This window comes from Mycobacterium sp. PS03-16 (assembly GCF_004570325.1).
In the GTDB taxonomy this organism is placed as follows: domain Bacteria; phylum Actinomycetota; class Actinomycetes; order Mycobacteriales; family Mycobacteriaceae; genus Mycobacterium.
This window is the reverse complement of the sequence record NZ_SPQO01000003.1, coordinates 55,722-111,822: the sequence shown is the minus strand read 5'-3', so window position 1 is coordinate 111,822 and position 56,101 is coordinate 55,722. Positions and strand designations below refer to the sequence as shown.

56 protein-coding genes and 2 pseudogenes (1 of these 58 running past the window's edge) are annotated in these 56,101 nt (G+C 70.5%); 27 read left to right on the top strand and 31 right to left on the bottom strand.

The genetic code is table 11. The annotated features are described in order from the left end of the window. Positions 1-67: 67 nt before the first annotated feature. Together mraZ and E4P42_RS03650 are read right to left on the bottom strand one after the other, a co-directional pair. Positions 68-499: a division/cell wall cluster transcriptional repressor MraZ gene (mraZ, locus tag E4P42_RS03655; RefSeq protein ID WP_135123117.1), complete on the bottom strand. Its 432-nt coding sequence runs from the start codon at positions 497-499 to the stop codon at positions 68-70. Positions 500-801: 302 nt separating this feature from the next. Next, the gene (locus E4P42_RS03650; RefSeq protein ID WP_135123115.1) at positions 802-1,206 is read right to left on the bottom strand and encodes a DUF3040 domain-containing protein; all 405 of its coding nucleotides are present in this window, start codon (positions 1,204-1,206) and stop codon (positions 802-804) included. A 222-nt stretch (positions 1,207-1,428) separates the two neighbouring features. Between E4P42_RS03650 and E4P42_RS03645 the strand changes: the two genes are divergently transcribed. The 4 genes from E4P42_RS03645 (at position 1,429) to E4P42_RS03630 (ending at position 5,399) form a co-directional block, all read left to right on the top strand. Then, positions 1,429-2,022 (top strand): N-acetyltransferase, encoded by a 594-nt coding sequence (locus tag E4P42_RS03645; RefSeq protein WP_167759342.1) that lies wholly within the window; start codon positions 1,429-1,431, stop codon positions 2,020-2,022. A gap of 78 nt (positions 2,023-2,100) precedes the next feature. Then, the gene (locus tag E4P42_RS03640) at positions 2,101-2,730 is read left to right on the top strand and encodes a DUF3153 domain-containing protein (protein ID WP_135123433.1); all 630 of its coding nucleotides are present in this window, start codon (positions 2,101-2,103) and stop codon (positions 2,728-2,730) included. Positions 2,731-2,801: 71 nt separating this feature from the next. Beyond that, complete coding sequence (gene idsA2 / locus E4P42_RS03635) at positions 2,802-3,881, top strand: bifunctional (2E,6E)-farnesyl/geranyl diphosphate synthase (RefSeq protein ID WP_135123111.1); 1,080 nt, start codon at positions 2,802-2,804, stop codon at positions 3,879-3,881. 3 nt (positions 3,882-3,884) lie between these two features. Next, the gene (locus E4P42_RS03630) at positions 3,885-5,399 is read left to right on the top strand and encodes an alpha-(1->6)-mannopyranosyltransferase A (protein WP_135123109.1); all 1,515 of its coding nucleotides are present in this window, start codon (positions 3,885-3,887) and stop codon (positions 5,397-5,399) included. Here the strand turns inward: E4P42_RS03630 and E4P42_RS03625 are convergent. Further along, positions 5,393-5,797, bottom strand: a complete 405-nt coding sequence (locus E4P42_RS03625) for an Rv2175c family DNA-binding protein (protein ID WP_135123107.1) — start codon at positions 5,795-5,797, stop codon at positions 5,393-5,395. The genes E4P42_RS03630 and E4P42_RS03625 overlap by 7 nt on opposite strands. Before the next feature lie 36 nt (positions 5,798-5,833). Between E4P42_RS03625 and E4P42_RS03620 the strand changes: the two genes are divergently transcribed. After that, complete coding sequence (locus E4P42_RS03620; protein WP_135123105.1) at positions 5,834-7,054, top strand: protein kinase; 1,221 nt, start codon at positions 5,834-5,836, stop codon at positions 7,052-7,054. A 5-nt stretch (positions 7,055-7,059) separates the two neighbouring features. Here the strand turns inward: E4P42_RS03620 and E4P42_RS03615 are convergent, their stop codons facing one another. The 3 genes from E4P42_RS03615 to E4P42_RS03605 are packed head-to-tail and all read right to left on the bottom strand — an operon-like array spanning position 7,060 to position 9,840. Further along, entirely contained in the window at positions 7,060-8,457 is a 1,398-nt protein-coding gene (locus tag E4P42_RS03615) for a class II 3-deoxy-7-phosphoheptulonate synthase (protein ID WP_135123103.1), read from the bottom strand. Between the two features lie 23 nt (positions 8,458-8,480). Further along, on the bottom strand, positions 8,481-8,963 hold the full coding sequence (locus E4P42_RS03610; protein WP_135123101.1) for a polyadenylate-specific 3'-exoribonuclease AS: 483 nt from the start codon (positions 8,961-8,963) through the stop codon (positions 8,481-8,483). 1 nt (position 8,964) lies between these two features. Next, positions 8,965-9,840 carry a hypothetical protein gene (locus tag E4P42_RS03605; protein WP_135123099.1) on the bottom strand — a complete coding sequence of 292 codons (876 nt, stop codon included), beginning with the start codon at positions 9,838-9,840 and terminating at the stop codon, positions 8,965-8,967. An 86-nt stretch (positions 9,841-9,926) separates the two neighbouring features. Between E4P42_RS03605 and E4P42_RS03600 the strand changes: the two genes are divergently transcribed. Then, on the top strand, positions 9,927-11,210 hold the full coding sequence (locus tag E4P42_RS03600) for a glycosyltransferase 87 family protein (RefSeq protein ID WP_135123097.1): 1,284 nt from the start codon (positions 9,927-9,929) through the stop codon (positions 11,208-11,210). Here E4P42_RS03600 and E4P42_RS03595 read toward each other — a convergent pair. The 5 genes from E4P42_RS03595 to E4P42_RS03575 form a co-directional block, all read right to left on the bottom strand. Next, positions 11,171-11,890, bottom strand: a complete 720-nt coding sequence (locus E4P42_RS03595; protein ID WP_135123095.1) for a 1-acyl-sn-glycerol-3-phosphate acyltransferase — start codon at positions 11,888-11,890, stop codon at positions 11,171-11,173. The two genes, E4P42_RS03600 and E4P42_RS03595, sit on opposite strands and share 40 nt — an antisense overlap. Positions 11,891-11,973: 83 nt before the next feature. Then, positions 11,974-12,354: a hypothetical protein gene (locus E4P42_RS03590; protein WP_135123093.1), complete on the bottom strand. Its 381-nt coding sequence runs from the start codon at positions 12,352-12,354 to the stop codon at positions 11,974-11,976. Then, on the bottom strand, positions 12,351-13,616 hold the full coding sequence (locus E4P42_RS03585; RefSeq protein ID WP_135123091.1) for an ArsA family ATPase: 1,266 nt from the start codon (positions 13,614-13,616) through the stop codon (positions 12,351-12,353). The genes E4P42_RS03590 and E4P42_RS03585 overlap by 4 nt, the downstream gene beginning before the upstream one ends. After that, the gene (locus E4P42_RS03580) at positions 13,613-14,050 is read right to left on the bottom strand and encodes an SRPBCC family protein (RefSeq protein WP_135123089.1); all 438 of its coding nucleotides are present in this window, start codon (positions 14,048-14,050) and stop codon (positions 13,613-13,615) included. The genes E4P42_RS03585 and E4P42_RS03580 overlap by 4 nt, the downstream gene beginning before the upstream one ends. 26 nt (positions 14,051-14,076) lie before the next feature. After that, positions 14,077-14,496 (bottom strand): polyketide cyclase / dehydrase and lipid transport, encoded by a 420-nt coding sequence (locus E4P42_RS03575; RefSeq protein WP_135123087.1) that lies wholly within the window; start codon positions 14,494-14,496, stop codon positions 14,077-14,079. A 98-nt stretch (positions 14,497-14,594) separates the two neighbouring features. Here E4P42_RS03575 and E4P42_RS03570 point away from each other — a divergent pair, with 98 nt between their 5' ends. Beyond that, positions 14,595-16,394 carry a long-chain fatty acid--CoA ligase gene (locus tag E4P42_RS03570; RefSeq protein ID WP_135123085.1) on the top strand — a complete coding sequence of 600 codons (1,800 nt, stop codon included), beginning with the start codon at positions 14,595-14,597 and terminating at the stop codon, positions 16,392-16,394. On the opposite strand, the gene E4P42_RS03565 is transcribed toward E4P42_RS03570, so the two are convergent. The 4 genes from E4P42_RS03565 to E4P42_RS03550 form a co-directional block, all read right to left on the bottom strand. After that, the gene (locus E4P42_RS03565) at positions 16,382-17,518 is read right to left on the bottom strand and encodes a glycosyltransferase family 4 protein (protein WP_135123083.1); all 1,137 of its coding nucleotides are present in this window, start codon (positions 17,516-17,518) and stop codon (positions 16,382-16,384) included. The genes E4P42_RS03570 and E4P42_RS03565 overlap by 13 nt on opposite strands. An 11-nt stretch (positions 17,519-17,529) precedes the next feature. Then, complete coding sequence (locus tag E4P42_RS03560) at positions 17,530-18,309, bottom strand: peptidase (protein ID WP_371286981.1); 780 nt, start codon at positions 18,307-18,309, stop codon at positions 17,530-17,532. A 16-nt stretch (positions 18,310-18,325) separates the two neighbouring features. Next, positions 18,326-19,453 (bottom strand): peptidoglycan hydrolase RipC, encoded by a 1,128-nt coding sequence (ripC, locus tag E4P42_RS03555; protein WP_167759340.1) that lies wholly within the window; start codon positions 19,451-19,453, stop codon positions 18,326-18,328. A gap of 152 nt (positions 19,454-19,605) precedes the next feature. Continuing rightward, positions 19,606-19,851, bottom strand: coding sequence for a hypothetical protein (locus E4P42_RS03550; RefSeq protein ID WP_135123077.1), 246 nt, complete (start codon positions 19,849-19,851; stop codon positions 19,606-19,608). Between the two features lie 112 nt (positions 19,852-19,963). Here E4P42_RS03550 and E4P42_RS03545 point away from each other — a divergent pair. Further along, positions 19,964-21,781, top strand: a pseudogene (locus tag E4P42_RS03545) (DEDD exonuclease domain-containing protein); the annotation flags it as partial. Here E4P42_RS03545 and trpD read toward each other — a convergent pair. Continuing rightward, a complete protein-coding gene (gene trpD, locus E4P42_RS03540) occupies positions 21,719-22,807 on the bottom strand; it encodes an anthranilate phosphoribosyltransferase (protein WP_245233882.1) in 1,089 nt (362 codons plus the stop codon). The pseudogene E4P42_RS03545 and the gene trpD overlap by 63 nt on opposite strands. Before the next feature lie 74 nt (positions 22,808-22,881). Between trpD and E4P42_RS03535 the strand changes: the two genes are divergently transcribed. Genes E4P42_RS03535 through E4P42_RS03520 form a run of 4 tightly spaced genes read left to right on the top strand, consistent with a single transcriptional unit; the run spans position 22,882 to position 27,294 of the window. Further along, a complete protein-coding gene (locus tag E4P42_RS03535) occupies positions 22,882-23,493 on the top strand; it encodes a heme-copper oxidase subunit III (protein ID WP_135123073.1) in 612 nt (203 codons plus the stop codon). A gap of 35 nt (positions 23,494-23,528) precedes the next feature. Further along, entirely contained in the window at positions 23,529-24,350 is an 822-nt protein-coding gene (locus tag E4P42_RS03530) for a c-type cytochrome (RefSeq protein WP_209305684.1), read from the top strand. An 11-nt stretch (positions 24,351-24,361) separates the two neighbouring features. Beyond that, positions 24,362-25,615 (top strand): ubiquinol-cytochrome c reductase iron-sulfur subunit, encoded by a 1,254-nt coding sequence (locus E4P42_RS03525; RefSeq protein WP_371286980.1) that lies wholly within the window; start codon positions 24,362-24,364, stop codon positions 25,613-25,615. Further along, on the top strand, positions 25,612-27,294 hold the full coding sequence (locus E4P42_RS03520) for a cytochrome bc complex cytochrome b subunit (protein WP_135123069.1): 1,683 nt from the start codon (positions 25,612-25,614) through the stop codon (positions 27,292-27,294). The genes E4P42_RS03525 and E4P42_RS03520 overlap by 4 nt, the downstream gene beginning before the upstream one ends. 203 nt (positions 27,295-27,497) lie before the next feature. On the opposite strand, the gene E4P42_RS03515 is transcribed toward E4P42_RS03520, so the two are convergent. The 4 genes from E4P42_RS03515 to E4P42_RS03500 form a co-directional block, all read right to left on the bottom strand. After that, positions 27,498-28,133, bottom strand: a complete 636-nt coding sequence (locus tag E4P42_RS03515; protein ID WP_135123067.1) for a DUF2561 family protein — start codon at positions 28,131-28,133, stop codon at positions 27,498-27,500. Beyond that, a complete protein-coding gene (locus E4P42_RS03510; protein ID WP_135123065.1) occupies positions 28,133-29,032 on the bottom strand; it encodes an MmpS family transport accessory protein in 900 nt (299 codons plus the stop codon). The genes E4P42_RS03515 and E4P42_RS03510 overlap by 1 nt, the downstream gene beginning before the upstream one ends. A gap of 166 nt (positions 29,033-29,198) precedes the next feature. After that, the gene (locus E4P42_RS03505) at positions 29,199-29,618 is read right to left on the bottom strand and encodes a cytochrome c oxidase subunit 4 (protein ID WP_135123063.1); all 420 of its coding nucleotides are present in this window, start codon (positions 29,616-29,618) and stop codon (positions 29,199-29,201) included. Between the two features lie 9 nt (positions 29,619-29,627). Continuing rightward, positions 29,628-30,680 (bottom strand): cytochrome c oxidase subunit II, encoded by a 1,053-nt coding sequence (locus E4P42_RS03500; RefSeq protein ID WP_135123061.1) that lies wholly within the window; start codon positions 30,678-30,680, stop codon positions 29,628-29,630. Positions 30,681-30,839: 159 nt separating this feature from the next. Here E4P42_RS03500 and asnB point away from each other — a divergent pair, with 159 nt between their 5' ends. Further along, positions 30,840-32,783, top strand: coding sequence for an asparagine synthase (glutamine-hydrolyzing) (gene asnB / locus E4P42_RS03495; RefSeq protein WP_135123059.1), 1,944 nt, complete (start codon positions 30,840-30,842; stop codon positions 32,781-32,783). Between the two features lie 3 nt (positions 32,784-32,786). Here the strand turns inward: asnB and E4P42_RS03490 are convergent, their stop codons facing one another. Then, positions 32,787-33,761, bottom strand: a complete 975-nt coding sequence (locus E4P42_RS03490) for a carbohydrate kinase family protein (protein ID WP_135123057.1) — start codon at positions 33,759-33,761, stop codon at positions 32,787-32,789. A 171-nt stretch (positions 33,762-33,932) separates the two neighbouring features. Between E4P42_RS03490 and E4P42_RS03485 the strand changes: the two genes are divergently transcribed. Further along, positions 33,933-34,577: a hypothetical protein gene (locus tag E4P42_RS03485; RefSeq protein WP_135123055.1), complete on the top strand. Its 645-nt coding sequence runs from the start codon at positions 33,933-33,935 to the stop codon at positions 34,575-34,577. A 6-nt stretch (positions 34,578-34,583) separates the two neighbouring features. On the opposite strand, the gene E4P42_RS03480 is transcribed toward E4P42_RS03485, so the two are convergent. Next, entirely contained in the window at positions 34,584-34,946 is a 363-nt protein-coding gene (locus E4P42_RS03480; protein ID WP_135123053.1) for an iron-sulfur cluster assembly accessory protein, read from the bottom strand. 150 nt (positions 34,947-35,096) lie between these two features. Between E4P42_RS03480 and E4P42_RS03475 the strand changes: the two genes are divergently transcribed. Both E4P42_RS03475 and cobT read left to right on the top strand, forming a co-directional pair. Beyond that, positions 35,097-35,771, top strand: coding sequence for a DUF3043 domain-containing protein (locus E4P42_RS03475; protein ID WP_135123051.1), 675 nt, complete (start codon positions 35,097-35,099; stop codon positions 35,769-35,771). A gap of 8 nt (positions 35,772-35,779) precedes the next feature. Beyond that, entirely contained in the window at positions 35,780-36,826 is a 1,047-nt protein-coding gene (gene cobT, locus E4P42_RS03470; RefSeq protein ID WP_135123049.1) for a nicotinate-nucleotide--dimethylbenzimidazole phosphoribosyltransferase, read from the top strand. 4 nt (positions 36,827-36,830) lie between these two features. Here cobT and E4P42_RS03465 read toward each other — a convergent pair whose 3' ends face one another. Continuing rightward, a complete protein-coding gene (locus E4P42_RS03465; protein WP_135123047.1) occupies positions 36,831-37,937 on the bottom strand; it encodes a branched-chain amino acid aminotransferase in 1,107 nt (368 codons plus the stop codon). A 55-nt stretch (positions 37,938-37,992) separates the two neighbouring features. Next, positions 37,993-39,087: a glycine cleavage system aminomethyltransferase GcvT gene (gene gcvT / locus E4P42_RS03460; protein WP_135123045.1), complete on the bottom strand. Its 1,095-nt coding sequence runs from the start codon at positions 39,085-39,087 to the stop codon at positions 37,993-37,995. A 25-nt stretch (positions 39,088-39,112) separates the two neighbouring features. Between gcvT and E4P42_RS03455 the strand changes: the two genes are divergently transcribed. Then, positions 39,113-40,627: a leucyl aminopeptidase gene (locus E4P42_RS03455; protein WP_167759339.1), complete on the top strand. Its 1,515-nt coding sequence runs from the start codon at positions 39,113-39,115 to the stop codon at positions 40,625-40,627. Here E4P42_RS03455 and E4P42_RS03450 read toward each other — a convergent pair. Continuing rightward, positions 40,624-42,399 carry an SDR family oxidoreductase gene (locus E4P42_RS03450; protein WP_135123043.1) on the bottom strand — a complete coding sequence of 592 codons (1,776 nt, stop codon included), beginning with the start codon at positions 42,397-42,399 and terminating at the stop codon, positions 40,624-40,626. The two genes, E4P42_RS03455 and E4P42_RS03450, sit on opposite strands and share 4 nt — an antisense overlap. Continuing rightward, positions 42,396-42,746: an oxidoreductase gene (locus E4P42_RS03445; protein ID WP_135123041.1), complete on the bottom strand. Its 351-nt coding sequence runs from the start codon at positions 42,744-42,746 to the stop codon at positions 42,396-42,398. Before E4P42_RS03445 ends, E4P42_RS03450 begins: the two co-directional genes overlap by 4 nt. 149 nt (positions 42,747-42,895) lie before the next feature. On the opposite strand from E4P42_RS03445, the gene sucB reads away from it, so the two are divergent. The 7 genes and pseudogenes from sucB (at position 42,896) to E4P42_RS03410 (ending at position 50,873) form a co-directional block, all read left to right on the top strand. Next, complete coding sequence (sucB, locus tag E4P42_RS03440) at positions 42,896-44,707, top strand: 2-oxoglutarate dehydrogenase, E2 component, dihydrolipoamide succinyltransferase (RefSeq protein WP_135123039.1); 1,812 nt, start codon at positions 42,896-42,898, stop codon at positions 44,705-44,707. A 5-nt stretch (positions 44,708-44,712) separates the two neighbouring features. Further along, positions 44,713-45,651, top strand: a complete 939-nt coding sequence (locus E4P42_RS03435; protein ID WP_135123037.1) for a TIGR01777 family oxidoreductase — start codon at positions 44,713-44,715, stop codon at positions 45,649-45,651. A gap of 17 nt (positions 45,652-45,668) precedes the next feature. Beyond that, on the top strand, positions 45,669-46,367 hold the full coding sequence (gene lipB / locus E4P42_RS03430; protein ID WP_135123035.1) for a lipoyl(octanoyl) transferase LipB: 699 nt from the start codon (positions 45,669-45,671) through the stop codon (positions 46,365-46,367). Next, entirely contained in the window at positions 46,364-47,311 is a 948-nt protein-coding gene (gene lipA / locus E4P42_RS03425; protein WP_135123033.1) for a lipoyl synthase, read from the top strand. The genes lipB and lipA overlap by 4 nt, the downstream gene beginning before the upstream one ends. 5 nt (positions 47,312-47,316) lie before the next feature. Beyond that, the gene (locus tag E4P42_RS03420) at positions 47,317-48,069 is read left to right on the top strand and encodes a DUF4191 domain-containing protein (protein WP_135123031.1); all 753 of its coding nucleotides are present in this window, start codon (positions 47,317-47,319) and stop codon (positions 48,067-48,069) included. Between the two features lie 80 nt (positions 48,070-48,149). Beyond that, complete coding sequence (locus tag E4P42_RS03415; RefSeq protein ID WP_167759338.1) at positions 48,150-49,979, top strand: amidohydrolase; 1,830 nt, start codon at positions 48,150-48,152, stop codon at positions 49,977-49,979. Between the two features lie 113 nt (positions 49,980-50,092). Then, positions 50,093-50,873: pseudogene (locus E4P42_RS03410) on the top strand (hypothetical protein). Between the two features lie 57 nt (positions 50,874-50,930). Here the strand turns inward: E4P42_RS03410 and E4P42_RS03405 are convergent. Further along, a complete protein-coding gene (locus tag E4P42_RS03405) occupies positions 50,931-51,407 on the bottom strand; it encodes an RDD family protein (RefSeq protein WP_135123029.1) in 477 nt (158 codons plus the stop codon). A gap of 150 nt (positions 51,408-51,557) precedes the next feature. On the opposite strand from E4P42_RS03405, the gene glnA reads away from it, so the two are divergent. From glnA to E4P42_RS03390, 3 genes are all read left to right on the top strand, one after another. Next, the gene (gene glnA / locus E4P42_RS03400; RefSeq protein WP_135123027.1) at positions 51,558-52,994 is read left to right on the top strand and encodes a type I glutamate--ammonia ligase; all 1,437 of its coding nucleotides are present in this window, start codon (positions 51,558-51,560) and stop codon (positions 52,992-52,994) included. 65 nt (positions 52,995-53,059) lie between these two features. Then, positions 53,060-53,491 carry a D-aminoacyl-tRNA deacylase gene (gene dtd, locus E4P42_RS03395; RefSeq protein ID WP_135123025.1) on the top strand — a complete coding sequence of 144 codons (432 nt, stop codon included), beginning with the start codon at positions 53,060-53,062 and terminating at the stop codon, positions 53,489-53,491. Between the two features lie 32 nt (positions 53,492-53,523). After that, entirely contained in the window at positions 53,524-54,063 is a 540-nt protein-coding gene (locus E4P42_RS03390; protein ID WP_135123023.1) for a DoxX family protein, read from the top strand. On the opposite strand, the gene E4P42_RS03385 is transcribed toward E4P42_RS03390, so the two are convergent. The 4 genes in view from E4P42_RS03385 to E4P42_RS03370 are tightly spaced (at most 41 nt apart) and all read right to left on the bottom strand, a layout consistent with a single transcriptional unit that may run on beyond the window. Continuing rightward, positions 54,060-54,539 carry a nuclear transport factor 2 family protein gene (locus E4P42_RS03385; protein ID WP_135123021.1) on the bottom strand — a complete coding sequence of 160 codons (480 nt, stop codon included), beginning with the start codon at positions 54,537-54,539 and terminating at the stop codon, positions 54,060-54,062. The two genes, E4P42_RS03390 and E4P42_RS03385, sit on opposite strands and share 4 nt — an antisense overlap. A 41-nt stretch (positions 54,540-54,580) precedes the next feature. After that, entirely contained in the window at positions 54,581-55,444 is an 864-nt protein-coding gene (locus tag E4P42_RS03380) for a TIGR03619 family F420-dependent LLM class oxidoreductase (protein WP_135123019.1), read from the bottom strand. Then, positions 55,441-56,076: a PaaI family thioesterase gene (locus E4P42_RS03375; protein WP_135123017.1), complete on the bottom strand. Its 636-nt coding sequence runs from the start codon at positions 56,074-56,076 to the stop codon at positions 55,441-55,443. Before E4P42_RS03375 ends, E4P42_RS03380 begins: the two co-directional genes overlap by 4 nt. Positions 56,077-56,085: 9 nt before the next feature. Next, positions 56,086-56,101: the 3' portion of a bifunctional [glutamine synthetase] adenylyltransferase/[glutamine synthetase]-adenylyl-L-tyrosine phosphorylase gene (locus tag E4P42_RS03370; RefSeq protein WP_135123015.1), read on the bottom strand. The gene runs 2,945 nt beyond the window's last position; only the last 16 of its 2,961 coding nucleotides appear in the window; its start codon lies off the right edge, out of view; the stop codon is at positions 56,086-56,088.

The window sequence follows — 56,101 nt, the reverse complement described above, 5'->3', positions numbered from 1 at the left end:
CGCGGACCTGGCGTCGGGGAAGTACGCCAGGGCCGGTTCGGACAGAGGCCACGCTGCATGGGCGGGTCTAGATGATGTCGCGCAGAGTTTCATCAGTCGCCGCGGAGAAGTTCTCTTCGTGGGCCTGCTGGTACTCCTGCCACGCCGCGGCGTCCCAGATCTCGAGGTAGTCGACCGACCCGATCACCACGCATTCCTTGGACAGACCGGCGTAGCGGCGGTGGTCGGCCGACAGCGTGATCCGACCCTGGGCGTCGGGGTGCTGTTCGTCGGTGGCGGCCGCCAGGTTGCGCAGGAAGGCACGGGCTTCCGGATTGCTCCGTGACGCCTGCGAGGCCCGGCGGGCCAGTTTCTCGAATTCCGCACGCGGATAGACGGCGAGGCTGTGGTCCTGACTCTTGGTGACCATCAACCCTCCTGCCAGCGCGTCGCGGAACTTGGCGGGCAGTGTGAGCCGCCCCTTGTCGTCGAGCTTCGGCGTGTAGGTGCCCAGAAACATCTGGCCACCTCCTGCCACTCGGAGCCCCGGTTGCTCCGCTGCACGCCACTTTACCCCACAATCCCCCACTTCGCGCCATCAAACCGCTCCCGAACCCCACCGATGCCCCCCGGATCGGCGTCAAGTCGCCCCAAAACGCCGCCTCGGCCCGCGCACAGCCCGGACTGCCACGCCAAACGCGCTGGTCAGTCGCGTGACAGCGCCGGTGGGGCGCAGTGGGGGAAGGATGCGTGCGCCTACCCCACACAGAGACAAAAAAAGGGGCAGCCCGGGTGGGCTGCCCCTCGTGTCGCTGCGGGTGACTACTCGTCGAACCGGCGGCGGAAGCGGTCCTCCATGCGGCTGGTGAAGGAGCCACCGCCGCCCTTGGATTTCTTCGACCGCGCCGCACCGGGTTCCGGCGCCGACCGGTCGCGGCCGCCGGGCACGCGTGGGCCGGTGATCGCGAAGACCACGCCGCCGAACATCACGATGAAACCGATCACCGACAGAATCGGGAAGCTGCCGATCATGGTGGCCTTGAACGCGACACCGGAGACCAACATCGCCAGACCGACCACGAACAGGGCCGCGCCCTGCAATCGGCGCCGCGCCGACGGTGCGCGCAGGGTCCCGCCGCGCACACTCGACGCGAATTTGGGATCCTCGGCATAGAGCGCGCTCTCGATCTGATCGAGCATGCGCTGCTCATGATCGGAGAGTGGCATTCGTCCCTCCTTGCCGCCTGCGGCCGTTCGTTCAAACAAGTATGTGCCCGCATTCACGGGCCTCTAACAGTCATGATACGAGGTCGATCTGACCCGTACCACCTACTTCGTCGGTCGATTGTATGACCTGCACCGCCCTGCGAAGGACACCGGCCGGTCGCGGCGATAATGGACACACCACGTGTCGAACCGACTGCACCGCACCGAACGAAGGGCAAGGCCTTGGCGACGTATCTGATCGATCTGTCGCCGACCGACATGCAGCGCCGCCTCGCCGAGGCCCTGGCCATCTACGTCGACGCGATGCGCTATCCGCGCGGCACCGAGGAGCAGCGCGCGTCGATGTGGCTCGAGCACTCCCGGCGGCACGGGTGGAAGGCCGTCGCGGCGGTCGAGACACCCGCCGGGAGCCCCGACACGCCGGACGCTCTGCACGACGCGCCGATGCTCGGCGTCGCCTACGGCTATTGCGGCGCCCCCGACCAGTGGTGGCGCCAGCAGGTGATCGCCGGCCTGCAGCGGGTCGGCGCCGGCCAGCACCGCATCACCGAGCTGATGAACGACTACTTCGAACTGACCGAACTGCACATCGCCCCGCACGCGCAGGGCCGCGGGCTGGGGGAAGCGCTGGCCCGACGGCTGCTCGCCGGGCGCGACGAGACCCACGTCCTGCTCTCCACCCCCGAGATCAATGGCGAGGCCAACCGGGCGTGGCGGCTCTACCGCAGGCTCGGCTTCACCGACGTCATCCGCGGCTACCACTTCACCGGGGATCCGCGCCCCTTCGCGATCCTGGGCCGCGCACTGCCGCTGTAGCGCCGCATCTGGCACGATGACCCCGTGCCCGACCGCCGACACCGAACCCGCGTGGTCGCGTGGGTGCTCCTACTGCTGATGGTGCCGATGGTCGTCGGCTGCGTGCGGATAAGGGCCTCGATCACGGTATCCCCCGACGACCGGGTGTCCGGTCAGATCATCGCGGCCGCCAAACCGCGCGGTCCCGAGGACAAGGGGCCGCAGCTGCAGAACAACCTGCCGTTCGCCACCAAGGTCGCGGTCTCGGAGTACACCCGCGATGATTACGTCGGCTCCCAGGCGGTGTTCTCCGACCTCAGCTTCGCCGAACTGCCTCAGCTGGCCAACATGAACCGCGACGCCGCAGGCGTCGACCTGTCGCTCCGCCGGGCCGGCGACCTGGTGATCCTCGAGGGCCGCGTCGACCTCACCTCGCTGAGCGATCCGGAGGCCGACGTCTCGCTGTCCGTCGCGTTCCCCGGCGAAGTGACCTCGACCAACGGCGATCAGGTCAGCGGCGAGGTCGTCGAGTGGAAGCTCAGCCCGGGCGTGGTGTCCACCCTCAATGCCCAGGCCCGCTACACCGACCCCAGTGCGCGGTCGTTCATGACCGCGGCGATCTGGATCACGATCGCCACCCTGGCCGTTGCGGGCGTTATCGGTGGACTGGCCTGGAACAACCGCGACCGCTCCCCCAAGGTCGGCGAACCGCACACGGCCGACACCTGAGCCACCGGCAGGCACTACCCTTGGATCCCTCGGGGGCCGAGAGCAGCGAAAGAAAGGGGCACCCGCTGAGCGTGGATGCCACGGCACCGTCAGCAGTCGAGCTGGCCGGCGCCGTCACCGATCAGTTGCGGGAGTATCTGTCCGCCCGCCGCCGCGACGCCGCCTACATCGGCGCCGACTACGCCGAACTCACCGCTGCGCTCGAGGAGTTCGTGCTGCGCGGCGGTAAGCGCCTGCGTCCCGCGTTCGCCTACTGGGGGTGGCGCGCGGTGGCCGACCATCCGGCCGACCCCGGCGTCCTGCGGCTGTTCGCCGCGCTCGAGCTGCTGCATGCCTGCGCGCTGGTGCACGACGACGTCATCGACGCGTCGGCCACCCGGCGTGGACTGCCCACCGTGCACCGGTTGTTCGCCGACCGTCACGCCCAGCATGGGTGGCACGGCTCGTCCGAGCAGTTCGGCATGTCCGCGGCGATTCTGGCAGGCGACCTCTCGCTGGTCTGGGCCGACGACATCGTCGCCACCGCCGACCTGCCCGTCGATGCCCATCGGCGCGTCCAGCGAGTCTGGGCCGACATCCGCACCGAGGTCTTGGGCGGCCAGTTCCTCGACATCGTCGCGGAGGCCAGCGGCGCGCAGACAGTGGCCTCGGCCATGAACGTCAACACCTACAAGACCGCGTCCTACACGGTGTCGCGGCCGCTGCAGCTCGGCGCCGCCGCGGCCGCCGACCGGCCGGACGTGCAGGAGATCTTCCACCGGATCGGCACCGACCTCGGGGTGGCTTTCCAGCTGCGCGACGACGTGCTCGGCGTCTTCGGCGATCCCGCGGTGACCGGTAAGCCGTCCGGGGACGACCTGCGCTCGGGTAAGCGCACGGTACTGCTCGCCGAAGCCGTCGAACTGGCCGAGAAGACCGACCCGCGGGCGGCCGAGCTGTTGCGCACCTCGATCGGCACGGACCTGTCCGAGGCGCAGGTGCGCGAGCTGTGCACGACCATCGAATCGGTCGGCGCGCTCGCCGCGGTCGAGGACCACATCGAACTGCTGACCCGCCGCTCCCTGGAGATGCTCACCGCGGCGCCCATCGATGCGCAGGCGAAGGCCGGGCTGACCGAGCTCGCCAGATTGGCCGCCAACCGGTCCGCCTGATCGATGGCCACACCTGTTCCCACCGATACCGCGAAAGCCGGGGCCGCCGCGCACATCTCGCGCCTGATCGCGTTCGCGTCGTCGTCCGCGGCGAAGCCCGCGCTGCTGGGCTTGTTGGGCGCGGCGCTGATCACCGTCGGCGGGCTCGGCGCCGGGAGCACCCGGCAGCACGATCCGCTGCTGGAGACCCTGCACCTGTCATGGCTGCGGTTCGGGCACGGTCTGGTGCTGTCGTCGATCCTGCTGTGGGGCGGCGTGGCGCTGATGCTGACCGCCTGGCTCTGGCTGGGCCGGCGGGTGGTCGACCGCACCGCCTCCGAGTACACGATGATCGCGACCACCGGCTTCTGGCTGGCGCCGCTGCTGCTCAGCGTGCCGGTGTTCAGTCGCGACACCTATTCCTACCTGGCCCAGGGGGCGCTGCTGCGCGACGGGTTCGACCCGTACACCGTCGGCCCGATCGCCAACCCGAACCCCCTGCTCGACGACGTCAGCCCGATCTGGACCACCACGACGGCCCCGTACGGTCCCGCCTTCATCATGGTGGCGAAGTTCGTCACGATGGTGATCGGCGACAACGTGGTGGCGGGCACGATGCTGCTGCGGCTGTGCATGCTGCCCGGTCTGCTCCTGCTGATCTGGGCCGCGCCCCGGGTGGCCCGCCACGTCGGCGCGAGCGGCGCCGCGGCGCTGTGGATCTGCGTGCTCAACCCGCTGGTGATCATCCACCTGATGGGCGGCGTCCACAACGAGATGCTGATGGTGGGGCTGATGATGGCCGGCCTGGCGCTGACGCTGGACCGCCATCCGGTGGCCGGCGTGTCCGTGGTCGTGGTGGCGGTCGCGGTCAAGGCGACCGCCGGGCTGGCGCTGCCGTTCACGGTCTGGATCTGGATGCGGCAGATCCGCGAACGCCGCGGCTACTCTCCCCCGCTGGCGTTCGCGGCGGCCACCGCCGCCGGGCTGGTGATCTTCGCCGCGGTGTTCACGGTGCTGTCCTGGGTGGCCGGCGTCGGGGTGGGGTGGCTGAACGCGCTGGCGGCCGGAAACGTCAAGATCATCAACTGGCTGACCCTGCCCACGGCGGTGGCGAACCTGACCAACGCGATCGGCGGGCTGTTCCTGCCGGTGAACTTCTACGCCGTCATCGACGTCACCCGCATCGTCGGGATCGCCGTCATCGCGATCTCACTGCCCCTGCTGTGGTGGCGGTTCCGGCACACCGACCGCGAGGCGCTCGTCGGCATCGCCGCGGTGATGGGGGTGTTCGTGCTGCTGGTGCCCGCCGCGCTGCCGTGGTACTACACCTGGCCGCTGGCCGTGCTGTCGGCGCTGGCCCAGAGCCGGTCGGCCATCGCGCTGATCGCGGGCTTCTCGACCTGGATCATGGTGATCTTCAAACCCGACGGCGCCCACGGCATGTACTCGTGGGTGCACGTGCTGCTGGCCGCGGGATGCGCTGTGGCGGCGTGGTATTCGCTGGCCCGCGCGCCGGAGCCGGCGGCCGTCGGTCAGTAGGCCATCGCCTGGGCCCGGCGCAGCACCTCGCGGGCCTGGTGCGAGTGCAGGGCGTCGACCGGCCTGGCGTTGCTCTGACGTTCGGTGCTGCCGTCCCGGCTGATGGTCAGCGACGGGTCCGGGGTGAACAGCCAGCGCACGATCTCGCTGTCGCGGTAGCCGCCGTCGCGCAGCACGACCAGCAGACCGTGCAGCGGTTTGACGACATGGCCGGTGCTGTCGAAGAAGATCCTGGGCACCACCAGCTTCCCGTCCCGGCGCACGGCCACCAGATAGCCCTCGCGCAGCTGGTGGTGCACACGGGTGACGGCGATGCCGAGGAGATCGGCGACCGCGGGCAGGTCGTAGACGGGTTCGTCCGCGTCGAGGACGTCGTCGGCGGCCGGAATGCTGCTCACCGCACTGAGTCTAGGGCCACCGGGGCGGCTCGTAACATGTGTTCGGTGGAGGCCTACCAGCAGTCCGACCCGCTCGTCGGCGCCGTACTGGACGGCCGCTACCGGGTCGACGCCCCGATCGCCACCGGCGGCATGTCGACGGTGTACCGCGGTCTGGACGTGCGGTTGGACCGGCCCGTCGCGCTGAAGGTGATGGACCCCCGCTACTCCGGCGACCAGCAGTTCCTCACCCGGTTCCAGCGGGAGGCGCGAGCCGTGGCGCGGCTCAAGGATCCCGGCCTGGTCGCGGTCTACGACCAGGGCGTCGACCGCCAGTACCCGTTCCTGGTGATGGAGCTGGTCGAGGGCGGCACGCTGCGGGAGCTGCTGCGCGAACGCGGTCCGATGCCCCCGCACGCCGCCGCGGCCGTGCTGGCGCCGGTGCTGTCCGGCCTCGCCGTGGCGCACCGGGCCGGGCTGGTGCACCGCGACGTCAAACCCGAGAACGTGCTGATCTCCGACGACGGCGAGGTCAAGATCGCCGACTTCGGGCTGGTCCGTGCGGTCGCGGAGGCGAAGATCACCTCCACCAGCGTGATCCTCGGCACCGCGGCCTACCTGTCGCCGGAGCAGGTCGGCACCGGCAACGCGGGCCCACGCAGCGACGTGTACTCGGTCGGCATCCTCGCCTACGAGCTGCTCACCGGCGTCACTCCGTTCACCGGCGACAGCGCGCTGTCGGTGGCGTATCAGCGGATGGACCACGACGTGGAGCCGCCGAGCTCCGTGATCACCGGCGTGCCAGCCGAATTCGACGAGCTGGTGCTGCGCGCCACCGCGCGCGACCCGGCCGCTCGCTACGCCGATGCGCTCGACATGGGGGCCGAACTCGACGAGATCGTCGACGAACTCGGGCTGCCCCCGTTCCGGGTGCCCGCCCCGCGCAACTCCGCCCAGCACGCCTCGGCGCTGCTCTACCGCAACCACCTGCCGCACGAGCAGGCCACCACGGACATGACGGGCGCGCCGGCCCCAGCGGGGCCGCCCCCGGCGCCGGGGCCGCCCCCGCGTCAGCACACCCGGGTGTTCACCCGCGACGCCGACGACCGTCCTCCGGTGGCGCGGCAGTTCGCCGGCGTGGACATCGACGAGTTCTACTGGGCGCGACAGCGTTCCCGTCGGGCCCTGCTGTTCTGGCTGATCGCGGTGCTCACGCTGACCGGACTGCTGGCCGCCGGCGCGTGGACGCTGGGCAGCAACCTGAGCACGCTGATCTGAAACGCTCAGTCGCGCAGCATCTCCGCGACCAGGAACGCCAACTCCAGGCTCTGCTGGGTGTTCAGCCGCGGATCGCACGCCGTCTCGTAACGCCCCGCCAGATCGCTGTCCGAGATGTCCTGTGCGCCACCGAGACATTCGGTGACGTTCTCCCCGGTGATCTCCACGTGGATCCCGCCGGGGTGGGTGCCCAGCGCGCGGTGCACCTCGAAGAAGCCCTGCACCTCGTCGACGACCCGGTCGAAGTGGCGGGTCTTGTAGCCGGTGGAGGACTCGTGGGTGTTGCCGTGCATCGGATCGCACTGCCAGATCACCTGGTGGCCGCTGGCCTGCACCTTCTCGATGATGGGCGGCAGCAGATCGCGCACCTTGTTGTTGCCCATCCGGGTGACCAGGGTCAGCCGGCCGGGCTGGTTGTGCGGGTCGAGCCGTTCGACGTACTCGACCGCCAGCTCCGGGGTGGTGGTGGGGCCGAGCTTCACGCCGATCGGGTTGGCGATCGTCTCGACGAATGCGATGTGGGCGCCGTCGAGCTGACGGGTGCGCTCGCCGATCCACACGTAGTGCGCCGACAGGTCGTACAGGCGCGCCTCGGGCGCCTCGGCGGGGAAGTCGTTGGACAGCCGCAGCATCGCGCGCTCGTAGTCGAGCACCAGCGCCTCGTGGCTGGCGAAGATCTCGGCGGTCTGCAGGTTGCGGTCGTCGACGCCGCAGGCGGACATGAACGTCAGCGCCCGGTCGATCTCCCCCGCGAGCGCCTCGTAGCGGGCGCCGGCCGGCGAGGTGCGGACGAATTCACGGTTCCAGTCGTGCACGCCCTGCAGCGCCGCCATCCCCGACGACGTCAGCGCGCGCACCAGGTTCATCGCGGCGCTGGCGTTGGCGTAGGCGCGCACCAGCCGCGACGGGTCGTGCTGACGGGCGTCGGCGTCCGGGGCGAAGCCGTTGATCATGTCGCCGCGGTAGGACTTCAGCCCCAGCGCGTCGATGTCGGACGACCGCGGTTTGGCGTACTGCCCCGCAATCCGGGCCACCTTGACCACCGGCATGCTCGCGCCGTAGGTCAGCACCACCGCCATCTGCAGCAGCGCGCGGATGTTGGCCCGGATGTGGGGTTCGGTGTTGTCGACGAACGTCTCGGCGCAGTCGCCGCCCTGCAGCAGGAACGCCTCGCCGCGGGCGACATCGGCCAGCAGGCCCTTGAGGCGCTCGATCTCCGACGGCACCGTCACCGGCGGCACGCTCTCCAGCACCGTGCGCATCGCCTTGGCGGCCTCGGGGTCCCAACTCGGCTGCTGGACCGCCGGCCGGGCCAACGCGGAGTCGAGCCGGTGGCGCAGCTCGTCGGGCAGCGGCGGCAGATCCGGCAGCTGGTCGATCGGGATGTCGACGGTCCAGTTCACCCGACCATGGTAACCAGCCCGCGTCAGCGGGTACCGGTCATGATCCGGTAGCGCAGCATGTTGTGGCGGGCGTCGACCAGCGCATCGTGCGCGTCGCGCGGACGGGGCGGCATCCGGGGCGACCCGCGGTCCTCCCACAGCTGGCGAAGTTCGCGGGTGAAGCGCGGGATCGCCGGCGGCAGGTCGGTCATCGGCCCCCAGAGTTGGCACAGCACCACGTGGTCGTAGGCGCCCACCCACGCCCACAGCTCGATCGGATCGTCGCCATCGACGCCGAGGAAATCCTCGAGTTCGGTGCGGATCTGCCGCCGCGACCGCCACACCTTGGCCGCCGGCGACGGCAGTTTCGGCAGCACGTGCCTGCGCACCCAGCTGCCGGCCCGCTCGGGATCGAACTCGGTGGACACCGCGTAGTACTCACGCCCGTCCTCGGCGGCCACCCCGATCGAGATCAGCTCGATGGTGCGGCCGTCGTCGATGAATTCGGTGTCGTAGAAGTACCGCATCTCACACCGCTGCTCTCTGGGGTTCGGCGGCCTTCTGGGGCGCCGGCGCCGCATGGATCTCCCGGTCGAGCTGTTCGTCGACCTTCGCGTCGTCGGGGAACTTCGGCATCCCGGCCACCGCGTCCTGCAGCCACAGCTTGGCCTGCACCACCGGCCGGCGCAGCCACCGCTCCCGCTCGAGCGCCCGGTGCATCTTGCGCGGCCGTGTGGTGTAGCGCCAGCGTGCCCAGGGCGCGTGCGGGCGCGACAGCCGGATGGCGCCGATGAACAGCAGCGGGGTGATGAACATGCCGACCAGACCGGTCCACACCTTGCCCTTGAGCAGCACCACCACGGCCAGCAGCAGTGTGGCCGCCGCCAGCGCGATCACGCTGGCCCTGGCGGCCAGGCTGTGGTCGTCGCGCCAGATGCCGATGTCGAAGAAGGACAGCGGATTGAACCCGAGGATCAGCAATCCGGCGACGGCGACCGCGGCGAACACCGCGTCGACCGACGTGCGGCCGTCCTCGGACCAGTACACATCGGACAGGTGCAGGATCAGCGCGAACTCGTCGAGCACCAGCGCGGCCCCGACGCCGAACAGGATCGCGGCGGCGGTGAACTCCGGCACTCCCCCGTTGACCGCCAGCGTCACCATGGTGATGCCCGAGACCATGACCAGGATCACCCCGATCACGACGTGGTGGATGTGCGTCCCGCCCGAGCCGGCGATGTTGCGCGGCTGCCACCACTTGCGCGGGGCGTCGCTGTCGGCGTGCCTGCGGATGTAGCGCACGATCGTGCGGGTCACGAAGAAGGTGAGGATGAACGCGACCAGGCAGCACAGCAGCGGCAGGCGTTCCACGGTCAGGAAGTCCAGCTGCAGGGTCAGGTGCACGGTCGAAAACTTACGCCGACCTGCGTACGCCGCCACCGGGATACCACCCGACGCGCCGCGGGCCCACCGATAGTCTGTCCGGCGACATGAGTACTCGGCGGTCGCCTGCTTGGGCGCCAACCCTCGCATGGCGGCTGTTGTGCCTGCTGACCCTGGCCTCCCTCGGCTGGGCGGGCTGGCGGCTGCTCGGGCACATCCCGTACCGCATCGACATCGACGTGTACCGGATGGGCGGGCGGGCCTGGCTCGACGGCGACCCGCTCTACGCCGACGGCGCGATGTTCGCCACCCAGGGCGGACTCGACCTCCCGTTCACCTACCCGCCGCTGGCGGCGGTGGTGTTCGCCCCGTTCGCCTGGATGTCGCTGCCCGCGGCCAGCGTGGTCATCACGATCGTGACGCTGGTCCTGCTGGTCGTGTCCATGGCGATCGTGCTGACCCGGCTCGAGGTGTGGCCCAGCACGTCGGTGACGTCACAGCCGGCGTGGCTGCGGCGCACCTGGCTGGCCGCGGCGATCGTGTCGGTGGCCGTCGTGCACCTCGAGCCGATCCAGGCCAACTTCGACTTCGGCCAGATCAACGTGGTGCTGATGACGCTGGTGATCGCCGATTGCGTGCCGCGGCGCACCCCATGGCCGCGTGGCCTGCTGCTCGGGCTGGCGATCGCGCTCAAACTCACCCCGGCGGTGTTCGTGCTGTACTTCCTGCTGCGCCGGGACCTGCGCGCGCTGCTGACCGCGGCCGCCTCGGTGGTCGGGCTGACGCTGCTCGGGTTCGTGTTCGCGTGGCGCGATTCGTGGGAGTACTGGACCCATACGGTCAGCAACACCGACCGGATCGGCTCGGCCGCGCTCAACACCAACCAGAACATCGCCGGCGCGCTGGCCCGCCTCGGGCTCGGCGAGGACGTCCGCTTCGTCGTGTGGGTGCTCCTCAGCTTCGCGGTGCTGGGGCTGACGGCGTGGGCGGCGCGGCGGGCGCTGCGGGCCGGTGAGACCGTGCTGGCGCTGATCTGCGTGGCGATGTTCGGGTTGGTGGTGTCGCCGGTGTCGTGGTCGCACCACTGGGTGTGGTCGCTACCGACCGTGGTGGTCACCGCGGTCCTGGCCCACCGTCACCGGCACGTGCTGCTGGGCCTGGTCAGCGCCGCGGGGGTCGCGCTGATGGTGTGGTCGCCGATCATGCTGCTCACGCCGCATCGCGAGACGTCGGCGGCGCTGTGGCGGCAGGTGGCGGGCGGGTCCTACGTGTGGTGGGCTCTGGCGGTCATCGCGGCCGCCGCGACGGTCGCGGCGCGCTCCACGCACACCCGTGCCCCGGCGGCGGCGCCTCAGCCGGCGGCGACCTCGGGCAGCCGGGCGGCCGGCTGATCGACGGCGGTGCCGTCCTTGACGTCGGCCGCGTAGAGGTCGACGTACTCCTGCCCGGACAGCCGCATCAGCTCGTACATCACCTCGTCGATCACCGCGCGCTCGATGAAGCGGTTACCGGCCAGGCCCTCGAAGCGGCTGAAGTCCATCGGCTTGCCGAACTTCACCTCGACCTTGCCGAAGCGCCACATCTTACTGCCGGGTGGGTTGACGACGTCGGTGCCGATCATCGCGACGGGGATGACGGGCATGCCGGTCTCGAGGGCCAGCCGGGCCAGGCCGGTCTTGCCCTTGTAGAGCTTGCCGTCGGGCGACCGGGTGCCCTCGGGGTACATGCCGAGCAGCTTGCCCTCGGCGAGGATGCGTTCGGCGGTGACCAGCGCGGCCCGCGCGGCGTCGGCGTCGGTGCGGTCGATCGGCACCTGGCCGGCCACGGTGAAGAACCAGCGCTTGAACCAGCCCTTGAGGCCGGTGCCGGTGAAGTACTCCGCCTTGGCCAGGAACGTGATGCGCCGGCTGACCACCAGGGGCAGGTAGAAGCTGTCCGCGACGGCGAGGTGGTTACTGGCCAGGATCGCGGCGCCGCTGCGGGGAAGGTTCTCCAGCCCTTGCACTTTGGGCCGGCCGAGCAGCGACAGCAACGGACCCATGAAGACATACTTGAAAAGCCAGTACCACATGGACCCTCCCGCATCCGGCGCACCGGACGGTGCCTTGCGACAACCTTACCCAGCGGCAGTGGAGGCGACCACAGCAGCGACGCTCACTCCTGCACGGTCACCGGGATGTGCTGATAGCGGCCGGGCCCGGCGGGCGGTTCCGGAGGTGGTTCGCCGGATGGCGGCGGCCCCCCGGACGGCGGCGTGGGCGGTGGTGACCGGTCGATGTCGTCGACCATGGCGCGCAGGACGGTCAGCAGCGCAACGCTGTGCTCGGCCACCACGTCGAGCAGTGGATGCTGCTCGCCGCTGATCAGCGCGGCCAGCGCGCAGACCGGGCACCACACCTGCTGGCAGCTGCCGGGCTGGTCCCGGGTGCCCGCCGCGCGGGCCGCGGCGAAGCGAATGGCCGGGTCGAGGCGGTCGAGCACCGCCTGCGCGAGCGCGCGCAGTTCGGGTCCGAGGTCGGGATGAGCCTCCGTCACGCCGGCCACACCTCCGGATTCGGTCGAAAACGCACGGTCAGCTCGCTGCCCCGCAGCGCCGCGTCGGTGACGATGCATCTGCGCAACACGGACGCCAGCCGGACCCGGCGCCGCATACCGCCCGCGCCGATGATCAGATCGTCGTCGACTCGGCCCAATGTGAGTTCACCCGAGTCGACCTGAGGCAACTGTAGCCGCAACCGGTACACCGCTTCGAGCCCCGTTCCCGACTCCCGGTCGACCACCGGGCGCAGCGGACCCGGTGGGGCGGACCCGTCGCGCCTGCGGGCCGCCGCCACGAGTTCGGCGAGCGCCTTGGGCCCGATCGGCTCACCGGGCAGGTGCGGCACCAACACCAGCGCCACGTCGCCGATCACCCCGTCGAGGTGGTCGAGCACGGCCTGCTGCTCGGCGATCCGGGCGGCATACCAGTCGAACGCCGGATGCTCCGGCAGGTTGCGGTACTCGAACGAGTCGTCCTGCAGGAGGACCTGGTTGACGATCAGTTCGTCGACGCGCACCCCCATCAGCGCCAGCGAGCCCAGGGTGCGGGCGGCTTCGGCGGCCACCACCCGCTCGGCGGTGAGCACCAGGTGGGCGCTGACCCGGGAGGCGTCGGTGAGCAGCGCGGTCAGCGCCTCGGTGGCCAGCGCAACCCGCTCGACGAGTTCGACCATCGCCGAGGCCGCCGCGTCGTCACCGGGACGCGACAGCCGCCGGTGCCGCGGCCAGGCCCGCTCGAGGTACAGCGCGAACGTCGCGGGCAGCGTCAGCATCCGCAGTGCGTCGGCGGTGGAGGCGCAGTCGACCACCACGTGGTCCCACTGCCCACTGGCGGCCAGCTCGGCGACCTCGTGCAGCCCGAGCACCTCCTGGATACCGGGCAGCGCCGAGAGTTCTTCCGGCGCAACGTCGCCGAGGTCGGACTCCGGGAAGCGCGCCGCGACGGGTCCGGCGACGGCGGCCCACTGTTCGGCGAGCAACGCGAGCGTGTCGAGCGCCAGCGCGTCGAGCGAACCGCCGGCCCCGGGTGTGCCGATCTCCAGATCGGCGAGTACGCGGGTGGGTTCGCGGCGCCCCGTCGGGACGACGCTGCAGCCCAGCACGTCGCCGGTCGAGTGCGCCTGGTCGGTCGACATGATGAGAACCCGGCGGCCGGCCTGCGCCTCCCGGACAGCCGTCGCCGTCGCCAGCGTGGACTTCCCTACCCCGCCCTTACCGACGAACAGACTGATCCGGGCCGCAGCACCACTGGCAGTCACTCAGCCTCGACCCGTTTCTTCAAATCCTTGAGCGCGGTCTCGGTGAGCCGGCGTTCGGCCTTGCGCTTGAGCAGCCCGATCATCGGGATCATCAGGTCGACCGCCAGCTCGTAGGTGACGTCGGTTCCAGAACCCTTGGGAGACAATCGGTATGCGCCCTCAAGCGATTTGAGCAGCGAGCTCGACACCAACGTCCACGTCACCGAGTTCCGGTCGGCAGGCCACTCGTAGGCCAGCACCATGGTGTCCTTGAGCACGGCGGCATCGAGCACCAACCGCGCGGTCTTGGGGTTCCCGGAGTCGTCGAGTTCGAGGACCTCGGTCTCCCGGTACTCCTTGACCCAGTCCGGGTAGGTCCCGATGTCGGCGATGACGTCCATCACCGTCGCAGGATCGGCATCGATGTAGATGGTCTGCGCAGTCTTGTCCGCCACGTGATCGTCCTCCTCAAGCAGGGAATCTACCCGCACCGCGGCGAGTCAATCCCCCTCGAGGCGAGGCGGGACACCCCCACCGGCCGGTCGGCCTCCAGGGTCGCTTTGAGCTCGAACGCCATCCGTTTGCCCGCCACCCGGCGCTGGTGGTTCATCGTGGCCAGGTTCATCCTGGCCAGCTGCCAGGCGGCCGCGCCCGACGGTTCGGCGTGCAGGAAGTAGTGCAGGATCACCCCGTCCAGCGACGGCTCCAGCCAGACCTCCATGGTGCCGGTCAGCGCCCCGGTGACCGTCCAGCGGTGGCCGACGGGCCCGCGGTCCTCCACCACGGCCAGGCGCAGATCCGGCCACCACCGCCGCCAGTTCGCCGGGTCGGCGACGGCCCGCCCCACGTCGGCGGGGTCGGCGGCGACGAAGGTCTCGTCGGCGATCTGGATGCTGTTCATCGCCGCCTAGCTTCACACATGAGCGGCAGCGGCCGCGTGGCGGCCGACTACGCTGTTGTGACCGAAGCCACCACCACCGCAACCGGGAGGCCAGGACCATGCGCGAGTTCAGCGTGCCCGCGTCGTTCACCGTCGGCGAGTCCGACACCGTCGTGAGCTCCGTATTCGACCACGAGCGCGACGATCCTGACCACGTCATCTTCCGCCGGCTCGTCGACGGCTCCTGGACCGATGTGACGTGTGCCGAGGCGGCCGCCCAGATTCGTTCGGCGGCATCGGGTTTGATCGCGTTGGGCGTGCAGCCCGGCGACCGGGTCGCGCTGCTGTCCTCGACCCGTTACGAGTGGCCGATCCTGGACTTCGCGATCCTGGCGGCCGGTGCGCTGACCGTCCCGATCTACGAGACGTCCTCGGCCGAACAGGTGCGATTCGTGCTCGCCGACTCGGGCGCGGTGGTGGTCATCGCGGAGAACGACGGCCACGCCGACAAGATCGAGCAACTGCGCGGTGAGTTGCCCGATCTGCGCGCCGTGCTGCGGATCGACGGCGCAGGCACTCCGGCCCTCGAGGCGCTGGCCGAGGCCGGCCGGTCGGTCGACCGGGCCGAACTCGACGCCCGGCTGGCCGGGATCCGCTCGGCCGAACCGGCCACCATGATCTACACCTCCGGCACCACCGGGCGGCCGAAGGGCTGCCAGCTCACCCATGCCAACCTGGTCTACGAGATCCGCGGCGCCAAGAGCTGCTTTTCCACCCAGCTCGACAAGGGCGAGCGCATGCTGGTGTTCTTACCGCTGGCTCACGTGCTGGCCCGGGCCATCACGATCGCGGCGTTCGCCAACAAGGTCACGCTCGGCTTCACCAGCGACATCAAGAACCTGGTGCCGATGTTCGGGGTGTTCAAGCCGACGCTGGTGGTCTCGGTGCCCCGGGTGTTCGAGAAGGTCTACAACACCGCCGAACAGAACGCCCGCAACGACGGCAAGGGCCGCATCTTCGACATCGCCGCCGCGACGGCGATCGACTACAGCAAGGCCCTCGACACCGGCGGGGCCGGCCTGGTGCTGCGCGCCAAGCACGCGCTGTTCGACAAGCTGGTCTACGGCAAGCTGCGGGCCGCGCTCGGCGGCGACTGCCGGGCCGCGATCTCCGGCGGCGCCCCGCTGGGCGCGCGGCTCGGCCACTTCTACCGCGGGGTGGGGCTGACGATCTACGAGGGCTACGGGCTGACCGAGACCAGCGCCGCGATCACGGTCAACCGGGTCGGCGACCTCAAGATCGGTTCGGTGGGCAAGCTGGTGCCCGGCAACAGCATGCGGCTCGGTGAGGACGACGAGCTGCTGGTCCGGGGCGGTGTGGTGTTCAGCGGGTACTGGCGCAATCCGGAGGAGACCGACAAGGTCTTCACCGAGGGCTGGTTCCACACCGGCGACCTGGGCGCGATCGACGACGACGGCTTCCTGACGATCATCGGCCGCAAGAAGGAGATCATCGTGACCGCCGGCGGCAAGAACGTCGCCCCGGCGATCATGGAGGACCAGCTGCGGGCGCATCCGCTGATCAGCCAGGCGATGGCGGTCGGCGATGCCCGACCGTTCGTCGCCGCGCTGATCACGATCGACCCCGAGGCGTTCGACGGCTGGAAGGAACGCAACGGCAAGGACAGCGGGGCGTCGGTCGGCGACCTGGCCACCGACCCCGACCTGCTCGCCGAGATCGACACCGCGGTCAAGGAGGCCAATCAGGCGGTGTCGAAGGCGGAGGCGATCCGCAAGTTCCGGATCCTGCCCGTCGACTTCACCGAGGACACCGGCGAACTCACCCCGACGATGAAGGTGAAGCGCAAGGTGGTCGCCGAGAAGTTCGCCGCCGACATCGAGGCGCTCTACACCGCCTGAAGCAGCTCGGCCAGCCGGGCGGCGCGGGTCGGCCACTGCCAGTTGTCGACCGTCCAGCGCCGGCCGGCCGCGCCCATCGCCGCCGCGCGGTCGGGGTCGCCGAGCAGCTCGGCGACCGCGGTGGCGACGGCCTCGACGTCGGTGCCGTCGACCACCGTGCCGGTCTCGCCCTCGCGGACGGTCTCCGGCGCACCGCCGGAGCGGCCGGCCACCACGGGCACCCCGGCGGCGGACGCCTCCAGGTAGACGATGCCCAGGCCCTCGACGTCCAATCCGGCGCCGCGGGTGCGGCACGGCATCGCGAACACGTCGGCCATCGCGTGGTGGGCGGGCAACTCGGCGCCGGGAACGCCACCGGTGAAACGCACGTCGTCGGCGACCCCGTGGCGGTGCGCCAGGAGCTGCAGCGTGTCGCGATAGGGGCCGCCGCCGACGATGACCAGCGCGGCGCCGGGCACGCGGCGGCAGATCTCGGGCATCGCCCGGATCAGCACGTCCTGGCCTTTGCGCGGCACCAGCCGCGACAGGCACACCACCACCGGCCGCTCCCCCAGCCCGTAGCGGTCGCGCAGCTGCACGCGGGCCGCGGCGTCGGGGGCGAACCGGCCGGTGTCCACGCCGGGCGGCAGATGCTCGAGCGCCGCCCGTGGCCCGAACGCGGACGCGAACCGGCCGCGGGTGTAGCGGCTGACGAACGTCACGGCGTCGGTGTCGTCGCCGATGCGGCGCAACGCCGTGCGCGCCACCGGCAGCATCGACCACCCCACCTCGTGACCGTGGGTGCTGGCGATGGTCCGTGCGGCGCCGGCGCGGCGGGCCAGCGGGCTGAGCAGGGCCAGCGGCGCCGCGGCACCGAACCACACGGTGTCGATGTCGCGGTGCCCGATCAGGCCCTGCATTCGGCGGGTCACCAACGGCTCCGGCACCATGAGCGTGCCCGGGTGGCGCACCACCTCGAACGCTGCGGCCCGGTCGTACGCGTCGGCCCCCTTCCACGCCGGTGCGTAGACGGTGACCTCGTGGTCGGCGGCGGTGACCAGCTGACCGACGAACGCCTCGAGGTAGGACTGGATGCCGCCCGGCCGCGGCGGGAAGTCGTTGGTGACGAGCAGAACCCGGGACATCGCCGCTCAGGCTAGCGCGCCGGCCACCGCTGCCATTCGCCCAGCACCTCGTCGACGCCGAGCCCCAGCACCTCGCGGATCGCGGTCGCCGGGTCCGGGTGTCCCGGTCCGCAGGCCCGCACGTAGAGCGCCCGCAGCTGCTGGGGGCCGTAGCGGTCGGCGACGTACGTGGCGAACCACCAGGCCCGGTCGTAGGCGGCGGACCGGGTGGCGCCCGCGGTGTCGAGGTCGGCGTCGGTGGGCAGGGCGGTCAGCAGCTCGGGCGCGGGCGCCGCGGCGCGGGGCCGGGCGACGTAGTCGGCCACGCCTTCGGTCAGCCAGCGCGGCGCGTCGGCGGCGGTGACCTGCCGGGTGGCGTGGTGGAACAGTTCGTGGCGCACGACGATGCGCAGTGCGGCGTCGGTCATCCCGGCGGCGCCGGGGGCGAACACGACGCGGTCGGAGGTGGTGGCGGCGGCGATGTCGGCGCCACCACCGGCCAGCGCGGTGAACTGGGCGTCGCTGCCGGTCGCGACGATGACGAGGTCGCGCCGCCAGTCCGGACCCCAGAACCGGGTGATCGCATCCGCGGCGCCGGGCAGTTCGGCGGCGATGCGCTCGAGCACCGGCGTGCTGCGCGCACCGCCCAACGGGATGAGCTGCGCGGTGCGCCCGTCGGGTAGCCGGGTGGCGGTGGTGACCGCCGGGCTGGACGCGGGCGCCGCGGGCACGTCCGCCGCGACGGGCGGGGCTGCGGGTGCGGTCGGCCGGTCCAGAAGCAGGACCGCGAAGACGAACTCCGCGATCAACAGTGCGAGGACGAACCGCCTAATAGCGCCGCACGTTGTGGATCGGCGCGTTGTCGACCGGGGCGACGCGCACCGGGGTGCCGTACGTCGAGGCGTGCACCATCATCCCGTCGCCGATGTAGATGCCCACGTGCGATGCGTCGGAGTAGTAGGTGACCAGGTCGCCGGGCTGCATCTGATCGCGGGAGACGGGCTGGCCGCCGCGGGCCAGCGCCTGGCTGGAGTGCGGCAGCGAGATGCCCTCCTGCTGGAATGCCCACATCACCAGTCCGGAGCAGTCGAACGCGTTGGGGCCGGAGCCGCCCCACGAGTACGGGGAGCCGATGCGGCTCAGCGCGGCCTGCACGGCGATGGCGCGGGTGCCGCCACCGGGCGGCGCAGCCACGTCACCGGGAGGAATCGCGCCGGGCGGGGCAGGCGCGGCCAGCACACCGGGATCGTTGGCCGGGGGCACCGCGGCGGGCGGCGCCGGCACGGGCGGGGCGGGCGGAAGCGCGGCGAGCGCCTCACGCTGGTTCGGGGTCAGCGCCTCGTACTGCGATTTCACCACCGCGATCTGCGTCTGCAGCCGGCTTTGCTTGTTCTGGAGGTCGGCACGCACCTGCGCGGCCTGCTCGGCGGCGGTCTTGGCGTCGGCGGCCGACCGGGCGGAGGCCTGTTCGGCGGCGGCGGCCTTCGCGGTCACGTCGCGGAAGCCGTTCATACGCGCGGTCATTTCGGCCGACATCACGCGCTGCACGGAGAGCTTGTCGATGAACTGCTGCGGCGAGCCCGCGGTGAGGATCGCGCTCATCCCGTCCGCGCGGCCGCCCATGTACTCGGCCGCGGCGACCTTGTTCACGGCGACCTGAAAGGTTGCCAGCTCCGCCTTGGCCGCATCGGCGGCGGCGAGGTCGGCGGCGTGCTTGGCCTCGGCGGCCTGCTGTACTGCCAGCTTGTCGGTGAGGTCGAGCTGCGCCGAATGCATCGCCTCGGTGGTCTGCTCGGCCTGCCGGGACAGCTCATTGAGCTTTGCCAGCGCATCGTCTGCCGGATCGGCCTGCACTCCGGCGGCGAGCGTGCCGCACATCAGGACCAACGCGGTTATCGCACCGACGGCGGGTCGCCTGAACACACGGATGCCCCACTGCGCGCGAACGAGCCTCAAGATTTGCGTCCTTCAACTGGCGTAACGAGCCGCGTCGAACTGCTCTAAGGTCTCAAACAGGTTACGAAACGGCATCGGCGTTGTCCAACAGAAGACCCGAATTTAACAGCTGTCAGGGCACTTTTTCTTCCCCAGCGATCGCGCGTGTGTCGTCAGGCAACTCCTGTGTCCCTTTGCCGGTGAATCGGCACGAGGCGCAATCGCGGCGCCAGACCGGCTTCGGCCAGCGCTTCGAGGGCGCGGCGTTCGTCGTCGAGCAAGGTCTCGGGCACCCCGAGCAGCACACTCACGACACAGTCCTGACACCCCGGTCCGCGGACCGCGCAGTCGTCACAGTCGATGATCACCGTGCCGCCGGTGTCCGGGTCGGCGCCCCCGAGGTGGTGAGCGTGGGCCATCTGCAGTCCTCTCGATCGGTGTTGTGCGCACGGTATCGGCGGCCACCGACACGCCCCTGCCGTCCGCGTGGCACCGCCGTCCTGTCGGTGCCGGTCCCTACCGTCTGGGCCCATGGGTCAGCGCGGTTCCGCCGAGGTCGAGCAGCTGGCCTTCGACATGGAGGCGGTGTCGCTGCGGGAGACCACGTTCGTGGTGGTCGATCTCGAGACCACCGGCGGCCGGGCCTGCGGGGATCACCCCGACGCGATCACCGAGATCGGCGCCGTCAAGGTCCGCGGCGGCACGGTCCTCGGCGAGCTGGCCACCCTGGTCGACCCGGGGCGGTCCATCCCGTCGCAGATCGTCGCACTCACCGGCATCACCACCGCGATGGTGTGCGCCGCCCCCCGCATCGAGTCGGTGCTGCCCGCGTTCTTGGAGTTCTCCCGCGGCGCGGTGCTGGTGGCCCACAACGCCGGCTTCGACATCGGGTTCCTGCGCGCGGCCGCCGAGCAGTGTCAGCTGACCTGGCCGCGGCCGCCGGTGCTGTGCACGGTCAAACTCGCGCGGCGGGTGCTGACCCGCGAGGAGGCCCCCAGCGTCCGGCTGTCGGCGCTGGCCCAGCTGTTCAACGCGACCACCACCCCCACCCACCGCGCCCTCGACGACGCCCGCGCCACCGTCGACGTGCTGCACGGGCTGATCGAACGCGTCGGCAACCAGGGTGTGCAGACCTACACCGACCTGCGGGCCTACCTGCCCGACGTGACCCCCGCGCAGCGGCGCAACCGCCGGCTCGCCGACGGCCTGCCGCACCGGCCCGGGGTGTACCTGTTCCGCGGCCCCAGTCGCGAGGTGCTCTACGTGGGCACGGCCGTCGACCTGCGCCGCCGCGTCGGGCAGTACTTCACCGGGGCCGACCCGCGGACGCGGATGAAGGAGATGGCGTCGCTGGCCACCGGCGTCGACCACGTCGAATGCGCGCACGACCTCGAGGCGGGGGTCCGCGAGCTGCGGCTGCTGGCCGCCCACGCCCCGCCCTACAACCGGCGGTCGAAGTTCCCGCACCGCTGGTGGTGGATCGTGCTGACCGATGAGGCGTTCCCCCGGTTCTCGGTGGTGCGCGCGCCGCGTCACGGCTCGGCGGTGGGGCCGTTCCGCGCCCGCGCCGACGCGGTCGAGACCGCCGACCTGCTGGCCCGGTTCACCGGCGTGCGCACCTGCACCACGCGGCTGGGCCGGTCGGCCCGCCACGGCCCGGCCTGCCCGGAACGCGAACTGTCCCCCTGCCCGGCGCCCCGCGACATCGACGCCGCCACCTACGCATCGGCCCCCGGGCGCGCGGCCGACCTGATCGAGGGCCGCGACCACGCGGCGCTGGCCGCGGTGCTCGACCACATCGCCGAACTCGCCGCCGCCAATCGCTACGAATCCGCCGCCCGGCTGCGCGACCACGCCGCCGCCGGGATCGAGGTGCTGTGGCGCGGGCAGCGCCTGCGGGCCCTGGCCGAGCAGACCGAACTCGTCGCCGCCCGGCCGGACGGCAGCGGCGGCTGGCAGCTGGCCGTGGTGCGCTACGGCCAACTGGCGGCCGCGGGGTGCGCCCGGCGCGGAGTACCGCCGATGCCGGTCGTCGACGCGATCACCGCGGGCGCGCAGACCGTGCTGCCGGAGCCTGCGCCGCTGGGCGGCGCATTGGTCGAGGAGACCGCGCTCATCGCCCGGTGGCTGGCCTCGCCGGGCGTGCGCATCGTGCGCTGCGACCCCGGCTACGCCACACCGATCGGCGCGGCGGGCCGCTGGGCGGCGTGGGCGGAGGCCGCCCGCTCGGCGCGGCTGGCCGTCAATCAGGCGGGCCCGCATCCGCGCAGCGCCGAATTCCTCGGGTCAGAGCTTCTGGGTGAACCGCGCCCAACGCGAGAGCAGCTGCTCGGCCGCCCCGGAGTCGATCGCCTCGGCGGCACGGGCCAGGCCGGCCTCCCAGGCCGGCACCCATTTGGCGTCGCTGGCTAGCCCGGCGTGGGCGACCATCGCGCCCGCCGCGTTGAGCACCACGGCGTCGCGCACCGCACCCGCCTCACCGCCCAGCACGGCCCGCGCCTCGGCCGCGTTGTGTTCGGCGTCGCCGCCCACCAGCTCGGACAGCTCGGCCCGCTTGAACCCGAATGCCGCCGGGTCGAAGGTGAGCCGCTCGACCGTGCCCGCCTGCACCCGCCAGATGGTGCTGGTGGTGGTCGTGGTGAGTTCGTCGAGGCCGTCGTCGCCGTGCACCACCAGCGCGCTGGACCCGCGGGAGGCGAACACGCCGGCCATCACCTCGGCCAGGTCCCCCCAGGCGCAGCCGATCAGCCCGGCGCGCGGACCGGCCGGGTTGGTCAGCGGGCCCAGCAGGTTGAACACCGTCGGCACCCCCAGTTCCCGGCGGACCACCGACGCATGCCGGTAGGACGGGTGGAAGTGCGGGGCGAACGCGAAGCCGATGCCGACCTCCTTGACGCTGCGTACCACCTGATCCGGGGTGAGGTCGATCCGGACGCCGAGCGCCTCGAGGGTGTCGGCGCCACCGGACAGCGACGACGCCGCGCGGTTGCCGTGTTTGACCACGGGCACACCGCTGGCCGCCACCACGATCGCCGCCATCGTCGACAGGTTGACGGTGTTGCACCCGTCGCCGCCGGTGCCGACGATGTCGACGGTCGAGGTGCCGATCTCATCGGTGGGCACCCGGCGCGCGTGGTGCAGCATCCCGTCGGCCAGTTCGGTCACCTCGGCGGGGGTGGGCCGCTTGAGTTTCATCGCGACTGCGAACCCGGCGATCTGCGCGGGGGTGGCGGCACCGGTCATGATCTGGTCCATCGCCCAACCGGCCTGACCGGTCGCCAGGTTGTGGCCGGTGGTCAACCGGCCCAGGATCGTCGGCCACGTGGGAGTATCAGTCACGCGCCGATGTTCCCACGACGCGCGGGACTTCCCAATGCCAGTCGCCGACACATGTGACGAATAGGCGACCCGGGTGGAGTTCAACAACTACAAAGCGTCATACTTCAAGAGTGACGAGTGCTGTAGGGACCTCGGGAACCGCGATCACCGCGCGCGTGCATTCGCTGAACAGGCCGAACATGGTCAGTGTCGGCACCATCGTATGGCTTTCCAGCGAGCTGATGTTCTTTGCTGGGCTGTTCGCGATGTACTTCACCGCACGCGCCCAGGCCGGCGGCGAATGGCCGCCGCCGCCCACGGAGCTGAACCTGGCGCTGGCCGTGCCGGTGACGCTCGTGCTGATCGCCTCGTCGTTCACGTGCCAGATGGGTGTGTTCGCCGCCGAACGCGGTGACGTCTTCGGCCTGCGCCGGTGGTACGTCATCACGTTCCTGATGGGCCTGTTCTTCGTCCTCGGTCAGGGCTACGAGTACCTGCACCTGGTCGAGCACGGCACCACGATCCCCGGCAGCGCCTACGGGTCGGTGTTCTACCTGGCCACGGGATTCCACGGGCTGCACGTGATCGGCGGTCTGGTCGCGTTCGTGTTCCTGCTCGCGCGCACCAAGATGAGCAAGTTCACGCCCGCGCAGGCCACCGCCGCGATCGTCGTCTCGTACTACTGGCACTTCGTCGACGTCGTGTGGATCGCGCTGTTCGCCGTGATCTATTTCGTCCGATGAGCTCGGCGTCGATGAGCTCGCAGGATCCTCAGCCGATGAGAAGGGGTTCGATGACCAGCAAGTCCCGCCGGCGGTTCCGCAGGCGCCTGTCGGCAGCGGTGCTGCTGCTGATCGGACTTGGCGTCGCGGGCGGCGTCGCCGCCACGTTGACGCCCACACCGCAGGTGGCCGTCGCGCAGGAGGAGGACTCCGCCCTGCTGCGCACCGGTAAGCAGCTGTTCGACACCTCCTGTGTGACCTGCCACGGCGTGAACCTGCAGGGGGTGGCCGATCGCGGTCCCAGCCTCATCGGCACCGGCGAGGCCGCGGTCTACTTCCAGGTCTCGACCGGCCGGATGCCCGCGATGCGCGGCGAGGCCCAGGCGCCGGAGAAGCCCGCGCACTTCGACGAGTCGCAGATCGATGCGCTCGGCGCCTACGTGCAGGCCAACGGTGGCGGACCGGTGGTGCCCCGCGACGAGAACGGCCAGATCGCCACCCAGTCGCTGGTGGGCGACAACGTCGCCCGCGGCGGTGACCTGTTCCGCCTGAACTGCGCCTCGTGCCACAACTTCACCGGTAAGGGTGGCGCGCTGTCGTCGGGCAAGTACGCGCCCGACCTCGGTGACGCCTCGCCCGCGCAGATCTACACCGCGATGCTGACCGGCCCGCAGAACATGCCGAAGTTCTCCGACCGCCAGCTCTCGCCGGAGGAGAAGCGCGACATCATCGCCTACGTCCGGGAGTCCAACGAGACCCCGAGCCCCGGCGGCTACGGCCTCGGCGGTTTCGGTCCGACGTCGGAGGGCATGGCGGCGTGGATCATCGGCATCGTGGCGGTGGTCGGTGCGGCACTGTGGGTCGGGGCACGAGCATGAGTGACGAACGGATGAACGACGAACTGAGCGACGACGAGCGCCGCGCTGCGGCCGACGATCCCACCGACGCGCCGAAGGGCACCGACGCACCGGGTCACGCCGGTGTGCCCGGGCAGCCGACCGACGCCGAACTCGCCGCGATGACGCGCGAGGAACTGGTCGAACTCGGCGGCCGGATGGACGGCGTCGAGACGGTCTTCAAGGAGCCGCGGTGGCCGGTGTCGGGCACGCGCGCCGAGAAGCGGGCCGAGCGCGGGGTGGCCAGCTGGCTGCTCTTCGGCGGCATCTCGGGTCTGGTGCTGCTGGTGGTGTTCCTGTTCTGGCCGTGGGAGTACCAGCCCTACGGCTCCGAGGGCGAGTTCTGGTACTCCCTGGCGACGCCGCTGTACGGGCTGTTCTTCGGGTTGTCCATCCTGTCCATCGGCATCGGCGCGGTGCTGTACCAGAAGCGGTTCATCCCCGAGGAGATCTCGATCCAGGACCGGCACGACGGCCGCTCCCCCGAGATCCAGCGCAAGACCATCGTCGCGAACCTCACCGATGCGCTCGAAGGTTCGACGGTCAAACGCCGCAAGATGATCGGCCTGTCACTCGGGGTCGGCCTCGGCGCGTTCGGGCTGGGCACCGCGGTGGCGTTCCTCGGCGGTCTGATCAAGAACCCGTGGAAGCCGGTGGTACCGACCGCCGACGGCCCCAAGGCGGTGCTGTGGACGTCGCACTGGACCCCCCGCTTCGAGGGCGAGACGATCTTCCTGGCCCGCGCGACCGGCAACACCGGGCACGGCGCGGTGTTCGCCAAGATGCGGCCCGAGGATCTCGACGCCGGCGGTATGGAGACCGTCTACCCGTGGCGCGAGTCCGACGGGGACGGCACCACGGTGGAGTCGAGCCACAAGAACACCGAGATCCTGATGGGCGTGCGCAACCCCGTCATGCTCATCCGGTTGCGGCCCAACGACATGGCCAAGGTGGTCAAGCGCAAGGGGCAGGAGAGCTTCAACTTCGGTGAGTTCTTCGCCTACACGAAGATCTGCTCGCACCTCGGCTGCCCGTCGTCACTCTACGAACAGCAGACCCACCGCATCCTCTGCCCCTGCCACCAGTCGCAGTTCGATGCGCTGCACTTCGCGAAACCCATATTCGGTCCGGCTGCGCGCGCTCTCGCGCAGCTACCCATCACCATCGACCAGGACGGGTACCTGGTCGCCAACGGCGACTTCATCGAACCCGTTGGGCCGGCATTCTGGGAACGGAAGACAACATGAGTGCACCAAGCAAAGTGGCCGCCCGGCTAGCGGCCCAGGGCGACGCGATGGACTCGCGTTACCACCCGTCGGCAGCGGTACGCCGGCAGCTCAACAAGGTGTTCCCCACCCACTGGTCGTTCCTGCTGGGTGAGATCGCGCTGTACAGCTTCATCGTGCTGCTGATCACCGGCGTCTGGCTCACGCTGTTCTTCGACCCGTCGATGGCGCACGTCGTCTACGACGGCGTCTACCAGCCGTTGCGCGGTGTCGGCATGTCGCGGGCGTACGAGACGGCGCTGGACATCAGCTTCGAGGTGCGCGGCGGCCTGTTCGTCCGGCAGGTCCACCACTGGGCGGCGCTGCTGTTCGCCGCGTCGATCATGGTGCACCTGGCCCGCATCTTCTTCACCGGCGCGTTCCGCCGGCCCCGCGAGGCCAACTGGGTCATCGGCTCGCTGCTGTTGATCCTGGCGATGTTCGAGGGCTTCTTCGGCTACTCGCTGCCCGACGACCTGCTGTCCGGCACCGGCCTGCGCGCCGCCCTGTCCGGTATCACGATGGGCATCCCAGTGGTCGGCACCTGGATGCACTGGGCGCTGTTCGGCGGTGACTTCCCGGGCACGATCATCATCCCGCGGCTCTACGCGCTGCACATCCTGCTGATCCCGGGCATTATGCTCGCGCTGATCGCCGCGCACCTGGCGCTGGTGTGGTTCCAGAAGCACACCCAGTTCCCCGGCCCCGGCCGCACCGAGAAGAACGTCGTCGGCGTGCGCGTCATGCCGGTGTTCGCGGTGAAGTCGGGCGCGTTCTTCGCGCTGACGGTCGGCATCCTCGGCCTGATGGGCGGCCTGCTGCAGATCAACCCGATCTGGAACCTGGGTCCCTACAAACCGTCTCAGGTGTCGGCGGGTAGCCAGCCCGACTTCTACATGATGTGGACGGACGGCCTGATCCGGTTGTGGCCGGCGTGGGAGTTCTACATCGGCAACTACACGATCCCGCAGCCGGTGTGGATCGCGGTGCTGATGGGGCTGATCCTCGGCCTGCTCACCGTCTATCCGTTCCTCGAGAAGAAGCTCACGGGCGACGATGCGCACCACAACCTGCTGCAGCGTCCGCGTGACGCCCCGGTGCGCACCGCGATCGGCGCGATGGCGATCTCGTTCTACATCCTGCTGACGTTCGCCTGCATGAACGACATCATCGCGCTGAAGTTCCACATCTCGCTGAACGCGACGACGTGGATCGGCCGCATCGGCATGGTGGTGCTGCCCGCGATCGTGTACTTCGTGGCCTACCGCTGGGCGATCGCGCTGCAGCGCAGCGACCGCGAGGTGCTCGAGCACGGCATCGAGACCGGCATCATCAAGCGGCTGCCACACGGTGCCTACATTGAGCTGCACCAGCCGCTCGGCCCGGTCGACGACCACGGGCATCCGATCCCGCTGGAGTACCAGGGCGCTCCGCTGCCCAAGCGGATGAACAAGCTGGGATCCAGCGGCGCCCCCGGCACCGGCAGCTTCATGCGGGCCGACCCGGCCGTCGAGCACGAGGCGATCACCGAGGCCGCACACGCCTCGCACCGCCGGGCGCTCACCGCGCTGCGCGAGCGGCAGGGCACCAACGGGTCGACCAACGGACACGGCAACGGCTCGGCCAACGGGCACGGAAACGGCTCCAACGGTCACCACTAGGAAGAGTCAGCACGACCGAAAGAACCCCCGCAGGGCTCCGGCCCCGCGGGGGTTCTCTCGTTGTGAGGGCCACTCCCCTCCCCCACGCCACGCCTCCTCAACCTGGCGCGAGCAGACACACACTCGCACGCATCAGCGCCCGAACACGCGACTCTGCGACTGCTCGCGGTACGGGGAGACTCGCGGTACGGGGAGAGGGGGCCTCAGGAGGCGTCGAGGAGCTCGCGCAGCCGCCGCAGGAACCACCACGGCGCCACCGGCAGTGCCAGCGTGATGACCGCGGCGACGCCGTACAGCACCCAGGACGCGACGTCGCTGTCGACGGCCATCAGGTAGGTGGCGACGCCGATCGCGACCATCGCCACCCCCATCGCGATCGCGACCACGAGTGCGAACCGCAGGCAGAGCTGATCGACGGCGGCCGCCGGGTAACCCGGATCCAGGCGGCTGGGCACCGCCGTGGCCGTCAGGCCGGCCACCCGCAGCTTCTCCGTGGCCGGATCGACCGCCCCGGGCGCCGGGGCCTGCGGACGCGCCACCGTGAGCGACGGCTCGTCCTGGGCACTGCGCCGCGCCCGCAGGAGCAGCGGCACGGCGCCGACGATGATGACCGCCGACACACCGATGACGGTGTAGAGCGCCCATGGCGTGCCGGACCCGCCGGACGCCGGCGCCGGGGTCCGGCCGAGTTCGACCAGCGCGACGGTCGCGGCGACGCCGGTGCCCAGCGCGGCGAGCCACACGATGGCGCAGGCCCCGAAGAGGATGCGGTCCAGATGGTCGCCCGCTGCGCCCAGGCGCGACCGCGACGTCTCCGCGGTGGAGGTGGCGTAGCTCATCAGCAGCTGGTCTGCGCGGAGTTACCGGTGTTCGACGACAACACCGTCCCGTCGTTGGTCGTGATCGAACAGTTCAACCTGCTCACCAGGAACAGACTCGACGCCTGCACCGAACCCACCTCCGACTGCGAGATCGGGGTCACGGTCAGTGACCACGGGATGTAGACGTTGCGCTGTGTGCGGGACCTGCCGTTGGCGTCGGTGTAGGTGACCGTGATGATGTCGCCCGGCGCCTTCGTCCCGGTCACCGAGTAGGTCACCTGCCGCGGGCCCGCCGGCGTCGTGGTCGTCGGCGGCGCGGGCGGCGGAGTCGTGGTCGCCGGGGGCGGCGGAGGCGGTTCCTCAGCGGCCGGCGGCGGTGGGGGTGGTGGCGGCGGTTCGGTCACCGTGACCGTCTCCGGCGGCGGCGGAGGTGGCGGCTGCGTGGTCGGCGGGGGCGGCGGAGGCGGGGGCGGTGGCGTCGTCGTGGTGATCTCGTCCTGCACCGGCGGCGCGGGTGCAGTGGTCGTGGTCTCCGGCGTCGCGAGCTGGTCGGTGTCGGTACTGGTCACCAGCAGAGCCACCGACACCACCAGTGAGATGGCGGCGATGATCGCAGTGACCCCGACCACCCATGGCCAGCGCGGTGGCGGCTGGTCCTCGACGGCGCCAGGGCCAGGGTCATAGGTGTCGTAGTCGTAGAGCGCAGGGTCGGCGGGGACATAGGGCCCGCTGACGAACTGCTCGGACTCCGGGGCCGAGTAGGCCTGCGCATACGATTCGGTCGCGCCGGTGGCAGCCGGCGGGTCGGACGCCCCGACGTGCTCGGTCGCGTCGTCGGGTGCGGAGTGTCTGCCACCCTCCCGCCCGGACCCCTCCGGCCCCGGCGAGTCCGGTCCTGGGGGATTCGGCCCGCTCATCTACGCCTATCCTTCTCGAGACTGCGTCACCGGCGCGGGCGTGCGGCCACAGCGGCTCACCGCGCCTCGGCAACACTACCGAACCACGAGTGACCGGCGACCGTCACAGACGGTCGGCCGGCCAAGTGGTGCCTGATTTGTGATCTTCGTGTCGACCGACAGCGGGTCAGTGCTTTTCCGGGCCCCAGTGGTACTCGAAGACCAGGCCGGCCGCGGACGTCAGCACGAACACGATGCCCGCGACGATCAGCCACGGCAGCCACAGCGCGGCGCCGACCGCGGCGGTGGAGAAGGACAGCGCGATCAGGATCGGCCACCAGCTGTGCGGGGCGAAGAAGCCCAGTTCGCCGGCGCCGTCGCTGATCTCGGCGTCCTCGTAGTCCTCGGGCCGGGTGTCGAGCCGGCGGGCGACGAACCGGAAGAAGGTGCCGGTGATCAGGGTCAGGCCGGTGGTCAGCGCGAGCGCGGTGGTACCGGCCCACTCGACGCCACCCGGGCTGAAGACCGCGGTCAGCACCGCGTAGACCACCGTCGACAGCGCGAAGAACGCGGTGAGGAACTCGAACAACCTGGCTTCAATGTGCATTGAGACGTCCTACTTGCTCGCTTGCGGGGCCATCTCACCGCGGCGGGAGTCGAACGGCCGGGTGGTGACAGCGGTCGGTTCCTGGTTGATGGCCTCGAGCGCCTCGGCGTTGGTCGCACCCGCGATCCGCCGGTCGAGGTAGGCCTTGAAGTCGTTGGGCTCCACCACACGCACCTCGAAATTCATCATCGCGTGGTAGGTGCCGCACATCTCCGTGCACCGGCCGACGAACGCACCGGTCTCCATGATCTCGGTGATCTGGAAGATGTTGTCGGAGTTGTTCTGCTGCGGGTCCGGCAGGACGTCGCGCTTGAACAGGAACTCCGGCACCCAGAAGCCGTGGATGACGTCGGCCGAGGCGATGCGGAACTCGATGCGCTTGCCGGTCGGCAGGACCAGAATCGGGATCTCCTCGGTGGTGCCGAGGGTCTCGACCTCGTCGAAGGCGAGGTAGCTGCGGTCTTCGGGGGTCTTGCCGTGGATGGCACCGTGCTCGGGGCCGTGCGCACCCTCTTCGCCGATATGACCCTGCTCACCCGGTCGCGAGGCGACGGCCTCCGAGCGCTCGGGGTCGGTGCCGTCGTAGTTGATGGTCCCGTCGGCGAAGCGGACCTGGTTGTAGCCGAACTTCCAGTTCCACTGGAACGCGGTGACGTCGATGACGACCTCGGGGTTGTCCTCCTTGGCCAGCATCTGCTCCTGCACCACGACGGTGAAGTAGAACAGCACCGAGATGATCAGGAACGGGATCACGGTCAGCGCGAGCTCCAGCGGCATGTTGTAGCCGAACTGGCGCGGGAACTCCTCGTCACCCGCCTTCTTGCGGTGGAACGCGCTGGTCCAGAAGATCAGCACGTAGACGATGCCGCCGACGACCAGCGCCGCGATGACCGAACCGATCCACAGTTCACGGTTGAGATGCGCTTCCGGCGTGATGCCGTTCGGCCAGCCCAGGCCCAGCACCTCCGACCAGCTGCAGCCGCTGAGCACGAGCGCTGAGACACCGAGTACCGCCACCAGTGCGGCCTTCCGTGCCACCGCCTTCAGCCCACGAGGGGTCACGTTGGCGCCTCCTAGATTTCCGTGAAGCGACCGCGGCGCGGTCCGTTGCCACCAGTGATTACTACGCAGCGTAGACCACGGCTTCGCGCCGGTCTCGACACACCCGACGTTCGTGTGCCGTCGTGCCCCGCGACGAGCGCATTGGGCATACTTGGCGCCGTGTGCGGACTGCTGGCATTCCTCAAAGACCCGTCCGCGCAGCCCGGTCCCGCGCTGGTGGAGGCGGTTTCCGGGGCTGCCGAGCTGATGCGTCACCGGGGTCCGGACGAACCGGGCACCTGGTCTGACGACGACGCCGCGCCGGGCATCGTGCTGGGCTTCAACCGGCTGTCGATCATCGACATCGCCCACAGCCATCAGCCGCTGCGGTGGGGCCCGCCCGAGTCGCCCGACCGCTACGTGCTGGTCTTCAACGGCGAGATCTACAACTACCTGGAACTGCGGCGTGAGTTGCACGACACCTGCGGCGCCGAGTTCGCCACCGACGGGGACGGCGAGGCGATCATCGCCGCCTATCACCACTGGGGCACCGCCGCGCTGACCCGGTTGCGCGGCATGTTCGCGTTCGCGCTGTGGGACACCGAAGAACGGGAGCTGTTCTGCGCCCGCGACCCCTTCGGCATCAAACCGCTGTACCTGGCGACCGGCCCGGGCGGCACCGCGGTGGGCAGCGAGAAGAAGTGCCTGCTGGCGGTCGCCGACGAACTCGGCCTGGACCTGACGCTCGACGACCGGGCGCTGCAGCACTACACGGTGCTGCAGTACGTGCCCGAACCGGAGACGCTGCACCGTGGCGTGCGCCGGCTCGAGTCGGGCAGCTACGCCCGGGTGCGCCCGGGCGGGCGGGCGGAGGTGACGCGTTACTTCACCCCGCGATTCGACGCCCGGCCGTTCGCGGCCGCTGGTGAGCAGGCGCGCTACGACGAGATCACCGCGGTGCTCGAGGATTCGGTCGCCAAGCACATGCGCGCCGACGTGACCGTCGGGTCGTTCCTGTCCGGCGGCATCGACTCGACCGCGATCGCCGCGCTGGCGATGCGCCACAACCCGCGGCTGATCACGTTCACCACCGGCTTCGAGCGGGAGGGCTTCTCGGAGGTCGACGTGGCGGCGGCGTCGGCGGAGGCGATCGGCGCGCGCCACATCACCAAGGTGGTCAGCCAGGCCGAGTTCGTCGAGGCACTGCCATCGATCGTCTGGTACCTCGACGAGCCGGTCGCCGATCCGGCGCTGGTGCCGCTGTACTTCATCGCCCGCGAAGCGCGCAAACACGTGAAGGTCGTGCTGTCCGGTGAGGGCGCCGACGAGCTGTTCGGCGGCTACACCATCTACCGCGAACCGCTGTCGCTGCGGGCGTTCGACTATCTGCCCCGGCCGGTGCGGCGCTCGCTGGGCCGGGCGTCCGGACCGCTGCCCGAGGGGATGCGCGGCAAGAGCCTGCTGCACCGCGGATCGCTGAGCCTCGAGGAGCGGTACTACGGCAACGCGCGCAGCTTCTCCGACGCGCAGCTGCGCGCGGTGCTGCGGCGGTTCTCCCCCGACTGGACGCACACCGACATCACCGCACCGGTCTACGCCGAGTCCGCCGGCTGGGATCCGGTGGCGCGCATGCAGCACATCGACATGTTCACCTGGCTGCGCGGCGACATCCTGGTCAAGGCCGACAAGATGACGATGGCCAATTCACTGGAACTGCGGGTGCCGTTCCTCGACCCGGAGGTGTTCGCGGTCGCCGCGCGGCTGCCGCTGGAACAGAAGATCACCCGCGCCACCACGAAGTTCGCGCTGCGCCGGGCGCTGGAGCCGGTGATCCCGCCGCATGTGCTCAACCGGCCCAAACTCGGCTTCCCCGTGCCTATCCGGCACTGGTTGCGGGCCGGTGAACTGCTCGAGTGGGCGTATGCCACCGTCGACGCCTCACAGACCGGTGAGCTGATCGACCTGGCCGCCGTGCGCGGAATGCTCGACGAGCACCGCACCGGCGTCAGCGATCACAGCCGGCGGCTGTGGACGGTGCTGATCTTCATGCTGTGGCACGCGATCTTCGTCGAGGGCAGCGTCACCCCGCAGATCGACGAGCCGCACTACCCGGTGCAGCTCTAGGGGTCAGGCCAGCGCCTGGGCGATCTCCCGGCCGGCGTCGGCACCGTAGGCCCCGGTCAGCCGCTCGATGGCCTCCTCGCGGTCCCAGGTCCACTCCTGCGGGCCGGGCGCCTCGAACACCAGCACCGCGACCAGCGACGCCAGCTGGGCGGACCGCTCCAGGCTCAGGCCGGCGCTGCGGCCGGTCAGGAAGCCGGCCCGGAACGCGTCGCCGATGCCGGTGGGGTCGGCGACGTGCTTCTCGGGAACGACGTCGACGTGGATGAAGGTGCCGTCGGAGCTGACCAGGTCGACGCCCTTGGGGCCCAGCGTGGTGACGCGCAGGCCGATCTGGTTCATCACCTCGGCCTCGCTCCAGCCGCTCTTCTGCAGCAGCAGGTCCCACTCGTAGTCATTGGTGAACAGGTAGGCGGCGCCGTCGATGAGCTTGCGGATCTCCTCACCGGAGAGCCGGGCCAGCTGCTGGGACGGGTCGGCGGCGAACGGCAGACCCAGGCTGCGGCACTCCTCGGTGTGCAGGAACATCGCCTCGGGGTCGTTGGCCCCGATGATGACCAGTTCCGGCTCGCCCAGGCGTTTCACCACGTCGGCCAGCGCGATGTTGCGCGCCTCGGACATCGCGCCGGGATAGAACGACGCGATCTGCGCCATGGCCTCGTCGGTGGTGCACACGAACCGCGCGGTGTACGCCGAATCGGAGACCAGCACGCTCTCGGTGTCCACGCCGACGGACTCCAGCCAGCTGCGATAGTCGTCGAAGTCCTGCCCGACGGCCCCGACGAGGGCGACGTCGCCGCCGAGGACGCCGATCGCGAACGCCATGTTGCCTGCCACCCCGCCGCGGTGCATGACCAGGTCGTCGACCAGGAAACTCAGCGACACCTTCTGCAGGTGCTCGGGCAGCAGTTGTTCGGAGAACTTGCCGGGGAACCGCATCAGATGGTCGGTCGCGATCGACCCGGTCACCGCAATGGTCACGAAGCGTTCCCCTTCAGTTCGTTAACGTGTCTAGCCACCCTAGCGGCCGATCCCGGCGTCCCGCCGGTGCCCGGGCCCGCCGGGGCCGGTGCGCTAACCTGCGTACAAGTGCCCGTGCGGTCACTGTAGACACGCGATCTGACCGGACAACTCCTGGGAGCGACGTATTTGATGGCTGGCCCGTACCCCTACCCGGAGTCCTACCCCCAGCACCCGCTCCCCCCGCACCAGGCGCAGCAACCCCCGCCGCACCCGTATCCGGCGGTGCCGTCGCCCTACCCCGGCATGATGCCGCCGCCGATGCCGTATCCGAAGCGCAACCGCAAGAAGCTGGTGTTCGGGACGCTGGCGGTGCTCGCGATTCTCGCGGTGGTGGCCACGGTGCTGGTCGTGACGTTCTCCGGCGGCGAGCGCGACAGCGGCGGCCCGCTGAGCGATCAGGCCGCACGCACAGCGATCCAGAACTATCTCGATGCGCTGGCCGACGGCGACGACGAGACCGTCGCCCGCAACACGCTGTGCGGGCTGTACGACGACGTCAAGGAGAAGCGATCGGACCTGGCCCTGGCCGGGCTGGCCGGCGACGCGTTCCGCAAGCAGTTCAGCCGCGCGGAGGTCACCTCGATCGACACGATCGTGCAGTGGTCACCCAACCAGGCGCAGGTGCTGTTCACGATGCGGGTCGCGCCCGCAGGGGGATCGACGCGCGGTCAGGAACCCCCGGACGAGGAGGAGCAGGCGATCGCTCAGCTCCTCATCCAGGGGGACGACGTGCTGGTGTGCTCCTACCTGCTGCGCAGCGGCGGCCAGTACTGAGCAGCGTCAGTTGAACGAATCGCCGCAGGCGCAGGAGCCGGTGGCGTTCGGGTTGTCGATCGTGAAGCCCTGCTTCTCGATGGTGTCGACGAAGTCGATGGTGGCGCCCTGCACGTAGGGGGCGCTCATCCGGTCGACGGTCAGGTTCACGCCGCCGAACTCGGCGGTCAGGTCACCGTCGAGCGACCGGTCGTCGAAGAAGAGGTTGTAGCGCAGGCCGGCGCAGCCACCGGGCTGCACGGCGATCCGCAGCGCGAGGTCGTCGCGGCCCTCCTGGTCGAGCAGGGCCTTGGCCTTGGCGGCTGCGGCGTCAGTGAGCAGCACACCGTGGGTTGCGGTGGCGGTCGCCGACTCGTCGTGAACAGTCATTGCTCTCCCTTTGCATCCCTGCGGGGTGGTCGATGGCGGGGCCCGGCACAGTCAGACCCGCTGTCGTCAACGGTACCTTGCTCGTCGGCTATTCCCGACCGTGACGCCCGCCTCGCCGACGGCCCGCCGAGGCCAAGTAACCTGGCAGGCGTGAGACTGCTGGGCCGCAAGAACGACGACGAACAACCCGGGGACACCGCGATCGCGGCCTCGGAGACCGATGCCGAGGCCCCGGCCGGCGAGTTCCGCGGCACCGCGCCCAAGGGCAGGCCCACCCCGAAGCGGGACGCCGCCAGGCGGCGCGGTCCCGTCGCACCCGCGCCGCTGACCGCCGCCGAGGCGCGCAAGCGCCGCAAGGAGATGCGCGGCCCGAAACTCAGCCGCGAGGAGCGCAAGGCCGAACGTCTGGAGCGCCGGGCCTCGATGTCCGAGCGCCGCGAGAAGATGATGGCCGGCGAGGACGCCTACCTGCTGCCCCGTGACAAGGGACCGGTGCGCCGCTACGCCCGCGACATCGTCGACTCCCGCCGCAACGTGCTGGGCCTGTTCATGCCCGCCGCGCTGGCGCTGATCTTCATCATGCTGGCCGTGCCGTCGATCGAGGTGCAGCGGATGCTCTCCCCGGCCATGCTGGTACTGGTACTGATCATGATCGTCGACGGCTTCCTGGTGGGTCGCCGCGTCAACCGGATGGTCGACGAGAAGTTCCCGGACAACACCGAAACCGGTTGGAAGCTGGGCTTCTACGCGGCCAGCCGGGCCTCGCAGATGCGCCGGATGCGGGCGCCGCGACCCCAGGTCGACCGCGGCGCCAAAGTCGCCTGACCGTCGTCGTGACCGATACCGCGTTCGCCGACGTGGTCCCGCCGGATCCGGGTGTGGCGGCCGAGGCCCGCGCCCGTCAGGACCGGCTCACCAAACCCCGCGGGGCGCTGGGCCGGCTCGAGGACCTGTCGGTGTGGGTGGCGTCCTGTCAGGGCGCCTGCCCGCCGCAGCAGTTCGTCCGACCCCGTGTCGTCGTCTTCGCCGGTGACCACGGCGTGGCGGCGGCGGGTGTGTCGGCGTATCCCGCGGAGGTCACCGCCCAGATGGTGACCAACATCGCCACCGGCGGCGCGGCGATCAACGCGCTGGCCGACGCGGCGGGCGCCGGCGTGCGGGTGGTGGACGTCGCGGTGGACGTCGAAGCGCCGCTGTCCCCCGCGGTCGGCGCGGTGAAGGTGCGTCGCGGCAGCGGCAACATCGCGGTCGAGGACGCGCTGAGCGCCGAGGAGACCGAGGCGGCGCTGGCGGCGGGCCGTCGCGTCGCCGACGAGGAGGTCGATGCGGGCGCCGACCTGTTGATCGCCGGCGACATGGGGATCGGCAACACCACCGCGGCCACCGCGTTGATCGCGATCCTGACCCGCACCGAACCGGTGGCGGTGGTGGGTCGCGGCACCGGCGTCGACGACGACGGCTGGGCGCGCAAGACCGCCGCCGTGCGCGACGCCATGTACCGGGCCCGCGCCGTCGTCACCGATCCTGTTGCGCTGCTTCAGGTCTGCGGTGGAGCCGACCTCGCGGCGATGGCGGGGTTCTGTGCACAGGCCGCGGTGCGGCGCACCCCGGTGCTGCTCGACGGGCTCGTCGTGACCGCCGCGGCGCTGGTCGCCGACCGGCTGGCGCCGGGTGCCCGGCAGTGGTGGCAGGCCGGACACCGCTCCCCCGAGCCCGGGCACAGGCTGGCGCTCGACCACCTGGAACTCGACCCGATAGTCGACCTCGGCATGCGGCTCGGCGAAGGCACCGGCGCCGCCGTCGCGCTGCCCGTGGTCCGCGCGGCGGTGGCCGCACTGGCCGCGATGGCGACGTTCGACGAGGCCGGCGTCTCGGCCTGAGGCCTCAGTTGAGCTTGGCCATCCAGCCGTGGGTGTCGGCGAAGGTGCCGCGCTGAATTCCGGTCAGCGTGTCGCGCAGCGCCATGGTGACCTCACCGGGTTCGCCGTCGGCGATGGTGAACTCCCCGTCGGTGTGCTTGACGTGGCTGACCGGGGTGATGACGGCCGCGGTCCCGCAGGCGAACACCTCGCTGATCTCCCCGGCGGCGGCCTTCTTCTGCCACTCGTCGACGTCGATCTTGCGCTCCTCGACGGCGAAGCCGGCGTCGGTGGCCAACTGCAGCAACGAATCCCGCGTGATACCCGGCAGCAGTGAACCGCTCAGCTCAGGGGTGACCAGCCGCGCCGAACCGCCGCTGCCGAAGACGAAGAACAGGTTCATCCCGCCCATCTCCTCGACGTAGCGGCGTTCGATGGCGTCCAGCCACACCACCTGGTCGCAGCCCTTCTCGGTGGCCTGCGCCTGGGCGAGCAACGAGGCGGCGTAGTTGCCGCCGAACTTGGCCGCGCCGGTGCCGCCCGGGCTGGCCCGCACGTATTCGTGCGACAGCCACACGCTGACCGGTTTGATGCCGCGCGGGAAGTACGCCCCGGCCGGTGACCCGATGACCAGGTAGCGGTACTCGTTGGCGGGCCGCACGCCCAGTCCCGGTTCGGTGGCGATGATGAACGGCCGCAGGTACAGGGACTCCTCACCGCCCGCCGGGGGCACCCACTGTTCGTCGACGGCGATGAGCTGGCGCAGCGATTCGATGAACGCCTCGTCGGGCAGCTCCGGGATGGCCAGCCGGCGGGCGGAGGTCCGCAGCCGGGCGGCGTTGGCCTCCGGCCGGAACGACACCACCGAACCGTCGGCCCACCGGTAGGCCTTGAGCCCTTCGAAGACCTCCTGCGCGTAGTGCAGAACCACCGCCGACGGGTCGAGTTCGATGGGGCCGTAAGGGATTACCCGCGCGTTGTGCCAGCCGGCGTCGGCGGTGTAGTCGATCGAGACCATGTGGTCGGTGTGGTACCGGCCGAACCCGGGGTTGGCCAGGATGCCGGCCCGTACCTCGTCGGTCGCCGGCTCCGCGTTGCGGTCAACGGTGAACTCGAGGGGGCCGTCAGTCATGGAGCGATTGTATAACCGGCGGCCAGCGGATTTCCGTGGCCGCGGGCGGCCCGGTCTATCGGGTCCGGGCCTGCACGAACGGCGGCTTGACCACCTCGCACGCGACCCGCCGACCGCGCACGTCCACCTCGACGGTGGCCCCGTCGGCGACGTCGTGCCCGGTGTCGAGCAGCGCCAGCGCGATGCCGGCCTTGAGGCTCGGCGAGAACGTGCCCGAGGTGGTGACGCCGACGGCGGTGTCCCCGTCGTAGACGGTGAGGTCGGGCCGCAGCACCCCGCGCCCGACGGCCTTGAGGCCGCGCAGCGTGCGCGCCGGGCCGGCCTCCTTCTCGGCGAGCAGTGCGTCGCGGCCCCAGAAAGCGTCCTTGCGCCAGCCGACCGCCCAGCCGCACCGCGCCTGCAGCGGCGAGATCTCCAGCGACAGCTCGTGGCCGTGCAGCGGGTAACCCATTTCGGTGCGCAGGGTGTCGCGCGCGCCCAGCCCGGCGAGCTCGCCGCCGGCGTCGCGCACCGCGCCCACGAGCGCGTCGAACACCGCAGGCGCGTCGTCCCACGACGGAAGCAGTTCGAAGCCCTGCTCGCCGGTGTACCCGGTGCGGCACACCCGCACGACGGCGCCGCCCAGATCGGCGTCGGCGTACCCCATGTAGTCCATGTCGGTCGGCAGGCCGAGCGCGGTGAGCACCTCGGCGGACTTCGGGCCCTGCACCGCCAGCACCGCGAACGAGCGGTGCTCGTCGGTGACGGTGATCCCGTCGGGCGCCCGGTCGGCCAGCGCGGCCACCACCGCGGCGGTGTTGGCGGCGTTGGGCACCAGGAAGATCTCGTCGTCGGAGACGTAGTAGGCGATCAGGTCGTCGACCACGCCGCCGGACTCGTTGCAGCACAACGTGTACTGCGCCTTACCCGGGCCGATGCGGCCCAGGTCGTTGGTCAGCGCGGAGTTGACGTAGGCCGCCGCCCCCGGGCCCTTCACCAGCGCCTTGCCGAGGTGGCTGACGTCGAACAGCCCCACGGTGGTGCGGGTGGCGGTGTGCTCGGCCACGGTGCCGGCGTACGACACCGGCATCAGCCAGCCGCCGAATTCGGCGAACGTCGCACCCAGGTCGCGGTGCCGGTCTTCGAGGGGGCCGTGCAGGGGTTCGCTCACGCTTCACACCTTAGGGTGGATTCCCGTGAGCTCCGATCCCGGCTACCAGGCCCCCACCGTCACCGTCAGCTCGTCCGTGCCGCGCCGCGGCGTGGGCGAGGCCGTGCTCATCGTGCCGGTCGTCAGTCGTGACGACACGGCGCGTGTGCTCGCCGCCGAGCCGTTCCTCGACGGGTCGGCGGTCGCCGCGATCGAGTCCGCGCTCGGCGCGCTCGGCGCGACCGGCGGCGAGGGGCAGACGCACCGCCTGGTGATCGACGCGCTGCCGGTGGCCAGCGTCCTGACCGTCGGGGTGGGCAAGCCGCGTGACGAGTGGCCCGCCGACACGGTCCGTCGCGCGGCCGGTACCGCGGCCCGCGCGCTCGACAAGGCGGGTTCGGTGCTGACCACGCTGTCGGCGCTGGACCTGTCGGCCGCGATCGAGGGCCTGATCATGGGCAGCTACCGGTTCACCGACTTCCGCAGCGCCAAGACCGCACCGAAGGACGAGGGGCTGCGTGCGATCACCGCGCTGTCGGCGGAATCGAAGAGCGCGGCGCGCGACACCGCGCAGCGCGCCACCGACATCGCGACCGCCGTCGCGACCGCCCGCGATTTCGTCAACACCCCGCCCAGCCACCTCTACCCCGACGAGTTCGCCAAGCGGGCGCGCGCGCTCGGCGAGTCGGTGGGCCTGGAGGTCGAGATCCTCGACGACAAGGCGCTGGCCAAGGGCGGCTACGGCGGCATCGTGGGCGTCGGCAAGGGCTCGTCGCGGCTGCCGCGGCTGGTGCGGCTGAGCCACACGGGCGCCAAACGGAAGGGCAAGAGGGTCGCCCTGGTCGGCAAGGGCATCACGTTCGACACCGGCGGCATCTCGATCAAGCCGGCCGCCAACATGCACCACATGACCTCCGACATGGGCGGCGCGGCGGCGGTCATCGCGACCGTGGTGCTCGCGGCCAAGCAGAAGTTGCCGATCGACGTGATCGCCACGGTGCCGATGGCCGAGAACATGCCCTCGGCGACCGCACAGCGCCCCGGCGACGTGCTCACCCAGTACGGCGGCACCACCGTGGAGGTGCTCAACACCGACGCCGAGGGCCGGCTGATCCTGGCCGACGCGATCGTGCGGGCCTGCGAGGACAACCCGGACTACCTGATCGAGACGTCGACGCTGACCGGCGCGCAGACCGTGGCGCTCGGTGCGCGCACGCCCGGTGTGATGGGCAGCGACGCGTTCCGCGACCGGGTGGCCGCGCTGTCGCAGCAGGTCGGTGAGAACGGCTGGGCGATGCCGCTGCCCGAAGAATTGAAGGACGATCTGAAGTCGACGGTGGCCGACCTCGCCAACGTCAGCGGGTCGCGCTACGCCGGCATGCTGGTGGCAGGCACGTACCTGCGCGAGTTCGTCGCCGAGGGTGTGCAGTGGGCGCACGTCGACATCGCGGCGCCGGCCTACAACACCGGCGGGCCGTGGGGCTACACCCCCAAGGGCGGCACCGGGGTGCCGACGCGGACGATGTTCGCGGTCCTGGAGGACATCGCGAGCAACGGCTAGAGCACGCGGGCGCGGGCGGTGCTGCGCAGCACCTGCGGCGCCAGCCGCGACGTGCCGTACACCAGGTACGCCTCGGGTGCGACGGGCCGGATCGCCTTGCCGGACTTGACCGACGCGAGGATCGCCTTGGCGACCCTGTCGGGGCCGTAGCGTCGCGCGGCGAACATCGCCTCGAGCTGTCTGCGGCGCCCGGCGACGTCGGCGCGGCGGCCCTGCGGCGCGTCGATCTGGGTGGCCGAGACGATGTTGGTGGCGATGATGCCGGGGCAGATCGTGGTCAGGCCGATGTCGGCGGCGTCGAGTTCGGCGCGCAGGCAGTCGGAGAACATGTAGACCGCGGCCTTGGACGTGCAGTAGGCGTTGAGCGACTGCAGCGGCGCGTAGGACGCCATCGAGGCCACGTTGACGATGTGGCCACCGGTCCCCCGGTCGACGAGGCGGCGGGCGAACGCGCGGCAGCCGTTGACCACGCCGCCGAGGTTCACGTCCAGCACGCGGTCCCACTGTTCGGCCGGGGTGTCGAGGAAGCGGCCGGCCTGCCCGACCCCGGCGTTGTTGACCACGATGTCGGGCACGCCGTGGGCCGCGCAGACCTCGTCGGCGAAGCGTTCGACCGCGTCGGCGTCGGAGACGTCGAGGACATACGGGTGTGCGACGCCGCCTGCGGCGGTGATCGCCGCGGCGGTGTCCTTGGCAGCGGCCTCGTCGATGTCACTGACCACCAGTTCGGCGCCGTCGCGGGCGAACGCCAGCGCGGTTTCGCGGCCGATGCCGCTGCCGGCGCCGGTCACCGACACCAGCGTGTGCGCGAACGGCGGCCGGGCCTCGCCGACGCGGGCGCGGCGCAGGGCCCGGGCCTCGGGCCCGCCGTCGAGGTGGTCGGCGAACTCGGTGACCGCGCGGGCGATCACCTGCGGATGCGACATCGGCGACCAGTGGCCGGCGCGCAGGTCGCGCCGCCACAGCCGCGGCACCCACCGCGGGGTCTCCGCGTAGAGGTGGGGCCGGATGAACGCGTCGCCGGTGTTGACGATGAGCTGCACCGGCACGTCGACGACGTGGTCCTTGCGGCCGGGCCGCAGCAGGGAGCCGAAGTAGTTGGCGCGGTACACCTTCAGGCTGCGCGCGGCGTCGCGCCGGTAGGTCGGCGAGTGGTGCAGCCGCTCGGCCGGGACGCCTTCGCCGACCCGCTGGTACTGGCGCAGCCCCTCGGCGATCAGGGTCCGCACCGCGGCGGGCGCCACCAGCGGGACCGAGAAGAACGCCATGTAGGACAGCCGCAGCAGCTGACCCAGCGCGCGGGCCAGCCGCACCGGGCGGTGGGGGCGCTTGAGCGCGTCGAGCACATACCGGCGGACGTGGTCGATGCTGGGGCCGGACAGCGAGGTGAACGACGCGACCCGGTCGACCGCCTCCGGTCGGGCCAGGTACTCCCACATACCCGTCGACCCCCAGTCGTGGGCGACGACGTGCACCGGCCGGTCGGGGCTCAGCGCGTCGGCGACGGCGGCGAAGTCGTCGGCGTAGCGCGCGGTGGTGTAGGCCGAGGACTTCCTCGGCGTCGAGGTCAGCCCGACGCCGCGGTTGTCGTAGCGCACGATGTGGAAGCGCTCGCCGAGCTGAGCGACGACGCCGTCCCACACCACGTGGGAGTCCGGCCAGCCGTGGACGAGGATCAGCGTGGGCCGGTCGGGGTCGCCGTCGGTGTACACCGCGACGCGGACGCCGTCGGTGCTGTCGACGAAGCGGGGCTCGGGGCGCTGGGCCGTCATCCGTCGAGTTCCTCTCGGAGTGCGCGTTTGCGTTCGATGCGTCGGCGGGCGTCATAGTCACGCATGCGCTGCGGGTAGCCGACTTTCTGGACGTCGTAGACGGGAATCTTCAGCCGGTCGGACAGGCGGCGGGCGCCGGCGTCTCCCCCGGCGCGCCGCCGCGTCCACTCACCGTCGGCGGCGACGAGGACGACGGTGACGTCGGTGACCGTGGTGCGCGGTTCGATGAACGCCTCGACGCCCTGGTGGTCGGCCACCCACTGTCTGAGGTACCGCAGATCGGCTGCGGGATCGCGGCCGTCGCCCCGCGCGGCGCGCCGGCCCCGCAACTTGTCGAACAGTCCCACCTTGTGCCTCGGCTCCCTTCTCGACCTTCTTCGATCTTGCCAGAGCGACCACTAACCGAGTCCTCGACGAAGTGCGGGACCGAACGTGGAAGGATGGGTCGCGACGTTCGCCCACCCACGCGACTGATCGTTCGAAGGAGCCAACACACATGGCCGTCTCTGTCCAGATGCCCGCACTCGGTGAGAGCGTCACCGAAGGCACCGTCACCCGGTGGCTCAAGCAAGAGGGTGACACCGTCGAACAGGACGAGCCATTACTGGAAGTGTCGACCGACAAGGTTGACACCGAGATCCCGGCTCCCGCATCCGGTGTGCTGCAGAAGATCGTCGCCCAGGAGGACGACACGGTCGAGGTCGGCGGCGAGCTCGCCGTGATCGGCGACGGCGCAGGCGATTCCGATGACTCCGGTGACTCCGATGACTCAGCTGAGTCGGCCGAGGAGGAGAAGTCCGCCGAGGAGCCGGCGTCGCAGCCCGAGCCGGCGGCCGAGGAGACCGAGAGCGAGCCGGAACCCGAGTCCAAGCCCGAGCCCAAGGCGCAGTCGAAGCCGAAGTCCTCGGGCTCGGCGACGCCGGTGACGATGCCCGAGCTCGGTGAGTCGGTCACCGAGGGCACCGTCACCCGCTGGCTGAAGAAGGTGGGCGACAGCGTCGAGGTCGACGAGCCGCTGCTGGAGGTGTCCACCGACAAGGTCGACACCGAGATCCCGTCCCCGGTGGCGGGCACGCTGCTCGAGATCATCGCCGAGGAGGACGACACCGTCGAGGTCGGTGGTGAGCTCGCCAAGATCGGCGACGCCGATGAGGCCGGCGGCGAGCCCGAACCCGAACCCGAGCCCGAGCCGAAGCAGGAGGCCAAGCCGGAGCCGAAGCCGGAGCCCAAGCCCGAACCCAAGCCGGAGCCCAAGCCCGAACCGAAGTCCGAGCCCAAGCCCGAACCGAAGTCCGAGCCCAAGCAGGACGGCCAGCCCCAGGCCAAGGAGGCCGAGTCGGGTGACAGCGGCCCGTACGTGACGCCGCTGGTGCGCAAGCTGGCCGCCGAGAACGACGTCGACCTCGCCTCGATCAAGGGCACCGGCGTGGGCGGACGCATCCGCAAGCAGGACGTGCTGGCCGCGGCCGAGGCGAACAAGCAGCAGAAGTCCGGCACCGAACAGGCCGCCGAGGCCCCCGCCAAGGCGCCGGCCGCGGCCATGGCCCCGGCGGATGCCAACGCCGCCGACGCGCCGCTGGCCCACCTGCGCGGCACCACGCAGAAGGCCACCCGCATCCGTCAGCTCACGGCGAAGAAGACCCGCGAGTCGCTGCAGGCCACCGCGCAGCTCACCCAGACGCACGAGGTCGACATGACCAAGATCGTGGCGCTGCGGGCCCGGGCCAAGAAGGACTTCGCCGAGCGCGAGGGCGTGAACCTGACGTACCTGCCGTTCATCGCGCGCGCGGTGATCGACGCGCTCAAGGCGCACCCGAACGTCAACGCCAGCTACAACGAGGACACCAAGGAGATCACCTACTACGACGCCGAGCACCTCGGCTTCGCGGTGGACACCGAGCAGGGTCTGCTGTCGCCGGTGATCAAGAACGCCGGCGACCTGTCGCTGGCCGGGCTGGCCCGGGCGATCGCCGACATCGCCGCCCGCGCCCGCTCCGGTGACCTCAAGCCCGACGAGCTGTCCGGCGGCACGTTCACGATCACCAACATCGGCAGCCAGGGCGCGCTGTTCGACACGCCGATCCTGGTGCCGCCGCAGGCGGCCATGCTGGGCACCGGCGCGATCGTCAAGCGTCCGCGCGTGATCGTCGACGAGTACGGCAACGAGTCGATCGGTGTGCGGTCGGTCAGCTACCTCCCGTTGACCTACGATCACCGCCTCATCGACGGCGCCGACGCCGGCCGCTTCGTCACCACGATCAAGCGCCGGCTCGAAGAGGGTGCGTTCGAGGCCGATCTCGGGCTCTAACGGCAGTGGCTGACGCAGCCGGCGGGCCGGCGACTTCGGGCGGTGCCGTCATCGCCATCGCGGGGTCGTCCGGCCTCATCGGATCGGCGTTGGTGTCGGCGCTGCGGGCGGCGGACCGGCGCGTGGTGCGCATCGTGCGCCGGGCGCCGTCCAACGCCGACGAGCTGTTCTGGAACCCCGACACCGGTGAGTTCGACGCCGGGGCGCTGCGCGGTGTCGACGCGGTGATCAACCTGTGCGGCGTCAACGTCGGCCAGCGGCGCTGGTCGGGGGCGTTCAAGCAGAGCCTGCGCGACAGCCGGATCGCCCCGACCGAGGTGCTGGCCCACGCCGTCGCCGAGGCCGGGGTGCCGGTGCTGGTGAACGCCAGCGCGGTCGGCTACTACGGCGACACCCGCAGCCGTGTCACCGACGAGTCGGCGCCGGCCGGCCAGGGGTTCCTGGCCCGGCTGTGCGTGGACTGGGAGGCCGCCACCGGCCCGGCGGCCGCGGCCGGGGCACGGGTGGTGCTGTTGCGCACCGGCCTCGTGCTGTCCCCCGCGGGGGGCCTGCTGGCCCGGCTCCGTCCCCTGTTCAGCCTGGGGCTGGGCGCCCGGCTGGGCAACGGCCGCCAGTACATGCCGTGGATCAGCTTGGAGGATCAGGTGCGCGCGGTGCTGTTCACCATCGGCCGCGACGAGCTGTCCGGGCCGGTGAACGTCACCGGTCCGGCTCCCGTCACCAACGCCGAGTTCACCGCCGCGCTGGGCCGGGCGGTCAACCGGCCGACCGCGCTGATGGTGCCGGGGTTCGCGTTGCGTACGGTGCTCGGCGAATTCGCCGACGAGGGCCTGCTGGGCGGTCAGCGCGCCATCCCGGCCGCCCTCGAGCGGGCCGGCTTCGCGTTCCACCACAACACCGTCGGGGAGGCGCTCGCCTATGCCACCGGACCCAGGGACGCGTAGCGAGTAGCGTCGTGACCATGGGTGTTTCGATTCGCTCGTCCGCTGCACCGGTCGACGTCCGCCGCCTCGGCACGGTCGACTACCGCGACGCCTGGGACGAGCAGCGCCGGCTCGTCGACGCCCGGGTGGCCGGCGGCCCCGACACCCTGCTACTGCTCGAGCACCCCGCGGTGTACACGGCGGGCAAGCGCACCGAACCGCACGAACGGCCGCTGGACGGCACCCCCGTGGTGGACACCGACCGGGGCGGCAAGATCACCTGGCACGGTCCTGGCCAGTTGGTCGGCTATCCGATCATCGGGCTGGCCGAACCGCTCGACGTGGTCAACTTCGTGCGCCGCCTCGAAGAGGCGCTGATCGCGGTGTGCGCCGGGTTCGGGCTCGACGCCGGCCGGGTCGACGGGCGCTCGGGCGTATGGCTGCCCGCCGCTGGGGGCCGTCCCGAACGCAAGGTCGGCGCCATCGGCATCCGGGTTTCCCGCGGGACCACGCTGCACGGTTTCGCGCTCAACTGCGACTGCGACCTGTCGGCGTTCTCCGCGATCGTGCCGTGCGGGATCGCCGACGCCGGGGTGACGTCGCTGACCGCCGAACTCGGCCGCCGCGTGACCGTCGACGACGTCACCGACGCGGTGGCCGGCCACGTGTGCGATGCGCTGGACGGTCGCCTGCCGGTCCGGACCGGTGCCGGCTCCGGCGTAGCATTGTCACAGTGACAGTCACTCCCCCGGCCGGCCGCAAGCTGCTGCGGCTCGAGGTCCGCAACGCCCAGACGCCGATCGAGCGCAAGCCGCCGTGGATCAAGACCCGCGCCAAGATGGGGCCGGAGTACACCGAGCTCAAGTCGCTGGTGAAGCGCGAGGGCCTGCACACGGTGTGCGAAGAAGCGGGCTGCCCCAACATCTTCGAATGCTGGGAGGACCGCGAGGCGACGTTCCTGATCGGCGGCGAGCAGTGCACTCGGCGCTGCGACTTCTGCCAGATCGACACCGGCAAGCCGGCCGAGCTGGACCGCGACGAACCACGACGCGTCGCCGAGAGCGTGCAGGCGATGGGTCTGCGCTACTCCACGGTGACCGGCGTCGCGCGCGACGACCTGCCCGACGGCGGCGCCTGGCTGTACGCCGAGACGGTGCGCGAGATCAAGCGGCTCAACCCGAACACCGGTGTGGAGCTGCTCATCCCCGACTTCAACGGCAACCCCGACCAGCTCGCCGAGGTCTTCGAGTCGCGCCCGGAGGTGCTGGCACACAACGTCGAGACCGTGCCGCGGATCTTCAAGCGCATCCGGCCGGCGTTCCGCTACGACCGCAGCCTCGGCGTGCTGACCGCCGCCCGCGACTTCGGTCTGGTGACCAAGTCCAACCTGATCCTGGGCATGGGTGAGACGCCCGACGAGGTGCGCACCGCGCTGGTCGACCTGCACGAGGCCGGCTGCGACATCGTCACCATCACCCAGTACCTGCGCCCGTCGCCGCGGCACCACCCCGTCGAGCGCTGGGTCCGGCCCGAGGAGTTCGTCGAGTTCTCCGAGTACGCCGAAGGCCTCGGTTTCGCCGGGGTGCTGGCCGGTCCGCTGGTGCGCTCGTCGTACCGGGCCGGGCGGCTGTACGCGCAGGCCGCGCGGCTGAAACCGGCCGCCGCCCCACCCGTATCCTGAGAGACATGGCGAAGACCCGCAAACCCGCCGCGAACAAGGCCGCCAAGGCCGAGGCGAAGGCCGCCCGCAAGGCCGCGTCAAAACAGCGCCGCAGTCAGCTGTGGCAGGCGTTCCAGATCCAGCGCAAAGAGGACAAGCGCCTGCTGCCATACATGATCGGCGCGTTCGTGCTCATCGTCGCGGCGTCGGTGGCGGTCGGTGTCCTGGCCGGCGGGTTCACCCCGTACGTGCTGATCCCACTGGGCGTGGTGCTCGGCGTGCTGGTGGCGTTCATCGTGTTCGGCCGGCGGGCACAGAAGTCGGTGTACCGCAAGGCCGAAGGGCAGACCGGCGCCGCGGCGTGGGCGCTGGACAACCTGCGCGGCCGCTGGCGGGTGACGCCCGGTGTGGCGGCCACCGGGAACTTCGACGCCGTGCACCGGGTCATCGGCCGGCCCGGGGTCATCTTCGTCGGTGAGGGCTCGCCGGGTCGCGTGAAACCGCTGCTGGCGCAGGAGAAGAAACGCACTGCCCGCCTGGTGGGCGACGTGCCGATCTACGACGTCGTCGTCGGCAACGGTGAGGGCGAGGTCCCGCTGGCCAAGCTGGAGCGCCACCTCAACAAGCTCCCGGCCAACATCACCGTCAAGCAGATGGACGCGCTCGAGTCGCGGCTCGCCGCGCTCGGCACCAAGGTCGGGCCCGCGGCGATGCCCAAGGGGCCGATGCCCAACGCCGCCAAGATGCGCGGCATTCAGCGCACCGTGCGCCGGCGCTGACGGCGCGCCGGGGACGCACCCTGGCCCTCTGTTCGGCATACTCACCCCGTTGACGACCGCGTCAACAGGGGGGACTCCACATGTGCACTGCGTGTGACTGGGCGCCGCACTTCGTCGCCTTCGGCGGGCGGTCCAGCCGCCGCACTGTGCTGCGGGCTGCCGCCGCTGCGGCGATCGCCGCGACCACGGCCGCCGCGTGTTCGGCGGCGCCCCAATCGACATCCCGGTCGCCGGCACCGCAGAGCAGCCCGTCCCCCGGTGACGAGCACGCCGACGTCGTGTTCCGCAACGGTCGCGTCTACACCGTCGCCGGCCCGCAGCCGTGGGCGCAGGCCGTCGCGGTCAAGGGCAGCACCATCGCCCACGTCGGGGACGACGCCGGTGCGATGGCGCTGGCCGGCCCGGACACCAGGGTGATCGATCTCGGCGGCAAGCTGCTGATGCCGGGCTTCGTCGAGGGGCACACCCACCCGTTCCTCGGGTCGTTCCTCACCTCCGGTGTCGACCTGCAGCTGCCCACCCTCGCCGACGCGCTCGGCGCCATCGAGGCGTATGCCAAAGACCATCCGGACGGCGCGATCCGCGGATTCGGCTGGCGCGTGGACATGTTCGGGCCCGAGGGCCCCACCCGTGCCGACCTGGACCGCATCCTTCCCGACCGGCCCGCGTTCTTCTTCGCCATCGACGGGCACAGCCTGTGGGCCAACAGCAAGGCGCTCGACATGGCCGGGGTGGACCGCGACACCCCCGATCCGGTGCCGGGGTTCAGCTACTACGCCCGCGACGCGAACGGCGACCCGACCGGCTACATCCTCGAGGTGAACGCGGTCCTGGGCATCGTCAACGCCGTCGAGCCGATCTCCCCGGAGAACATGGGCACGCTGATGGAGGCGTGGGCGCCGAAGGCGTCGGCGGCCGGCATCACGTCGGTGTTCGACGCGGGCGTACCGCCGATCGGCGACGATCAGGCCGCGCTGCTGCGCCTCTACACCGACGCCGAGGCCCGCGGCGTGCTGCCGTTCCGGGTCGTCGCGTCGTACTCGGTGCGGTCGACGCCCATCGACGGCGCCGTGGCGAACTTCGAGGCAATCCGGCGTGAGGTGTCCGGTGAGCTGGTGTCGGTCGACGTCGTCAAGATCATCGGCGACGGCACCCAGGGCGGGTACACCGCCTGGCTGATCGCACCGTACGCCGACAAGCCGGACTCCACGGGCGGGTCGCCGTTCACCGAGGAGCAGTGGCACACGCTCGTCGGAGCCGTCGACGCGGCGGGCTACGACGTGCACATCCACGCCTGCGGTGAGCGCACCGCACGGGTCGGCCTGGACGCCATCGAGCGGGCGATGGCCGCCAACCCGCCGCGCGACCGCCGCCACGCCGTCGCCCACCTGGTGTTCGTCGAGGACAGCGACAATCCGCGGTTCGGGCAGCTCGGCGTCACCGCGCAGTTCTCGGCGAACTGGATGTCGGCCGATCCGGACACGCTGCAGAACATGGCCGCCCGCTACGGGGCGCCGCGCAAAGACCTGATGTACCGGCCGCAGGCGGTGCTGAAGTCGGGTGGACGCATCTCGCTGGGCACCGACTGGCCTGCGGCCGGCTACTTCTCGACCTACAAGCCGCTCGACTCCGTCCAGATCGGCGTCACGCGCCGGCTCGTCGGCGAGCGCGACGCGCCGGTGCTCGCACCCGCCGACGAGCGGCTGTCGGTCGCCGAGGCGGTGCACGCGAACACCCTCGGCGCGGCCTACCAGATCCGCATGGACGACCGGGTCGGGTCGGTCGAGGTCGGCAAGCTCGCCGACCTGATCGTGCTGGACCACAACATCTTCGAGATCGACCCGCACGACATCCACGCCGCCCAGGTCACGATGACGATGATGAACGGCGAGTTCCGCCACGAGGTCTAGCGCCGCTACGCGCCGAACGTGAGCTGGTGCACGAGTTTCGGCCGGATTCTCGAACACAAGCTCACATTCGGTGCAGGCGCAACCGGCGCGGGCAGCAATGCCGTCTCAACTGGGTGCAGTGGCCCTTCCTCGGCAGCGAGGCCTTGGCGACCGGAGTCGTCAACCGGGTACCAGCTGGCGAGGTCCCACGATGCGCTGTTCCGCAACGTGTACGTGCCAAAGGGACAGGCGGTGACGCCCGTCGACAAGGCGATCGGCGCATGGCTGTGGTCCGGCCGGCGTGCCACCGCCGCGGGTCCCTCGGCGGCGGCGCTGCACGGCGCCAAGTGGATCGACGCGTCACTGCCCGCCGAACTCAACCAGGCCAGTCGGCACCGGACCGACGGCATCCTGTTGCACAGCGACACCTTGCCCGCCGACGAGGTCTGCCTCTTGAGGGGCGTCCCGGCAACGAGCCGGCGCGGACCGCGTTCGACCTCGGCCGCCGAAAAGGTATGACGATCGCCGTGATCCGGATCGATGCGCTGCGGCAGGCCACCCGGCTGCGCGTCGAGGACGTCGACACACTGGTCGAGCGCCACCGCGGTGCGCGCGGCATCGCTCGCCCTACGTCGAGCTCTGAGGTTGTCGGCTGCCGGAGCCGACTCACCGCAGGAAACCCGCACGCGGCTGGTCCTCACCGCTGCGGCGCTCCGGCCGACGCACGACGGGCCGCAACACTGGACCGACCCCGACGTCCGCAACCGCGACCTCGAGCGGCGCGCCCGACTCGCAGCGCTCGGCTGGCGGATCGTCCACGTCAATGCCGAGATGCTGCGCTACCGGCCGGCGGTCATCGTGGGGCGGACGGAGGCGGCGCTGCAGGACGCGGGGGCTGACCTACGCCGAACGTGAGGTTGTGCACGAGTTCGGCCGTAATCTCGAACACAAACTCACGTTCGGCAACCAGTTCTAGCGCCGCACCACCGCGGTCTTGGTCGCCAGGTCGTGCAGCCCGCGCAGGTCGGAGTCGGTGAACAGCGCCGGGATCACGAGCATGATCAGCAGTCCGCGGACCACCGCCCGGCCCAGCCCGACGTGCATGCGCTCATCCATCGACACCACGGTGAGCCCCAGCGCGAGTTGACCGGGGGTGAAGCCGAACAGGCGCACCGAGGCCACACCGATGACGAACCACAGCGCCAGGATCGCGGTGGACATCACGCCCATCGAGATCAGCCCGAACGTCATGGCCAGCGCGGCCAGTCCGTAGCCGATGAACCAGTCGATCAGCATCGCGGCCACCCGCCGCCCGAACCTGGCGATGGACCCCGGTCCCTGGTCGGGCAGGCCGAGCCGATGGCCCGGATACTCATTCGGTGGTTGGCCCGGGCCGCCGTCACGATTGGATTCGGGACCGGACAGCCAGGACCCGATCGCGCGGGCCATACTCATCAGGATAGGTGGACCATCTCCCGGTGCCGCCGCCGCACGTGCACGGACATGCCCGTAACGTCGGCGCAACATTCGGTTGACGACCGCGCAACATCGTGTCCCTAGCGTCAACGCGCGGGTTACCAGTAAAGGAGAAAACCGAAAGTGGCAGAAAAGACGGCCGACGACATCATCAAGCTGATCAAGGACGAATCCGTCGAGTACGTCGACATTCGCTTCTGCGATCTGCCCGGCGTCGTCCAGCACTTCTCGATCCCGGCCTCGGCGTTCGACGAGAGCGTCTTCGAAGACGGCCTGGCGTTCGACGGCTCGTCGGTCCGCGGCTTCCAGTCGATTCACGAATCGGACATGATGCTGCTGCCGGATCCCGAGACGGCGCGCATCGACCCGTTCCGGGCGGCCAAGACGCTGAACATGAACTTCTTCGTCCACGACCCGTTCACCCGTGAGGCGTACTCGCGCGACCCGCGCAACGTGGCCCGCAAGGCCGAGAACTACCTGGTCAGCACCGGCATCGCCGACACCGCGTACTTCGGTGCCGAGGCCGAGTTCTACATCTTCGACTCGGTGGCGTTCGACTCGAAGATGAACGGCACCTTCTACGAGGTCGACTCGGTGTCGGGTTGGTGGAACAGCGGCGAGCCGCTGGAGGCCGACGGCAGCCCCAACCGCGGCTACAAGGTGCGTCCCAAGGGTGGCTACTTCCCCGTCGCCCCGTACGACCACTACGTGGACCTGCGCGACCAGATGGCGACCAACCTGACCAACGCGGGCTTCGTCCTGGAGCGCGGCCACCACGAGGTCGGCACCGCAGGCCAGGCCGAGATCAACTACAAGTTCAACACCATGCTGCACGCGGCCGACGATGTGCTGCTGTTCAAGTACATCATCAAGAACACCGCCTGGCAGGCCGGCAAGACCGTCACGTTCATGCCCAAGCCGCTGTTCGGTGACAACGGCTCCGGCATGCATGCCCACCAGTCGCTGTGGAAGGACGGCCAACCGCTGTTCCACGACGAGTCCGGCTACGCGGGCCTGTCCGACGTCGCCCGCCACTACATCGGCGGCATCCTGCACCACGCGCCGTCGCTGCTGGCGTTCACCAACCCGACGGTGAACTCCTACAAGCGCCTGGTGCCGGGCTACGAGGCCCCGATCAACCTGGTGTACAGCCAGCGCAACCGCTCGGCGTGCGTGCGTATCCCGATCACCGGCAACAACCCGAAGGCCAAGCGCCTCGAGTTCCGCTGCCCGGACAGCTCGGGCAACCCGTACCTGGCGTTCGCGGCGATGCTGATGGCCGGCATCGACGGCATCAAGCGCAAGCTCGAGCCGCAGGCGCCGATCGACAAGGACCTCTACGAGCTGCCGCCGGACGAGGCCGCCAGCATCCCGCAGGCGCCCACCTCGCTGGCCGCGGTCATCGACAAGCTCGAGGAGGACCACGAGTACCTCACCGAGGGCGGCGTGTTCACCGAGGACCTGATCGAGACCTGGATCTCCTACAAGCGGGAGAACGAGATCATGCCCGTGCAGATCCGGCCTCACCCGTACGAGTTCGCGCTGTACTACGACGTGTAAGTCGGCGCAGCAGTGAAGGGCCGGGTGGCGTTCGCGCCGCCCGGCCCTTTCGCTTGGATGGGGCCATGCGGGTTCTGGTGCAGCGGGTGTCGTCGGCGCGGGTGACGGTCGACGGTGAGGTGGTCGGCGAGATCTCGCCGGACGGGCAGGGCCTGTTGGCCCTGGTCGGCGTGACCCACACCGACGACGCCGACACCGCGCGCCGCCTGGCCGACAAGATGTGGCGGCTGCGGATCCTCGACGGTGAGCGCAGCGCGTCGGACACCGACGCACCCGTGCTGGTGGTCAGCCAGTTCACGCTCTACGCCAACACCGAGAAGGGCCGCCGCCCGTCGTGGAACGCCGCCGCCCCGGGGCCGGTCGCCGAACCGCTCGTCGACGCCTTCAGCGACGCACTGCGCGGATTCGGCGCCGATGTGCGAACGGGAGTGTTCGGCGCGGATATGAAAGTGGAACTGGTCAACGACGGTCCGGTAACGGTGCTGCTCGAGCTGTGAACATCTTGGACGTTCCCGCGTAGCCTCAGGCCATGGCGACCACTTTCGACGCTCGGATGGCGAATTACTCCTCGCCCCTGCTGAGTCTGTTCCGCATCGTCGCCGGGCTGCTGTTCGCGTTGCACGGCTCGGCGAAACTGTTCGGCTGGCCGACCGGTGAGCCGATTCCGATGGGCACCTGGCCGTTCTGGTGGGCCGGGCTGATCGAACTCGTCGCAGGTCTGCTGATCGCGGTCGGGTTGTTCACCCGGATCGCCGCGTTCATCGCCTCCGGTGAGATGGCGGTGGCGTACTTCTGGAAGCACTGGCCGCCGCTGGACGGGCCGGCGGCGAGCTTCTGGCCGATGGAGAACGGCGGCGAGCCGGTGCTGCTGTTCTGCTTCGGCTTCCTCGCCATCGCCGGGCTGGGCGCCGGCGCCTGGTCGGTCGACGCGCGGCGCCGGTCGCGGGTCGGCGGCGGCGTGGCCCAGAACCGGGTGGTGACGGGCACCGCGGCACCGGCCGGGTACGCCACGGGTCAGCCGGTGCGCCGGGGCGGGCTGCTCAGCCGGTTCCGCCGCCCGCGCTACTAGAGCCCGAGGTCCGACAACGACGGGTAGTCGTCGGGCCGGCGGCCGAGCGGCCAGTGGAAGAGCCGCTCATCGTCGTCGATCGCCAGGTCGTTGATCGACGCATGCCGCACCGCCATCAGCCCGTGCTCGTCGAACTCCCAGTTCTCGTTGCCGTACGAGCGGAACCACTGGCCGTTGTCGTCGTGGCTCTCGTAGGCGAAGCGGACGGCGATGCGGTTGCCGTCGAACGCCCACAGCTCCTTGATCAGCCGGTAGTCCAATTCCCGGCGCCACTTGCGGGTCAGCAGCGCGACGATCTCCTCGCGTCCGGTCGCGAATTCGTCGCGGTTACGCCACTTGCTGTCGACGGTGTACGCGGGTGCGACACGTTCGGGGTCGCGGGTGTTCCACGCGTCCTCAGCGAGGCGCACCTTCTCCGCCGCGGTCTCGCGGGTGAACGGTGGTAGCGGCGGACGGGCAGGGTGTTCTGTGGCCATGACCGGTCAAACACGCCGGGCGGGCGACGTCATCCCGCCGGTCAGCCGCCGTCGAGACCGAGGTCCTTGCGGAACCGCTTCATCCCGTCGATCTTCTCGGCCACGGTGGCGTCGGCGCCGGTGTAGAACATCCACGGCATCGTGAGGATATGGGTGATCCCGGCCGCCTCGGCACGGTCGTAGTCGGCACGCACGACTGCGTCGGTCAGCGGCGTGAGGATCGTGAAGTCGTCGAGTGAACGCCCTGCGGCCGAACGCAACTCGCGCAGCCGCTCGGCGGCCGCGATGGCCTGGTCGGTGGTGATCAGGTCGCCGATCCAGCCGTCGTTGCGCGCGGCGCGGCGCAGCGCCACGTCGGACAGGCCGCCGACGTAGACCGGGATGTGCGGCGGGCTCGGCTCCATCTCCAGCCGCGGCGTCGGATAGTTCTCGCCGTCGAAGTCGGTCCACCCCGGCTGCCACAGTGCCCGGAACAGGTCGAGCATCTCGTCGGTGCGCTTCCCACGACCGGCGAAGCGCTGGCCCATCAGCGCGAACTCCTCTTCACACCAGCCGACGCCGACGCCGAGTTCGACGCGTCCGCCGCAGAGGTAGGCCGCGGTGCCGATCGCCTTGGCGGCGGAGTACGGGTCGCGCATCGCGGGGATGTAGACCGTGGTGACGAACCGCACCCGGGTGGTCACCTGCCCCAGCGCGCCGACGAGCACCCAGGGATCGGGCCAGTGCGTGAACGGTTTCCAGCGGCGTTGGCCGTCACGGGTGTAGGGGTACGGCGTCGCGAGCGTCTCGAGGTTCACCACGTGGTCCGGGATACCCAGGCCGTCGTAGCCGAGTTCGTCTGCGGCGCGGGCGATCTCGACGACCTCGCGGCCGTCGAGGAACGCCAGGCTGACGTAGAACTTCATCCAGCGTCCCGGGCCCAGGCCGGCATGATGAACACGCCCTCGGCCTCGACGGTCACCCCGTCGGCGTCGCTGAGCTCACCGCGGGCGAAGGTCTTGATGCCCTCGGTGCGGTCGATCCACGCCTCGGCGCGCAACTCCCCCAGTGGGGTCCCGCGCAGGTAGCGCAGCGTGATCGTGCCGGTGAACAGCGGTTTGGTCAGCCCGTCGCTGGCCGCCTCGCCGAGGATGTGGTCGAGGACCAGCGCGCAGATGCCGCCGTGCACGAGTTTCGGCGGGCCCTCGTAGGCGGCGCCGAGGGTGAAGTCGCTGACCCAGCGACCGTCGCCGGTGTGCTCGATGCGCATGGGCGGCGCGATCGCATTACGCAGTCCCACGGCCGGATTCGCCCACGCCAGCGGGCGACCCGTCTCGGCGTGGCGCAGCACGTGGGTGCGCTGGTGGGTCCGATCGGTCAGCGTGGCGGTGACGGCCTCGATCGCACGTTGCGCGGCGCCGATCGTCTCGTCGTCCACGCCCGTGCGCACGCCGGCGTCGATGAGGTCGCGGATCGCCTGGGTCAGCGGTTCGTACATGCCGCGCAACCGGTCGTACTCCTCGGTGCCGATGACGTCGAACGGCCACTCGACGCTCATGCGCCTCCCTTACTCACCGAACACC

Bases quoted from the DNA above. Each gene is read 5' to 3' on its own strand.
- mraZ (WP_135123117.1), bottom strand. From the start codon at position 499: ATGTTTCTGGGCACCTACACGCCGAAGCTCGACGACAAGGGGCGGCTC.
- E4P42_RS03650 (WP_135123115.1), bottom strand. From the start codon at position 1,206: ATGCCACTCTCCGATCATGAGCAGCGCATGCTCGATCAGATCGAGAGC.
- E4P42_RS03640 (WP_135123433.1), top strand. From the start codon at position 2,101: ATGGTGCCGATGGTCGTCGGCTGCGTGCGGATAAGGGCCTCGATCACG.
- E4P42_RS03630 (WP_135123109.1), top strand. From the start codon at position 3,885: ATGGCCACACCTGTTCCCACCGATACCGCGAAAGCCGGGGCCGCCGCG.
- E4P42_RS03620 (WP_135123105.1), top strand. From the start codon at position 5,834: ATGTGTTCGGTGGAGGCCTACCAGCAGTCCGACCCGCTCGTCGGCGCC.
- E4P42_RS03610 (WP_135123101.1), bottom strand. From the start codon at position 8,963: ATGCGGTACTTCTACGACACCGAATTCATCGACGACGGCCGCACCATC.
- E4P42_RS03600 (WP_135123097.1), top strand. From the start codon at position 9,927: ATGAGTACTCGGCGGTCGCCTGCTTGGGCGCCAACCCTCGCATGGCGG.
- E4P42_RS03595 (WP_135123095.1), bottom strand. From the start codon at position 11,890: ATGTGGTACTGGCTTTTCAAGTATGTCTTCATGGGTCCGTTGCTGTCG.
- E4P42_RS03575 (WP_135123087.1), bottom strand. From the start codon at position 14,496: ATGAACAGCATCCAGATCGCCGACGAGACCTTCGTCGCCGCCGACCCC.
- E4P42_RS03570 (WP_135123085.1), top strand. From the start codon at position 14,595: ATGCGCGAGTTCAGCGTGCCCGCGTCGTTCACCGTCGGCGAGTCCGAC.
- E4P42_RS03565 (WP_135123083.1), bottom strand. From the start codon at position 17,518: ATGTCCCGGGTTCTGCTCGTCACCAACGACTTCCCGCCGCGGCCGGGC.
- E4P42_RS03550 (WP_135123077.1), bottom strand. From the start codon at position 19,851: ATGGCCCACGCTCACCACCTCGGGGGCGCCGACCCGGACACCGGCGGC.
- E4P42_RS03530 (WP_209305684.1), top strand. From the start codon at position 23,529: ATGAGAAGGGGTTCGATGACCAGCAAGTCCCGCCGGCGGTTCCGCAGG.
- E4P42_RS03525 (WP_371286980.1), top strand. From the start codon at position 24,362: ATGAACGACGAACTGAGCGACGACGAGCGCCGCGCTGCGGCCGACGAT.
- E4P42_RS03520 (WP_135123069.1), top strand. From the start codon at position 25,612: ATGAGTGCACCAAGCAAAGTGGCCGCCCGGCTAGCGGCCCAGGGCGAC.
- E4P42_RS03515 (WP_135123067.1), bottom strand. From the start codon at position 28,133: ATGAGCTACGCCACCTCCACCGCGGAGACGTCGCGGTCGCGCCTGGGC.
- E4P42_RS03510 (WP_135123065.1), bottom strand. From the start codon at position 29,032: ATGAGCGGGCCGAATCCCCCAGGACCGGACTCGCCGGGGCCGGAGGGG.
- E4P42_RS03505 (WP_135123063.1), bottom strand. From the start codon at position 29,618: ATGCACATTGAAGCCAGGTTGTTCGAGTTCCTCACCGCGTTCTTCGCG.
- E4P42_RS03485 (WP_135123055.1), top strand. From the start codon at position 33,933: ATGGCTGGCCCGTACCCCTACCCGGAGTCCTACCCCCAGCACCCGCTC.
- E4P42_RS03480 (WP_135123053.1), bottom strand. From the start codon at position 34,946: ATGACTGTTCACGACGAGTCGGCGACCGCCACCGCAACCCACGGTGTG.
- E4P42_RS03465 (WP_135123047.1), bottom strand. From the start codon at position 37,937: ATGACTGACGGCCCCCTCGAGTTCACCGTTGACCGCAACGCGGAGCCG.
- E4P42_RS03450 (WP_135123043.1), bottom strand. From the start codon at position 42,399: ATGACGGCCCAGCGCCCCGAGCCCCGCTTCGTCGACAGCACCGACGGC.
- sucB (WP_135123039.1), top strand. From the start codon at position 42,896: ATGGCCGTCTCTGTCCAGATGCCCGCACTCGGTGAGAGCGTCACCGAA.
- lipB (WP_135123035.1), top strand. From the start codon at position 45,669: ATGGGTGTTTCGATTCGCTCGTCCGCTGCACCGGTCGACGTCCGCCGC.
- E4P42_RS03420 (WP_135123031.1), top strand. From the start codon at position 47,317: ATGGCGAAGACCCGCAAACCCGCCGCGAACAAGGCCGCCAAGGCCGAG.
- E4P42_RS03415 (WP_167759338.1), top strand. From the start codon at position 48,150: ATGTGCACTGCGTGTGACTGGGCGCCGCACTTCGTCGCCTTCGGCGGG.
- E4P42_RS03405 (WP_135123029.1), bottom strand. From the start codon at position 51,407: ATGGCCCGCGCGATCGGGTCCTGGCTGTCCGGTCCCGAATCCAATCGT.
- dtd (WP_135123025.1), top strand. From the start codon at position 53,060: ATGCGGGTTCTGGTGCAGCGGGTGTCGTCGGCGCGGGTGACGGTCGAC.
- E4P42_RS03390 (WP_135123023.1), top strand. From the start codon at position 53,524: ATGGCGACCACTTTCGACGCTCGGATGGCGAATTACTCCTCGCCCCTG.
- E4P42_RS03385 (WP_135123021.1), bottom strand. From the start codon at position 54,539: ATGGCCACAGAACACCCTGCCCGTCCGCCGCTACCACCGTTCACCCGC.
- E4P42_RS03380 (WP_135123019.1), bottom strand. From the start codon at position 55,444: ATGAAGTTCTACGTCAGCCTGGCGTTCCTCGACGGCCGCGAGGTCGTC.
- E4P42_RS03375 (WP_135123017.1), bottom strand. From the start codon at position 56,076: ATGAGCGTCGAGTGGCCGTTCGACGTCATCGGCACCGAGGAGTACGAC.